At 37.0% G+C, this 57,671-nt stretch carries 50 protein-coding genes and 1 pseudogene (2 of these 51 running past the window's edge); 7 read left to right on the top strand and 44 right to left on the bottom strand.

Features of this window, described 5'->3' with window-relative positions:
• From POD11_RS00520 to abaF, 3 genes are all read left to right on the top strand, one after another.
• Positions 1–849, top strand: the 3' portion of a protein-coding gene (locus POD11_RS00520) for an APC family permease (protein WP_061875055.1). Its footprint begins 723 nt before the window's first position; the window shows 849 of its 1,572 coding nt (coding positions 724–1,572); the start codon falls outside the window, past its left edge; it ends in the stop codon at positions 847–849.
• Positions 850–1,001: 152 nt separating this feature from the next.
• The gene (locus tag POD11_RS00525) at positions 1,002–2,582 is read left to right on the top strand and encodes an aldehyde dehydrogenase (NADP(+)) (RefSeq protein ID WP_262455943.1); all 1,581 of its coding nucleotides are present in this window, start codon (positions 1,002–1,004) and stop codon (positions 2,580–2,582) included.
• Between the two features lie 156 nt (positions 2,583–2,738).
• Positions 2,739–4,028 carry a fosfomycin efflux MFS transporter AbaF gene (gene abaF, locus POD11_RS00530; protein WP_262455944.1) on the top strand — a complete coding sequence of 430 codons (1,290 nt, stop codon included), beginning with the start codon at positions 2,739–2,741 and terminating at the stop codon, positions 4,026–4,028.
• A 67-nt stretch (positions 4,029–4,095) separates the two neighbouring features.
• Here abaF and POD11_RS00535 read toward each other — a convergent pair whose 3' ends face one another.
• From POD11_RS00535 to POD11_RS00560, 6 genes are all read right to left on the bottom strand, one after another.
• The gene (locus tag POD11_RS00535; RefSeq protein ID WP_216968991.1) at positions 4,096–4,848 is read right to left on the bottom strand and encodes an AraC family transcriptional regulator; all 753 of its coding nucleotides are present in this window, start codon (positions 4,846–4,848) and stop codon (positions 4,096–4,098) included.
• A 44-nt stretch (positions 4,849–4,892) separates the two neighbouring features.
• Positions 4,893–6,155, bottom strand: a complete 1,263-nt coding sequence (locus POD11_RS00540; RefSeq protein ID WP_262455945.1) for an FAD-dependent oxidoreductase — start codon at positions 6,153–6,155, stop codon at positions 4,893–4,895.
• Complete coding sequence (locus POD11_RS00545) at positions 6,155–6,385, bottom strand: (2Fe-2S)-binding protein (protein ID WP_000615330.1); 231 nt, start codon at positions 6,383–6,385, stop codon at positions 6,155–6,157. Before POD11_RS00545 ends, POD11_RS00540 begins: the two co-directional genes overlap by 1 nt.
• The gene (locus POD11_RS00550; protein ID WP_262455946.1) at positions 6,386–7,489 is read right to left on the bottom strand and encodes an NAD(P)/FAD-dependent oxidoreductase; all 1,104 of its coding nucleotides are present in this window, start codon (positions 7,487–7,489) and stop codon (positions 6,386–6,388) included.
• On the bottom strand, positions 7,486–8,418 hold the full coding sequence (locus tag POD11_RS00555) for a 4-hydroxyproline epimerase (RefSeq protein WP_262455947.1): 933 nt from the start codon (positions 8,416–8,418) through the stop codon (positions 7,486–7,488). Before POD11_RS00555 ends, POD11_RS00550 begins: the two co-directional genes overlap by 4 nt.
• Positions 8,419–8,586: 168 nt before the next feature.
• Positions 8,587–9,270: a GntR family transcriptional regulator gene (locus tag POD11_RS00560; protein ID WP_000174668.1), complete on the bottom strand. Its 684-nt coding sequence runs from the start codon at positions 9,268–9,270 to the stop codon at positions 8,587–8,589.
• Between the two features lie 422 nt (positions 9,271–9,692).
• Here POD11_RS00560 and POD11_RS00565 point away from each other — a divergent pair, with 422 nt between their 5' ends.
• Positions 9,693–10,598, top strand: a complete 906-nt coding sequence (locus POD11_RS00565) for a DMT family transporter (RefSeq protein ID WP_061875063.1) — start codon at positions 9,693–9,695, stop codon at positions 10,596–10,598.
• Between the two features lie 53 nt (positions 10,599–10,651).
• Here POD11_RS00565 and POD11_RS00570 read toward each other — a convergent pair whose 3' ends face one another.
• The 4 genes from POD11_RS00570 to POD11_RS00585 all read right to left on the bottom strand — a co-directional run bounded on the left by POD11_RS00570 (position 10,652) and on the right by POD11_RS00585 (position 13,688).
• Entirely contained in the window at positions 10,652–11,587 is a 936-nt protein-coding gene (locus POD11_RS00570; protein WP_000065199.1) for a dihydrodipicolinate synthase family protein, read from the bottom strand.
• A 543-nt stretch (positions 11,588–12,130) separates the two neighbouring features.
• Positions 12,131–12,565 carry an I78 family peptidase inhibitor gene (locus POD11_RS00575; protein ID WP_057074789.1) on the bottom strand — a complete coding sequence of 145 codons (435 nt, stop codon included), beginning with the start codon at positions 12,563–12,565 and terminating at the stop codon, positions 12,131–12,133.
• 161 nt (positions 12,566–12,726) lie between these two features.
• Positions 12,727–13,191, bottom strand: coding sequence for a redox-sensitive transcriptional activator SoxR (gene soxR, locus POD11_RS00580; RefSeq protein ID WP_016141446.1), 465 nt, complete (start codon positions 13,189–13,191; stop codon positions 12,727–12,729).
• A 203-nt stretch (positions 13,192–13,394) separates the two neighbouring features.
• The gene (locus POD11_RS00585) at positions 13,395–13,688 is read right to left on the bottom strand and encodes a hypothetical protein (RefSeq protein WP_057105736.1); all 294 of its coding nucleotides are present in this window, start codon (positions 13,686–13,688) and stop codon (positions 13,395–13,397) included.
• 454 nt (positions 13,689–14,142) lie between these two features.
• Between POD11_RS00585 and POD11_RS00590 the strand changes: the two genes are divergently transcribed.
• Positions 14,143–14,802 carry an epoxyqueuosine reductase QueH gene (locus tag POD11_RS00590; protein WP_262455948.1) on the top strand — a complete coding sequence of 220 codons (660 nt, stop codon included), beginning with the start codon at positions 14,143–14,145 and terminating at the stop codon, positions 14,800–14,802.
• 276 nt (positions 14,803–15,078) lie between these two features.
• Here POD11_RS00590 and pdxR read toward each other — a convergent pair whose 3' ends face one another.
• The gene (pdxR, locus tag POD11_RS00595) at positions 15,079–16,557 is read right to left on the bottom strand and encodes a MocR-like pyridoxine biosynthesis transcription factor PdxR (protein ID WP_262455949.1); all 1,479 of its coding nucleotides are present in this window, start codon (positions 16,555–16,557) and stop codon (positions 15,079–15,081) included.
• 111 nt (positions 16,558–16,668) lie between these two features.
• Here pdxR and POD11_RS00600 point away from each other — a divergent pair, with 111 nt between their 5' ends.
• Positions 16,669–17,124 (top strand): GNAT family N-acetyltransferase, encoded by a 456-nt coding sequence (locus tag POD11_RS00600; RefSeq protein WP_224991594.1) that lies wholly within the window; start codon positions 16,669–16,671, stop codon positions 17,122–17,124.
• A gap of 41 nt (positions 17,125–17,165) precedes the next feature.
• Here the strand turns inward: POD11_RS00600 and POD11_RS00605 are convergent, their stop codons facing one another.
• The 4 genes from POD11_RS00605 to POD11_RS00620 form a co-directional block, all read right to left on the bottom strand.
• A complete protein-coding gene (locus tag POD11_RS00605; protein ID WP_262455950.1) occupies positions 17,166–18,323 on the bottom strand; it encodes a winged helix-turn-helix domain-containing protein in 1,158 nt (385 codons plus the stop codon).
• Between the two features lie 130 nt (positions 18,324–18,453).
• Positions 18,454–19,635 (bottom strand): cyanate transporter, encoded by a 1,182-nt coding sequence (locus tag POD11_RS00610; RefSeq protein WP_262455951.1) that lies wholly within the window; start codon positions 19,633–19,635, stop codon positions 18,454–18,456.
• Positions 19,632–20,117 (bottom strand): nucleoside deaminase, encoded by a 486-nt coding sequence (locus POD11_RS00615; protein WP_216947318.1) that lies wholly within the window; start codon positions 20,115–20,117, stop codon positions 19,632–19,634. The genes POD11_RS00610 and POD11_RS00615 overlap by 4 nt, the downstream gene beginning before the upstream one ends.
• 16 nt (positions 20,118–20,133) lie before the next feature.
• Positions 20,134–20,802 (bottom strand): ankyrin repeat domain-containing protein, encoded by a 669-nt coding sequence (locus tag POD11_RS00620; RefSeq protein ID WP_262455952.1) that lies wholly within the window; start codon positions 20,800–20,802, stop codon positions 20,134–20,136.
• A 147-nt stretch (positions 20,803–20,949) separates the two neighbouring features.
• On the opposite strand from POD11_RS00620, the gene POD11_RS00625 reads away from it, so the two are divergent.
• Positions 20,950–21,807: a LysR family transcriptional regulator gene (locus POD11_RS00625; RefSeq protein ID WP_239970171.1), complete on the top strand. Its 858-nt coding sequence runs from the start codon at positions 20,950–20,952 to the stop codon at positions 21,805–21,807.
• On the opposite strand, the gene POD11_RS00630 is transcribed toward POD11_RS00625, so the two are convergent.
• The 29 genes and pseudogenes from POD11_RS00630 to POD11_RS00770 all read right to left on the bottom strand — a co-directional run.
• Positions 21,804–22,757: a M15 family metallopeptidase gene (locus POD11_RS00630; protein ID WP_213062351.1), complete on the bottom strand. Its 954-nt coding sequence runs from the start codon at positions 22,755–22,757 to the stop codon at positions 21,804–21,806. The two genes, POD11_RS00625 and POD11_RS00630, sit on opposite strands and share 4 nt — an antisense overlap.
• 7 nt (positions 22,758–22,764) lie before the next feature.
• On the bottom strand, positions 22,765–23,385 hold the full coding sequence (locus POD11_RS00635; protein ID WP_262455954.1) for a hypothetical protein: 621 nt from the start codon (positions 23,383–23,385) through the stop codon (positions 22,765–22,767).
• A 12-nt stretch (positions 23,386–23,397) separates the two neighbouring features.
• Positions 23,398–24,204, bottom strand: coding sequence for a type IVB secretion system protein IcmH/DotU (icmH, locus tag POD11_RS00640; protein WP_016141458.1), 807 nt, complete (start codon positions 24,202–24,204; stop codon positions 23,398–23,400).
• A gap of 17 nt (positions 24,205–24,221) precedes the next feature.
• Positions 24,222–25,586: a type VI secretion system baseplate subunit TssK gene (gene tssK / locus POD11_RS00645; protein ID WP_016141459.1), complete on the bottom strand. Its 1,365-nt coding sequence runs from the start codon at positions 25,584–25,586 to the stop codon at positions 24,222–24,224.
• 16 nt (positions 25,587–25,602) lie between these two features.
• Positions 25,603–26,697, bottom strand: a complete 1,095-nt coding sequence (gene tssA, locus POD11_RS00650) for a type VI secretion system protein TssA (RefSeq protein WP_224991587.1) — start codon at positions 26,695–26,697, stop codon at positions 25,603–25,605.
• Between the two features lie 22 nt (positions 26,698–26,719).
• Positions 26,720–29,401: a type VI secretion system ATPase TssH gene (tssH, locus tag POD11_RS00655; protein ID WP_262455955.1), complete on the bottom strand. Its 2,682-nt coding sequence runs from the start codon at positions 29,399–29,401 to the stop codon at positions 26,720–26,722.
• A gap of 148 nt (positions 29,402–29,549) precedes the next feature.
• On the bottom strand, positions 29,550–29,813 hold the full coding sequence (locus POD11_RS00660) for a PAAR domain-containing protein (RefSeq protein WP_004793184.1): 264 nt from the start codon (positions 29,811–29,813) through the stop codon (positions 29,550–29,552).
• Positions 29,814–29,829: 16 nt separating this feature from the next.
• Positions 29,830–30,597 (bottom strand): OmpA family protein, encoded by a 768-nt coding sequence (locus POD11_RS00665; RefSeq protein WP_262455956.1) that lies wholly within the window; start codon positions 30,595–30,597, stop codon positions 29,830–29,832.
• A 2-nt stretch (positions 30,598–30,599) separates the two neighbouring features.
• Positions 30,600–31,559: a type VI secretion system-associated protein TagF gene (tagF, locus tag POD11_RS00670; protein WP_014206363.1), complete on the bottom strand. Its 960-nt coding sequence runs from the start codon at positions 31,557–31,559 to the stop codon at positions 30,600–30,602.
• A 37-nt stretch (positions 31,560–31,596) separates the two neighbouring features.
• A complete protein-coding gene (gene tssM / locus POD11_RS00675; RefSeq protein WP_262455957.1) occupies positions 31,597–35,418 on the bottom strand; it encodes a type VI secretion system membrane subunit TssM in 3,822 nt (1,273 codons plus the stop codon).
• A gap of 30 nt (positions 35,419–35,448) precedes the next feature.
• On the bottom strand, positions 35,449–36,858 hold the full coding sequence (locus POD11_RS00680) for a hypothetical protein (RefSeq protein ID WP_262455958.1): 1,410 nt from the start codon (positions 36,856–36,858) through the stop codon (positions 35,449–35,451).
• Positions 36,855–37,853 carry a type VI secretion system baseplate subunit TssG gene (tssG, locus tag POD11_RS00685; protein WP_262455960.1) on the bottom strand — a complete coding sequence of 333 codons (999 nt, stop codon included), beginning with the start codon at positions 37,851–37,853 and terminating at the stop codon, positions 36,855–36,857. Before tssG ends, POD11_RS00680 begins: the two co-directional genes overlap by 4 nt.
• Positions 37,817–39,628, bottom strand: a complete 1,812-nt coding sequence (gene tssF / locus POD11_RS00690; RefSeq protein WP_262455961.1) for a type VI secretion system baseplate subunit TssF — start codon at positions 39,626–39,628, stop codon at positions 37,817–37,819. The genes tssG and tssF overlap by 37 nt, the downstream gene beginning before the upstream one ends.
• Positions 39,629–39,644: 16 nt before the next feature.
• On the bottom strand, positions 39,645–40,121 hold the full coding sequence (gene tssE, locus POD11_RS00695; protein ID WP_002048404.1) for a type VI secretion system baseplate subunit TssE: 477 nt from the start codon (positions 40,119–40,121) through the stop codon (positions 39,645–39,647).
• Positions 40,122–40,199: 78 nt separating this feature from the next.
• Positions 40,200–40,703, bottom strand: coding sequence for an Hcp family type VI secretion system effector (locus POD11_RS00700; protein WP_016141469.1), 504 nt, complete (start codon positions 40,701–40,703; stop codon positions 40,200–40,202).
• A 49-nt stretch (positions 40,704–40,752) separates the two neighbouring features.
• On the bottom strand, positions 40,753–42,234 hold the full coding sequence (gene tssC / locus POD11_RS00705; protein ID WP_016141470.1) for a type VI secretion system contractile sheath large subunit: 1,482 nt from the start codon (positions 42,232–42,234) through the stop codon (positions 40,753–40,755).
• A complete protein-coding gene (gene tssB / locus POD11_RS00710; protein WP_262455962.1) occupies positions 42,227–42,730 on the bottom strand; it encodes a type VI secretion system contractile sheath small subunit in 504 nt (167 codons plus the stop codon). The genes tssC and tssB overlap by 8 nt, the downstream gene beginning before the upstream one ends.
• A 16-nt stretch (positions 42,731–42,746) precedes the next feature.
• A complete protein-coding gene (locus POD11_RS00715) occupies positions 42,747–43,436 on the bottom strand; it encodes a hypothetical protein (protein ID WP_262455963.1) in 690 nt (229 codons plus the stop codon).
• A gap of 685 nt (positions 43,437–44,121) precedes the next feature.
• Positions 44,122–45,026: pseudogene (locus POD11_RS00720) on the bottom strand (tetratricopeptide repeat protein).
• 11 nt (positions 45,027–45,037) lie between these two features.
• The gene (locus POD11_RS00725; RefSeq protein WP_262455964.1) at positions 45,038–45,820 is read right to left on the bottom strand and encodes a putative type VI secretion system effector; all 783 of its coding nucleotides are present in this window, start codon (positions 45,818–45,820) and stop codon (positions 45,038–45,040) included.
• A gap of 51 nt (positions 45,821–45,871) precedes the next feature.
• Positions 45,872–46,615: a putative type VI secretion system effector gene (locus POD11_RS00730; protein WP_262455965.1), complete on the bottom strand. Its 744-nt coding sequence runs from the start codon at positions 46,613–46,615 to the stop codon at positions 45,872–45,874.
• Positions 46,608–47,363: a putative type VI secretion system effector gene (locus POD11_RS00735; RefSeq protein WP_262455966.1), complete on the bottom strand. Its 756-nt coding sequence runs from the start codon at positions 47,361–47,363 to the stop codon at positions 46,608–46,610. The genes POD11_RS00730 and POD11_RS00735 overlap by 8 nt, the downstream gene beginning before the upstream one ends.
• 2 nt (positions 47,364–47,365) lie before the next feature.
• Positions 47,366–50,080: a T6SS effector BTH_I2691 family protein gene (locus POD11_RS00740; RefSeq protein WP_262455967.1), complete on the bottom strand. Its 2,715-nt coding sequence runs from the start codon at positions 50,078–50,080 to the stop codon at positions 47,366–47,368.
• Positions 50,073–50,993 carry a hypothetical protein gene (locus tag POD11_RS00745; protein WP_262455968.1) on the bottom strand — a complete coding sequence of 307 codons (921 nt, stop codon included), beginning with the start codon at positions 50,991–50,993 and terminating at the stop codon, positions 50,073–50,075. The genes POD11_RS00740 and POD11_RS00745 overlap by 8 nt, the downstream gene beginning before the upstream one ends.
• Position 50,994: 1 nt before the next feature.
• On the bottom strand, positions 50,995–53,622 hold the full coding sequence (locus POD11_RS00750; RefSeq protein WP_262455969.1) for a type VI secretion system Vgr family protein: 2,628 nt from the start codon (positions 53,620–53,622) through the stop codon (positions 50,995–50,997).
• Between the two features lie 217 nt (positions 53,623–53,839).
• Positions 53,840–54,823 (bottom strand): PoNi-like cognate immunity protein, encoded by a 984-nt coding sequence (locus POD11_RS00755; protein ID WP_262455970.1) that lies wholly within the window; start codon positions 54,821–54,823, stop codon positions 53,840–53,842.
• A gap of 31 nt (positions 54,824–54,854) precedes the next feature.
• Positions 54,855–55,670 carry a PoNe immunity protein domain-containing protein gene (locus POD11_RS00760; RefSeq protein WP_174766551.1) on the bottom strand — a complete coding sequence of 272 codons (816 nt, stop codon included), beginning with the start codon at positions 55,668–55,670 and terminating at the stop codon, positions 54,855–54,857.
• 131 nt (positions 55,671–55,801) lie between these two features.
• Entirely contained in the window at positions 55,802–56,818 is a 1,017-nt protein-coding gene (locus POD11_RS00765) for a DUF1911 domain-containing protein (RefSeq protein ID WP_262455971.1), read from the bottom strand.
• A gap of 14 nt (positions 56,819–56,832) precedes the next feature.
• Positions 56,833–57,671, bottom strand: the 3' portion of a protein-coding gene (locus POD11_RS00770) for a hypothetical protein (RefSeq protein ID WP_262455972.1). The gene runs 733 nt beyond the window's last position; only the last 839 of its 1,572 coding nucleotides appear in the window; its start codon lies off the right edge, out of view; the stop codon is at positions 56,833–56,835.

Here is a 57,671-nt window from a genome sequence, read left to right on the forward strand (position 1 = left end):
TTGGCAACGATTATTTATGTAGTGCTTCAAGTTGCTTTCTTGGGTGCAGTACCCACCGATATGTTAGCAAATGGTTGGTCAGGACTCAGTGACAAATTCCCATTACCTTACCGCGACATTGCCATGTTATTAGGTTTGGGATGGTTAGCTCTGTTAGTTGTTTCAGATGCCATTATTTCTCCGTCTGGCTGCGGCAACATCTATATGGCTGCAACTCCACGTGTCATTTATGCATGGTCGAACAGTAATACATTCTTCCGTATTTTTACACGTGTAGATCCAAAATCAGGCATTCCACGTTATGCCTTATGGTTAACATTTGCACTTTCTGTATTTTGGACTATGCCGTTTCCATCTTGGGATAAATTAATTTCTGTGGTTTCGGCAGCTTTAGTTTTAAGTTATGCCCTAGCTCCTGTCACAGTCGGTGCTTTACGTCGTAATGCTCCTGAGCTAGAACGTCCATTCTATGTAAAAGGCTTTACCGTTCTCGGCCCACTCGCTTTTGTCATTGCATCTTTTATTGTCTATTGGTCTGGCTGGAATGTGATTTCATGGTTATTAGGCGCACAAATCGTATTGTTTGCACTCTACGTTATTTTTAAACGCTATGTGCCAACCCAAGAAGTCAGCCTAGCTCAACAATTAAAGTCCTCAGCGTGGCTCCTTGTTTACTACATTCTAATGATTATTGCTTCTTATCTTGGCAGCTTCGGTGATGGCGCATCGCACCTATTGGCAGCGCCATTCGACACATTATTAGTGATGGTGATTTCTCTTGGTTGTTACTACTGGGGTATACGCTCAGGTTTACCAAAAGCACTGATTAAAAATGATGATGAAGCTTAGCAATTGCTTCCTTAAAAACATATAAGTTAAGGTTTTCTTTTGGTTAATACCGTATACAAAATACAATATTTCCAAATGTAAAACCTTCACTTTGATAACTCTGCAACGTCAGAAGAAGCACTTTTGACGTTTACTCTAAAGTGAGGTTGATAATGTCAAATATTACTGGTCAAAATTTTATTGCAGGTCAACGTTCAAGTGCAGGCAGTAAGTTTGTCTTAAGCTACGATGCTGCAACAGATGAAGCATTACCCTATCAGTTTGCTCAAGCAACTCCTGAAGAAATTGAACGGGCAGCTCAAGCAGCCGCATTGGCTTATCCGGCTTTTAGACAAACTACGCCAGAACAACGCGCTGTTTTTCTAGAAACGATTGCCAGTGAAATTGATGCGCTTGATGACCAGTTTATTGCAACAGTCTGTCAAGAAACTGCCTTACCAGAAGCGCGTATTCGCGGTGAACGTGGGCGGACTACAGGCCAATTACGTCTGTTTGCTCAAGTATTACGCCGTGGCGACTATTTAGGTGCGCGTATTGATTTGGCTTTACCTGAACGTCAACCACTTCCACGTCCAGATTTACGCCAATATAAAATCGGTGTTGGACCAGTTGCCGTATTTGGTGCAAGTAACTTCCCTCTCGCCTTTTCTACTGCGGGTGGCGATACCGCTTCAGCACTTGCTGCTGGATGTCCAGTTATTGTGAAGGCTCATAGCGGTCACATGGCAACGGCCGAATCAATTGCAAACGCCATTTGTAGTGCGATTGAGAAATGCGCTATGCCAAAAGGCATCTTTAGCATGATTTATGGTCAAGGTGTCGGTGAACCACTCGTAAAACATCCAGCAATTAAAGCCGTTGGATTTACAGGTTCACTTAAAGGTGGCCGCGCTCTATGCGATCTAGCTGCTGCACGTCCTGAACCCATTCCAGTTTTTGCTGAAATGTCGAGCATTAACCCAATGGTTTTATTACCCGAAGCTCTGAAAGTGCGTGGTGACAAAATCGCAAACGAACTTAGTGGTTCAGTGGTTTTAGGCTGCGGTCAGTTTTGTACCAATCCGGGTTTAATTATTGGAATTAAATCACCTGAGTTCAGCGAATTTATGGCGCAGTTTACGGCTGCAATGGCCCAGCAACCGTCACAAACCATGCTTAACAAAGGTACTTTAGGAAGCTACGAGCATGGCCTGAAAGAATTACTCACACATGACAAAATAGAGCATTTAGCGGGTCAACCGCAGCAAGGCCATCAAGCCTATCCTCAGCTCTTTAAAGCCGATGTATCTCTTTTACTAGAGCATGATGAATTACTTCAAGAAGAAGTATTCGGCCCAACGACGATTGTGATTGAGGTTGAATCGGCAGAGCAGCTCGCTCTAGCTTTAAATGGTCTACGTGGTCAACTTACAGCATCATTAATTGCCGAGCCACAAGATTTTGAAAACTTCGCGACCCTTATTCCGTTACTTGAAGAAAAAGCAGGACGTTTACTTCTAAATGGTTACCCAACAGGCGTTGAAGTCTGTGATGCCATGGTACACGGCGGGCCTTATCCTGCAACTTCAGATGCACGCGGTACATCGGTAGGAACCTTAGCAATCGAGCGTTATTTACGACCAGTATGTTATCAAAACTATCCAGATCAGTTATTGCCACTCGCCCTTCAAAATGCCAATCCGCTTGGTATTGCGCGCTTAGTGAATGGTGAAATGAGTAAAGCTGCTCTTTAAATGTTGAAGGAGTTTATCCAAAGGATGGACTCCTTTTTTTAGTTCAAAACCTCCAGCGTAATCGCACATTATTTAAATAAAAAAGTGCAAAAAATGAATAGCAAGATGCTCCATTAAATCAATGCGTAACATATTTTTAAATAAGGATATTGGTATATGACGACAACATTAAAAAAGGTCGTAGCGGCCTCTATGGTCGGCTCCGTAGCTGAATGGTATGAATTTTTCCTATATGGAACTGCTTCTGCCCTTGTCTTTGGCGAACTTTTCTTTCAACAAACGGGCAATGCTATAGATGGTATTTTGGCGGCGTTTGCCCTGTATGCCGTTGGCTTTTTAGCACGACCTATTGGCGGCCTCGTGTTTGGCCATTACGGCGATAAAATTGGTCGTAAGAAATTATTGCAAATTAGCCTGATTATTGTCGGTATCACTACTTTTTTAATGGGCTGTATTCCGACCTTTCATCAAATTGGCTATTGGGCACCTACACTTTTGGTCATGCTACGTCTAATTCAAGGCTTTGCTTTTGGTGGCGAATGGGGCGGCGCAGTCATTTTGGTTTCAGAGCACAGTCCAGATGATCGCAGAGGTTATTGGGCAAGCTGGCCACAAACTGGCGTACCGCTAGGAAATTTAGTGGCAACACTGGTTTTATTGTTACTTTCAAAAAACCTCTCATCCGAACAATTCCTAGATTGGGGATGGCGCTGTGCATTCTGGTTCTCAGCAGTCGTTGTACTGATTGGTTTATGGATTCGAAAAAATGTAGACGATGCCGAAGTATTTAAAGAAGCTCAGGCCAAACAACAGCTTCTTGAAAAGCAACAGCTTGGGATTATTGAGGTTTTAAAATATCATAAGAAATCTGTTATTGCAGGTATCGGTGCCAGATTCGCAGAAAACATTTTGTACTATATGGTGGTTACTTTTTCGATCAGTTATTTAAAGTTAGTCGTTCATAAAGATACTTCACAAATTTTACTGCTCATGTTTGGCGCTCATCTGATCCATTTCTTTATTATTCCTTTTATGGGGCATTTAAGCGATATATTTGGCCGCAAACCTATTTATCTTATTGGGGCTGTACTTACTGCTTTTTGGGGATTTGTCGGCTTTCCTTTAATGGATACAGGCAATGACTGGCTCATTATGTTGGCAATTGTGCTAGGTTTATTTATTGAATCCATGACCTACTCGCCTTACTCTGCGTTAATGACCGAGTTATTTCCAACTCACATCCGCTATACGGCGCTTTCATTTTGTTATCAAGTCGCGCCAATTATGGCAGGTTCGCTTGCTCCATTAATTGCCCTAACATTACTTAAAGAGTTTAATAGCTCGGTTCCGATTTCTTTATATTTGGTTGCCGCAAGTCTGATTTCTATTGTCTCGATTTTGCTTGTGAAAGAAACCAAAGGCCGGTCATTGGCTTTTAAAGATTAATCTTTAAGATATAAATTAAGCGCTTAATAATCATTTTGGGTTGTTCTATACAACCCAATTTTTTTATCTAAATATTTTTGATAGAGGCCCGATACAAGGTAGGTGACATACCTGTATGCAGCTTAAATTGACGACAAAAAGCACTGTGGTCGGTATAACCACAGCGCAAACCAATTTGAGTGATTGGTAAATCTGTCGCCAATAGTTCAGTGGCGACTTGAAGACGAATTTTGCTAATCATTTGCCGCGGCGTTAAATGGTATATTTTTTTGCAATAGCGTTCTAACTGAGCTACCGACACACCTGCAATTGCAGTCAAATGCGCTAATGTAATGGTTTCGGCATAATTCTTTTTAATATAGTCCTCAACCTGAACCATTTTGTAAAAAGCAGGATGTGTATTTTCAGGCACATTTAAATCATTAGAAATACCCGCTATTCCTACCAAGTTTCCTTCCGCATCGAATAATGGTTCTTTATAAGTTAAACACCAGCCCGACTGATTTTTTGCATATAAATGCAGTTCTAATTGCTCTGTTAACTTTTTACCGCGGCGAATAACTTGCAAGTCTTGCGATGTATATATTTTTCCGAGGGAATGAGGAAAAACCTCTTCTGAAGTTTTCCCAATCAAAGCAGATTTATCTTTTAGACCGCAACGATTTACTAATGTTTGGTTGACGAACACATAGCGCGCTTCAGTATTTTTGATGAAAAATACCACCGAAGACAAAGCATCAAATAATGGTTCTATACTTTCCAGATTTTTTAAGAAATCTTCCAAAGTTGTGGTTAGTTTCGGAATTTGAACCAAAGTCATGAGCTAGAGCGGACAAAGTTATAACTTGTCTACTCTAGAACATTTCATTTTTGATTTAAAGGAGAAGTAGACATCGCCATGAGGCTTTTTACACGAGTAGGAAGTAATGGGGGCCGAGAGTTAGGCAACTGCCAATCAAATAGGCAGGCCGCTGCTGTTGCACATGTACTTCCCTGACATGCTCCCATTCCACAACGTGTATGTAATTTTGCATCAATCCAACTACTACGCACGGCAACTTTATCAAAAGTTACATCTTCACATCGACAAAAAATAGTGTCTGGACGCGCAAGCGTTTTTAACTCAGTCCGTAATTTGAAGCTTTTCTCAAGAAGATTTGCAAATAAACGATACCGTTGTCTTTGAGCAAATAATTGTCTAGCTTTTTCATTTTGACCTATAGCAGCATAACCTGCGATGCTACCTTCAACCATCGCCAACTCACTTCCGCCAAAACCTGTACACTCGCCTGCTGCCCAAACCTGCGGCTGTGATGTACGTTGATAGTCATCGACCGCAATCGCATTGTCCTTAATTTGACAACCCATTAACTGGCCTAATTGAGTATTCGGCACTAAACCAAACCCGCACGCGAGTCGATCACACTCAATTTCAATGATTCCTTTCGGCGTTTTTAGTTTTACTCGTTCAAGACGCTCTTGACCAATCGCTTCAATCACATAACTGTCAGGTTGATATAAACGATGAGGTAAAGATAACGCCTGTATTATTTTCGCAGGCCAGCGCCAAAGTTGTAATGCAAATTTACGAACAGAAGATGAAGCTGCCTGTTCGGCAACATAGAGAACCTGAGCCTCTGCTTTTTTTGCTGTGTCCGCACTTGCTAAAAGTAATGGTCCGGAACCCGCAATCACAACACGTTCATTTTTGACTGGTATGCCTGCCTTAATTAAAGCTTGCAAACCACCTGCGCCTGTTACACCAGGTAAGGTCCAACCAGGAAAAGGCAAAAACAGTTCTCTTGCTCCCGTACACAATATAAGCTGACGATAAGACAAGTTTAGGCTGTCATGAGGTCGCTCAACGAGTAATTGGCCTACAAAAGGTGCAGCGACAATCTTGGCACCAAACATAAATTCAATATTAGGATAAGCCTCGATTTGTTGATATTTTTGCTGCGCCATTTCAGGTACAGGAAAAATCGGTCCAGCGCGCCAGATTTGACCACCCGCCTGTGGGTTATTATCTAATATTAAAATTCGCCCGCCACTCTCGGCAGCTGCAATAGCAGCTGACAACCCCGCAGGTCCAGCACCGGCAACCACTACATCGTATTGTTTTTCCATTATTGTGTTTCCACCTTCATGTCTTGCTGGCACAGCGTCTGACAAGCAAGCACTCTAAGTCCATTAATATTGACACGACATTCCTGACAAACTCCCATTCCACAAAATGGAGTGCGTTTTTCCCCACAGACAGACAAACGGCTATAAGACTTCGCTTGTGCTAAAGCAGCAGCAACACTGGTGCCCTCAATCACAGAAACCGATTGGCCATTAATAAAAAGCTGAATCATCTATGCAGCTCCTATAAAACGATGAGGTAAAAAAGGTTCTGGATCTATATCAAAAGTTAATCCACATACGTGTGAGGCAATAAGTCTTGCTGTACCTGGTGCTGTGGTTACACCTAATCCTTCATGTCCTACCGCTAAATAAACCGATTGAAATGCAGGATGTCGTCCAATTATCGGAATACCATCTGGTGTGGCTGCACGAAAGCCAGTCCATGCTCGAATAACATTAAGATCAGCCAAAGCTGGAAAATAATCCGCAGCTTCTTTAAGCACCCGAGTAAAGACTTCCGGCTCTACACTCGGATCAACCGTATTAAACTGACGAGATGACCCAATAAAAAGCTGGCCTGTCGGTCTAGGCTGAATATTACAAGCCACCGAAATTCCACTTGTCGCTTGAGTGCTAGCCGCATACGCCAAAGCCACCAATGTATGTTTTACATTTAATTCGGGGTAACGGTCAGTAATAGCTAAATGACCTTTTTTAGGTTCAATCGGTAGCTCTGGAAAAAAATCTGTCGCATGAATGCCATTAGCCAAAACGATATGCGCAGCTTCTAGCCATGTTCCATCACCTAACTGAACCCGATTTTCTTCAATATGAATAACTTTAGCTTGTTGAACCTGAACCTTGTGGGGAAATTTTTTTAATAACCATTCAGCGGCACAGGGTGCATATAAAATTCCATCATCAAAAACTTCTAAACCACCATAAAGACCGTGCTTTAAATGAGGTTCAAGCTGACCGATTTCATCTGCATTTCGAAGTTGGCAACGGACACCTTGTGCAGTGAGACGTTGATATTTTTCCTCAGCAATCTGCATTTCTTCTGGGCTACTTGCCAGCCATAAAGTTGGCATTTGGCGATAGGCACATTCTTCCGAAAGCTCATGCCCTAATTCATGCCATAGCTGAACTGACCAATGACTAAGTTTTAATTCGGCTTCCAAGTCATCCATAATGACCAAATGCCCCATGCCCGCGGCTGTTGCCCCACCGATACGAGCATCTAGAACTTGTACATTTAAGCCTTGCCGAGCTAACTCATAAGCACTTGCGGCACCTATAATACCTGCCCCAATGACGATGGCATCGGTTCTCATAGCTGAATACCCCAAGCAAATGGGTCATTTTCATCCATAAATAAAGTTGCTTCGGCACTCATGTAAGCTTCACCACGAATGGTTGGAATCACATATTCCCCTGCTTGCTCATACGAGGCAATAAATTGGCTACCGATAATGCTGGCTTGTTTCCATAACTTTCCTGGCTCAAGTTTGCCATCTGCTGCCAAGCAAGCAATTTTCGCACTCGTTCCGGTTCCACATGGTGAACGGTCATAGGCCTTACCGGGGCAAAGTACGAAATTTTTGCTGTTTGCTTCGGTGTCACTTGTAAATAACTCGATATGGTCAATTTCTTGCCCATCTTTACCGGTTATTCCTTGTGCTGTAAGGGCTTGTCTAACCGTCCATGCATATTCGGTAAGTTGGTCCAAATTATCACTTGCGACACGTTGACCATGGTCATTAATCAAGAAGAACCAGTTACCGCCCCATGCAATATCACCAGTAACTTTTCCATATTTTTCAACGTCAACTTCGACTGCTTTTTCATAACAATATGCAGGCACATTTCGTACACTGACCGAATGATCTTCATGAAGCGTCGCTTCAACATCACCTACTGGAGTTTCAATTAAATGCGTGCCTACTTGTATTTTTCCCAAGTGTGCTAACGAAGCCACTAAACCAATCGTGCCATGACCACACATGCCTAAGTAGCCCGTGTTATTAAAAAAAATAACACCCGCGCTCGCTTTGGGATTCACTGGTTTACACAATAATGCGCCAACCAGAACATCATTACCGCGCGGCTCTAACATGGTTGCTCTACGGAAATGGTCATATTGTTCTGATAATATTTTTCGGCGGCTTTCCATGTTTCCTTTGCCTAAATCAGGAAAGCCTTCAAGTACTAATCGTGTTGGTTCACCACCAGTATGAGAATCCAAAATTTTTACTGTTTTCATAGAAGTATCCTTACATTTTTTTTTAGGATGACTGATCTCAAAACAGCAAGCTTGATCGTTTTCTTATAAATCTATGACGAAATCAGCATAGTGAAAACTTGCTTCATCTAAAATAAAGACAAAAAAATTAGGCCATTGGCCTAATTGAAATGACAAAGAACGCAGCGCTTATTTTTTCACATTTTTATGGTGAGGTAGATGTTCATAAAGTGATTGGCAAACACCATTAATATGCTCTTCAATTAACTTAACCGCCAAATCAACATCCTTGGCTTTACAGGCTTTCACAATTTCTTTGTGCTCATCATTTGCACGCGATTTACCTTCGGAAACATTCATCTGCAATCTTAAATAGCGCTCAATTTTATCGTAAATTGAACGAATTAGTCCAAGCATATAAGGCCGCTGTGCTGGTTCATAGAGGCATGCATGTAACTGCCAATTTAATGTGGTCCAGCTTCCAATATCCATGTTATCAATAAAGGCATTACAAATTTCATCTGCCTTTTTATAAGTTTCTTCCGTCATATTCGGTACGGCAAGTTGAATCAACTTCGTTTCCAACATCACTCGTACTTCAAAAATTTGTGCTAATTCTTCTTCAGAAATGCGGGTCACAATTGCACCGCGATTTTTTATAAACTCAACTAAGCCTTCGGCTTCAAGTTGCTTTAAAGCTTCACGTACTGGAATTTTGCTGACATTGAATAGTTTAGCAATTTCATCCTGACGAATAGGCTCACCTTCAGCAATATGCCCTGCAATAATTGCTTCTCTAATATATTTGACAATAACTTCAGATACCGAAGGCATTGCACCAAGATTTGATACATTAAAAGATGGTAGCGTCACGAATATTCTCTTAACCTCAAAATATGACACAAATTAAAAGGATGATCATTTTTATTCATCCACCATAATGAAATCATTGCTTTTCAAGCACTTTTTCCGGCACGGCTTACCTTTATTTCAATGCTGCTAAAATTTATTTTCTTTATCCATTTAAGCTAATAATTTTTAACTGCACTCATAGTTAAAGTATACTTTATACAATTTAATTCACAAAACTATTATTAGACTATGCTGAAATCGTCATCATTTTATTGCATTTAACCAAGCAAATCATAATAAATACCCGCATACTACCCTGTTCTCTTGACGGGTAACTGTCAAAAAATTCCTATCCATTGAGCTGAGTTATTCCCTGCAAGATAAATTTTTTTGTCTTGTAAAAATCATGCTGCATAAAACTTTTAAAGTTTGAGTCACTTCATATGAGTACGCCAACAGAAGCAAAATTTTCGCTAAATTATTATACGGGTTTCTTATCTGTACTATTTGCTGCTTTTCTATGGGGTACAGCAGGTACAGCGGCATCTTTTGCAAAAGGCATTAGTCCACTTGTAATTGCTACCATTTCTGTGGGCTTCGGTGGATTAATTCATACGTTTTTAAGCTTAAAAGCCATTAAAAATAATTACCAAAAACTATTTAACTATAAGTCCCAAATCTTTATTGCCGTTGTTGTTTCAATACTTTGTCCATTTGCATTTTACTCATCTGTCTCTTTAGCCGGCGTATCGATCGGCACCGTAATTTCTATTGGTTGTGCACCTTTGTTTTCAGTACTTTTAGAATGGATTTTAGATAAACGAAAACTTTCTTTGAAATGGCTCATCAGTTTTATTCTCGGTTTTTTAGGTATTATTTTACTCTCTTATGCAGGAGATCATGCACAGCATCAAGTCGTGCAATCTGATCGTATTTTAGGGGTGTTTTTTGGCTTACTTTCTAGCCTGAGCTATGCAACATACTCTTGGATAATGAGAAACCTCATTCGCCAAGATGTCGACTCAAGAGCTGCCATGGGAGTGATTTTTGGTATCTCCGCAGTTCTGTTATTACCTACATTGTTGATTACTGCACAAAACCTTTTTGATTATCCAACTAACGTCTGGGTTGCGATCTATATTCCAATTGTTCCTATGTTTTTGGGCTATTTATTTTTTAGCTTTGGTTTAAAACGAATTCCAGCAAGTCAGGCTATGACGTTAGCTTTGGTCGAAATTCCTGTTGCAGCTTTATTGGCAGTTGTTGTAGTAGGCGAAAGTTTAACAATGCATAGCTATTTGGGTTTAATTCTAATTTTTCTCTGCGTTATTGTTCTCACTAAAAAATAATAGATATAAAAAAAGAGGCTCAATCATTAGCCTCTTTTTTTAAAAGTATTTTCTTAGATTTCAGCTGACCAGTTACGATACCAAGTACGGAATAGTTCATACTGAGTTTCAACGTATTTACGTTGTGATTCACTCAATGCATCAGTCTCATTGAAGTGTAAGGTATATTCTTTATCACCGTTAAGTACCATTAAATATTTATAGTACAGAACAAGATCTGTTCCTTCGTCAAAAGAAGATAAAACTTCTAATGCGCTTGATAACTCTTGGGCTAAACGACGGGCTTTTGCATCACCTGCTGCGGCTTTCTTACTAAGGTCAACCAACTGTAAAACTTCTTTAGGTAAAGCATTACCAATCCCAGTAATCGCACCAGTTGCGTTACAGTTCACGAAGCCATGGAAAACTTGAGTATCTACACCTGCCATTAAGGTTACTGAATCATCTTGTGAAGTAATGAACTCAGCTGCATAACGCATATCGGCAGCACCGCCAAATTCTTTAAAACCAATTAAGTTCGGAAACTCACGGCGTAATTCAAAAAATAAATCTGCACGAGTCGCAAATCCATAATACGGACTATTGTAAATCACCGCAGGTAAGCTTGGTGCTGCTTTTAAAATTGCAGAAAAGTGAGCTTTTTGTGCAGTTGGTGAGGCTCCACGTGATAGTACACGTGGAATAACCATAAGCCCTTGTGCACCTACTTTTTCTGCATGAGCTGCATGAGAAACTGCTTCTTTTGAATTAACTGCACCAGTACCAACAATTGTAGGAATGCCAGCAGCAACAAGTCGTGCAACCCCTTCTTGACGTTGAGCTTCGGTTAATAAAGGCCAATCACCCATAGAACCACAATACACTACCGCACTCATGCCCGCTTCAATCAGCTCATGCCCTTTTTTCACAAGCGCGTCAAAATCTGGCTCACGGTTAGGAGTACATGGTGTCATTAGCGCCGGGATACATCCTGTGAAGATATTACTCATAATTATTCCTCAGTAATATAAATAAAACTCTGGGTAGTCGTACTTTCGAGTTAATCCATCTCAAAAGTTATGGAATGGGATTAATAGCTGTTTAATCATTCTTCATATATCGTATACGATATACAACAAAAAGAATAGTCTTTCTCTCTAAATTCTTTAACTTAGTAAAAAGCTATATAAATCAAATAGTAATTTTATTAAGTGAATTAAAAAATTAATTTTTCCTTATATTTTTTTAAAAATAGAACTTAAAAAATTTAAAAATTAGTGCTGAGAAGAGAAATTAAATCCGAGCTTATAGACGCTCAATAAACGACCACAGAACATTAGCCATTAGTCGCACCTCTCTATTTTTATTCATTTTTACTGGTAAAGTGCTTTACATGGTTTGATACAACCTACTTAACTCAGATGCATAATTCACCTGTTCTTGCATCTGAAGTTTTTCTGCCTCTAGTCCGCTAGAGGCTTTTTTTATTACTCAATAAAAAAGCCTGCATTTCAGCAGACTTTTATTTCACGATTTAATTTAGCAAAGCTTAATTAACCACAGGTTGCCTGAGTAATTTTCTTAGTTGCTGGATCAATAGTCACTGTAACTCGGTTTGTACGATAATCCATAGTCATAGGCTGACCTGGAGCTACTTTACGCACAATTTCCGATTGAGTTTTTTGCTTAATTTGGTCATCAGTAAGTCCAGATTGACCTACCAATTTTTGAGCTTCTTCTGCTACACAGTTCGCTTGATTATCACGGAATAATTTCCATTCTTCAACGACTTGACCGTTTGGTAAATGACAATACCCAACCTGTCCATTTGCTTCATTTCTAATTTCTAATTTCCCGCCTTGTTCAACACAATATTGACTAGCTGGGTTTGGTGAACCAATTTTTGGTGGAGTTGAATCTTTATGTTGTGCAGATGAACAAGCCGTTAACGAAACAAGCGCTAAACCAAGAAAGATAATTTTTTTCATAAATTTTTGCTTCTTAATAAAAAAATAAAGATATCAAAAAAATTCATGTTTCATGGGTCTTGTTTACAATAAAAAACTCTCTTAGCAATTTTATTAACCGCTCTTTAATTGATTGGAATTTAAAATATTCTGTCCTAAAAACAATTATTAAAATATTGTAATTAAGGTCTTTCTAAAATTCGTGCTCCGGAACCTTCTTGTCCTAAAACATCTTCAGGATTTCTTAAAGGACATTGCTCTAATGACAAGCAACCACAGCCAATACACCAGTCCATTTCATCGCGGAGTCTAGTTAATTTTTGAATACGCTCATCCAGATCTTTTCGCCAATGGCTTGATAACTCTTTCCACTGTTTGGCTGTTAATTTGCTTCCCATAGGATATGCGCTAAGAGCTGCTTTAATTTCATCTAAAGAAATCCCTACTCTTTGGGCAACTTTAATAATCGCAATATATCTTAAAACGATTAATGGGAAACGGCGTTGATTACCATTTGTTCTTAGACTTTTTATGAGCCCTTTCGCTTCATAAAAATGCAGAGTCGAGACAGGAACTCCACTCCTTTTTGCTACTTCACCCACTGTCAACACTCGACTAGGGTCAGCTTTTTTGTTTTCGCTTATCATGATTGACCTCAACTTTACTCGAGGTTTATAAGAGAGCCTCTGTGTTTTGTCAAATGAATAAACCAACCAACTTGAATGCTAAGAGCCATTTCTCCGAGTTTGTTGGTCTTAACTTTTCGATAAAACCTGAGAAGATAAATTTGATGAGATTATTAATTCAGTTAAGTCTATAAAATGAATTGCTAACATTTAAATTTAAGAAATTAATTTTGTTGAGTACATGGGCATCCGCAAATCCAAAACATGTTGTAAACAAAAGGCATTGGTGCTCCTAGAGGATAGACTTTAGCTTGTTCGATTTTATAAGTTTTTTTACGTGACTCAATGTGAAGTATATTATCGTAACGAGCAACCACGATTCCTTTTTTATATAATTTCTTCCGTTCATTCTTTGCATCAAATTTATATACCAAAAAGTAAACTTTTTCTCCTACGCTGATCTTTGAATGATTAACCATAATGTAACCATTACAATACTTACATTGCCAATCTTTCATATCTCAAATTATCACACGCTTAAGTTTAAAAACACATTGAATTTTATAGTATAGATTTATTAAAGCTACAAATCTAAAGAAATATTTTAATTGAAAAAATAAGGTTTATTTGTGATGCACATCACAAATAAAAACCATAAAAATTACAAATTATATCTAGATACATCAATCACTTAGCAAATAGAATTTTAGGTTTATTATTTTCATAAATATAAAATTTTTATATATTTTATATTATTATATAGTATAAAAGGCAGAGAAATTAAATATGACATATAATTAATTCTTAATACTTTACAATATACTTATTTCATTATATTTAACTTAATATTAAATACAGTAATAAATTATTTTTAAATATTAAATTAATTTCACTCTTCATTGAAAATAATTCAGTTCACATTATATAAGCCAAAAATATATAATTATTAGAATTGCAATTTAATTTTTTATTATGGCAACTCAACGTTTAAAATTAGAACTCCCATCTGGACATGATCAATTATTACTTCACTCTTGTTGTGCTCCTTGTTCAGGAGAAGTCATGGAGGCATTGATTGATTCTGGAATTAAATTTTCAATATTTTTTTATAATCCTAATATTCATCCCGTAAAAGAATATCTAATCCGTAAGGAAGAAAATATTCGTTTTGCAGAAAAGCATAATATCCCATTTATCGATGCAGATTATGACACGGATAATTGGTTTGCCCGAGCCAAAGGTATGGAAGATGAACCCGAACGCGGCATTCGTTGTACCATGTGTTTTGATATGCGTTTCGAGCGAACTGCCCTTTACGCACATGAACACGGCTTTAGTCTCATCAGTAGTTCGCTAGGAATTTCCCGTTGGAAGAATATGGCTCAAATTAATGACTGCGGAATTCGAGCAGCATCTCATTATCCAGATATTCAATATTGGGATTATAACTGGCGTAAAAACGGTGGCTCTAGTCGAATGATTGAAATTAGTAAGCGAGAGGAATTCTACCAGCAGGAATATTGCGGCTGTGTATATTCTTTGCGTGATACCAACCGTTGGCGTATGAGTAATGGTCGAGATCGAATTAAATTAGGTGTTAAGTTTTATAGTAATGCTATAGAAGAAGATTAATTTTTATTTCTCTTTAAGAATTAATTAAGTTATACGGAACTATATTTATTTTTGATAAAAAAACGGCCACATCTGGAGAATGTGGCCAAAAGGTGTACTAAATAAGCTTTGATGGAGTTAGATTAATTGTGCTAGCTTAAAATAATATTAATTAAAATTAATTTTTAAAAATTTTAATAACCTCTCTATTTTCATATAACCAATTGATCATCATAGAAATTCGTATTTAAGCATTTAAAAATGATTAAATTTATCTAAATAACAAAACTTAGGCTATTATTTTTCTTGTAAATATTGTGCAATTTTTTTAATGTTTTCAATAATTTCATTAGGTGTGTGGGCCGCATAGCCAAAAAGTACCGCGGCCTTTTTGTTTGGCAACTGACAATATCTTGATAGTGGTTGAACAGCCAAGTTTAGAGCTGAACACTGATCAATAAATTCTTGCTCTGTCCTCTCACCTTTTAACCAGCACACTGCATGAATACCTGAATCTGTGGGTTGAACACTAAGCACATCTGAAAGATGCTCATCAATAGTTTTAATCAAGGTTTGTTGGCGCTCATAGCAAGCTTTTCGAACTTTGCGCACATGCCGAGCATAGTGACCTTTTTGTATAAATTGAGACAAAGCCACTTGCTCTAAATAAGAACTTCGAACATCCGTATAGTATTTTGCTGCACTAAAGGTTTCGATCAATGCTTCAGGCACAACCATGAATCCTAACCGAAATTCTGGAAACATCATTTTGGTAAAAGTACCAGAGTAAATAACTCTTTGCTGCTGATCTAAACCTTGTAGAGCTTGAATAGGATGTGTGCCATAGCAGAACTCACTATTATAGTCATCTTCAAAAATCCATTTCCCTTGTTGAGATGCCCAATCGAGTAACGAAAAACGGCGGGCAAGACTTAAGGTTCCACCTACAGGGAATTGATGTGAAGGTGCTGTATAGACCAGTTTGCTTTTTGAATAACGATGAATAATATCAGAGACTAGCATCCCCTCTTCATCACTTTCAACTAAATTTACCTGTGCACCAAAACTTCGAAAAATGTTAAAAGCAGCGTCATAGCCTGGTTCATCTAAACACACCTCATCATTTGCTTGAAGTAAAGCATAGGCCGTTAAATGAATAGCTTGCTGCGTCCCATTTACGATAATAATTTGCTCTTCGTTGCAGTTCAGCCCTCGGGTGGAGCGAACATATTCACAAATTGCCTGACGTAGAGGCAAATAGCCACGCGGGTCGTGAAATTGACCAAGCTGATAATACGACTGCCGCCAAGCTTGATTTAATAACTTTCCCCAAAGTTGATGAGGAAATAAGTCAACACAACCTACCCCCACATGGAACATTTTTTTCTTTTGACTTGACCACGACTGCTCTCGCCATGAAGTTAATAATGCTTCCATATTTGGATTAATATTTAAGGATTGATGATTATTTTTAGACGTTTTTTTTGAATTTTCTTGAACATGTATTAACTGATCTGGCACAACCTCAGCAACATAGGTACCCGAACTTGGTTTGGTAAATAAATATCCCTCATCAAGTAATCGTTCAAGAGCTGCCAATACAGAGTTTCTTGAAATTGACATCATCTCTGCTAGGGCACGACTTGAGGGTAATTTTGTTCCGGCAGATAGTCTTCTATCTAAGATAGCATCACGCAAAGCCGAATATAGCCCATCTTTAATCTGACCTTTTGGCAAAATCAAATGTGGGAAAGATGCCGAAATCGAAGCTGCCATAACAAACTGGTACTGTAAAAAATATCAAAAGTGTACCTTATAAAAATACCACTATCAAAACTACACTCTAGTTGTCCATTTTCCATTACTTTAAAATAGAGTGTAATTATTATGCAAAATCAAGATATTCAAATCATCCCTGTTCAACAGCAGGACTATTCACAATGGGAAAAATATTGGCTTGCTTATCAAAATTTTTATCAGGTCAATTTACCTCTTCACGTCACAAAAGTGACTTGGGAACGCTTTTTCGATGAAAATGAACCCGTTTATTGTGCTGTTGCCAAACAAGGCGAGCAAGTTTTGGGAATTGTGCATTATGTTATTCATCGTTCAACATGGGCAGAAAATAATTATTGTTATTTAGAAGACCTCTATGTTTCACCTGAAGTTCGTGGACAACACATTGGTAAGCAACTTATTGAATATGTGCAGAAGCAAGCAATTGTACACAACTGTGACCGTTTATATTGGCATACTCAAGAAAGCAACCACACAGCCCAAAAGCTTTACGATTGGATTGCCCAAAAACCCGGGATTATTGAATATCGTATGCCGTTGAACTAAAGAAAGTAAAAAAACACCAAAAGCTGGAGTGCTTTTGGTGTTTAAATCTTAGCAAGAATAAGCTTAATCACTTTGTCATTAATAGTTGAGCATTGATTAAACGCTGCAAAACGCTTGAGCTCTTGCTCCAATTCGAAAAAGAAGACTTCCTTATTTTTTACTGTTTTTTCTAGATGTAGACTAATTACTTCTAACTCTTTTATAGAACGATGCGCTTTACAATCTACTCGGCCGACTAACTCATCTTGATAAAGAATCGGCAAACAAAAATAACCATATACCCTTTTAGCCGCTGGTACATAGCATTCAATCCGATAATCAAACTCAAATAAAGAAGTTAAACGGTCACGATGAATAAGCGAGTTATCAAAAGGTGAAAGTATTTTTAAACCGAACTCAGTATTAAGCTTTTGTTCTATTGCAGCGGCATCAACATATAGCGTTTGACCATTCTCAAGCTTGATTGCAGATACTACACCTGCGTCAATCTGCTCCATCAGCACGGCACGCATAGTTTCTTTTAAATCATTTTTCTTTAAATGAACCAGTTGTTTCCATGTAAATGCACCATGTGCTCGAAGCGTATTATTAAATAAATACTGCGCATATTCATAAAGCGTAGGCATAGTTAAATCAATATTTTCAGGCAAGCAGCGCTCGGTCAAATCATAGACCTTTTCCATTCCGTTACGTTCACAGATCATCAGGTCACCCTGCATATATAACTGCTCAAAAGCACGGTGGCCTGGACCAGTATTCCACAAGTTTCCTAAACTCTTTTTATTATTCTTATCAATATCTCTTAATCGAATTTTACCTTCAGCACGAACACGCGCCAAAATTTCATTCATGAGCTGCTGATCGCCTCTATTAAAATAACGGCTTTCTCCGTTCCTGACAGACATCATGGCAGGCAGCGCATAGCGATAATCTTTCATAGGAAGATAAGATGCGGCATGATACCAATATTCAAAAATCTGGCGTTCGCGTACCAAACTATTTAAATGGTTTAAATCATAGTCTGGCACTCGGCTCCACAATATATGGTGATGAGCTCGCTCTACAACCGATATGGTATCAATCTGTACATATCCTAAATGCTCAATCGCCTGTAAAGTGCCTTCCAAGCCTTTGGCAAATCGGCTAGTTTTTCCTAGGCCTTGATTGAATAAAGTAAGCTGTTTCAAAGAAGAAGTCATAAAAATCAAATATTGTTGTATTCATTTAAAAGCGGGAAATTTTCAGTTCTATCGTATCACTATTTCCTGATTTACTTGTGTTTTAGAATCAGTAATTCTCTATAAAAAGGATCACGATTAACTCAACGTTTTACAGACTCAGCTTAAAATAACTTTTAGGCGCCAATCTAATCACTAAAATAACTACTAATATCACACTGGCTAAATGGAAAAGCCATCCCGCTTTGTAAGCCCCCGTAAGATCATGCAAAATTGCAATAATCCATGGCGGAATTGCTGCCAATAAGAAACCACCGCCTTGCATCAGTGCAGATAAAGCACCTGCATAAATCGGCTCATCAAAATGATCTAATGCAACTATAAGCGTTAAGGCAAAACATCCTCCTAAACCCACGCCTAAACAAATTGCCCAAAGTATAGAGGCAAACTCAGGCATAAAAGCCATTCCTGCAAACCCAATCATTTGCATAGCTAACGTAAACCATAGCCATGGACGTCGGTCTTTATATTTCCTTGCTAAAACGGGCAAAATAAGTGCTGAAGCTGCTTGGCTCAAGGCCAGTAAAGCAAGTAGTTGTCCACTTTGCGCTGCGCTCCAACCCTGATCTTGAAAAGAAGGCGCTAACCAAGCTACGACTGATGAGTAGCCACCATTTACAAGCCCGAAACAAGCCATTAATAACCAAGTTCGAGGTTGATTTAATAACTTTCTTACAGGCGCACGATGAATGGATGAGCCAACTTTTGTAGGTAAAAAAGCCAGGGCCAATATAAATGCAAATAAAGCTGGAATAGCAAAAAAAGCCAGTCCAATTGACCAAAAGCCCGTTATATTTGAAATTATGGGAGCTAAGCATGCTCCTAACGCCCCACCGCCCATGAGCATAGCTGAATAAAGCCCCATCATCGGACCTATGTATTGGCTAAATTCTCGTTTAATCATGCCTGGAAAAGCTGCTTGTATCATCGCAACGCCAAATCCAATTACTATTGCGCTAATAATTAATCCTTCGGCTGTAGGTAATAAAAAACGCACAGCACATCCCGCACAAATGGCAAGTAATGCACCGAGAATAGCTTTTCGTTCGCCCACATAGTTCTGCAATATTGGCCCAACAAATGCAACAAGCCCCATAAGCATCATCGGTAGCAAAGTAAGTAGTGCCATTCCTTGTAGGCTTAAGCCAGTGGCTGTTCGAATATTGGCAATCAATGGTCCAATACTTGTGATAAATGGTCTTAAATTAAGGCCCACCAAAGCTACCGTTACAACAAGCATGGGACGAGTCAAAAAAACTCCAGACTGCCTCATTCTTCTGAGCCTAAATTCTTGGCTTGATAATTCTTCCAATGCACATAAAGATCAGTGCGGTTTTCAACTCTGATCGGTATATATTGAATTTTCATTGATTGCTCAGAAAACGGCTTGGCAAGCTCAATATATATTTCGGCTGTAGATAAACCAAATGGGGTTCCATCTTCATTAGAATATGCATAGCTCACCGACTTGATACCTGCTAAACGCATTGCAGCCATACACATTGGGCATGGATGGCCACTTGCATACACAGAACAGCCTTCTAAATTGGCAGATCCTAAAACTTGGCTGGCTGCACGAATCGCCAGTAGTTCAGCATGTGCAGTGGGATCATTTGTTGTCAGAATCTGATTTACACCTGAAGCAATAATTTCTCCATTCTTTACAACGACAGCTCCAAATGGCCTCCCACCTTTTTCAATATTGTTATAGGCAAGCTCAATCGCATTACGTAAAAACTGTTCACCTTTTTCCATCATGTACTCTCACTTTTTATTTTGCACCAGCTGCAAGAAGTCTTTTTTCAATTTCGCGGTAGCCTCGTGAACGTGCATGTTGTAATGGCTTAATGCCGTCTTTATCTGCTAAGTTCGGATCGGCACCTGCTTTTAGTAAAAGCTCTACAATGCGTTGATATTTTGGTTCTCCATTGCCCAAAATAATGGCCTCAAGCAATACGGTCCACCCCAAATTATTAACATGATTAACATCTACACCAGCGGCAATTAATGTACGAACTGTTTCAACATGGCCTCGCTCCGCTGCGGGAATGAGCGCAGTCCCACCGTAACGATTAGTACTTTTTAAGTTCGCACCATGCATGAGTGTCATTCTTAGAATTTTTAAATATCCCTGTGCGCCGGCGTACAAATACGGACTGTCTTGAATATTATCTTTTGCATTTACATCGGCACCCGCCTCTATCAGCATATGAGCAGCATGTACATTATTTGCTCTTGTTGCGACCATCAAAGCAGTTGAACCTGTTTCATCTCGCTCATCAATTAAAGCCTTTTGAGATAAAATCTTTTTTATAGATTGAGTGTCGTTATTTATCACTGCCTGATGTAAAGGGTACTCACTCATTGCATTCGTCATATTTGTAAAACCTAAAGCCCCTAACGCGACGATCAGATTCATCCATATTAGTGACTTACGCATGGTGGCCTCCCAATAAAAACTTTTGGCAAAACATTTTGCAAATAGAATAAACATCGCCAAAAGTATTTGGAAATTAAATTATTTAATCGATACTATTAAGTTTATAAATACTTATCTGATCTGCTTTTAAACGTAGCGGTGCATAATATGTTTGATCCTCGCCTTTTACGTGCTTTTGTCACTATTTTTGAAACGGGTAGTTTTACCGCCGCCGCCGATCGATTACACCTAACTCAATCAACGATTAGTCAGCAGTTAGCACGGCTTGAAGAATCAGTGGGTCATGCGCTTATAGATCGAACAGCAAGACCTTTCAAATTGACCGTTTCGGGAGAATATCTGATTGGTTATGCACAAAGGATTTTGACTCTTCAACAAGAAGCTGAGGCCCTACTTAAAGATCCGGCAGGAAGTATTCCTATTCGTATTGGTTTACCAGAAGATATGATGAGTTCTGCAATGGCTGAAGTTTTCGGTATATTTGCCAAAGAGCATCGTTCCATTCGTTTAGACGTAACCTCTGGCTTAAGTCGGAACCTAACAGAACGTTATCGGAATGGTGAATTCGATATTATTATTGTCAAAGAACCCGCGGCCAGCGCTGATCACCACGCTACATTCCCAGAAGAAATGGCATGGTTTGCAAGTGAAAACTCAAAGACTCCATGGGCTGACCCCGTGAGTTTAGTTACTTTTCCTCAAGGAGGACTTTATCGGGACGAAATGTTCGCAACCTTAGAACGTGAGCGGCGACGTTGGTATATTGCTTTTACTGGTAGTAGCCTAGAAAGCGTGTTAGTCAGTGTGGAAACAGGATTAGGGTTATCTTTATTGCCTGTAGCTACGACCAATGGGCGTAGAGTACGTCGATATGATTCATTAGGTGCTGTGCCACCTATGGTCGTTTCAATTTACACGTGGGAAAAAGCTGGGATCATTTCCCAGCTTGTAGATAAAATGACGTCTGTTTTACAAAAACGTTTTCAATCCTCAATCAATGTTTAACTTATATCATTCGAACTTTCAGCGATAAGTTTTTCCGCCATTTCTTGAGTTTTTCTTAAGCCCGGCATACGGAATTCGGTATGCCCATAATCTTGGATAGATTTCCAACGTCCACCCCAAGTCAAACCAACAGATTCGGCAACTTGTCCATATAACCGATAGCCTTGCATCGCCCATGGATCCCGTTCAGAAATAACCACTTTCCCATTTCGTTTGAATGCTACATCAGCAGCCAAACCAAACTGGTGATAGCTTTGATACCCCCTCGCTCTAGTCGTGTTAGGATTGCCCGCCAGCATATTCTGACGTGCTGGGCTACGATAACCTTCTAATAAAACCAACTCATAACCATACTGTTCTTTCATGATTTTAAAGACCATGAGTAAACGCTGTTTATAACGTGGGTTCATTTTGTCCCATTTACGATCAACCAAAGTCGTGTCTAGAATAGCTCGGCCATCGAAACTCGCATTATCAATCGGTGAAGAATTAATAGCTCCACTATTTTGAGACGAATATTGCTGCTCTAACTGCGTAGCCTCAACAATTGCGGCCTCAATTAAGCTTTCATCCACTTCTGGCGGTGGTGATAATATTTCACCATTTAAGAGTGCATAGATTTGAGGGTCAGTTTTTTTCAGATATTCAGCTTCAATTCGAGTTGAACTAATCGGACGAGTAAAAGCAAAAATTAATATACTGGCAAACAAAAAAAAGCCAGCAATTACAATCCACCATTGCTGTAAATGCCAATGAGATTGTAATTTTTCAGGAGCAGCTGCCTGATTCATGGTTTGAGCAAATTGCTTCACCTGATTCAGCTGTTTACGGCCTTGTGGCAGTAATGACAAAACGAAATCTTTGCTTCTACTCCTTAGCTCATAAGACATTAAAAATGCTAAACCAATTGCCAAGCATGAAAAACAAAAGAAAATGAGAAAGATCATCATCAGTTCATTAATTCACGGCAAAAGGACTTCGTGTAATTTTAATATCTACCGATGCTTTAGGCGGTTCGACCTCAGGTTCTGGTTCGGCTGGAGCTTTACTCTCAACTAAGGGTTTAGCCTGTACCATTTGCTGCTGCGGCTTACCCACTGTTTTTTGCTGAGCTGGCTGTACTTTAGGTTGAGTCGTTTTAGCTACGCTTGTCTGTAATTGAGGCACAACTTGAACTTTCTTCTCACCTGTTAGCTGCTCATCAAATGGTGAAACTCGCTGTTCATTCGCAGCAACAGGTTTATGCGGAACAGGTTTAAAGATATTACTTAATTCATTATCTTTTGGCTGTTCAAAGCCATCACGGCTCATTGAGTCTGTTTCGTTGTCTTGGCTTACAGCAACCTGATTTTGTTCATCAGAAGAATGAGCAGCTTCTTGATTTAAAATTTGCTCTTCTGTTGATTTACTCTCAATTGCTGCTGATTCTGGCGAATTCGGTTGAGACAAGAACAGGAATAGCGAGATGCTGACAAACACCCCTGCAATTACACCAATCACAATATAAAGTAGTGGTGATTTCGGCTTTTTTTTATTCGATTGTAAAACTCGAATAGAAGTTGGTTTTTCCTGAGCCATTTCGTACCATCATCAAGGTAAATAGATTGTAATATGCGCTTGCTCTTGAGGAGCAGAAATCACATTTTGATAATTAGATAATGCTTTATCATTTTGATTGTTCAGCATAAATCTTAAGCCTGCAAAGGTAAGTAATGCAAAAATCAATAAAAAAATCAAAATCCAAAAGAAAGGTACTTCGCGGTGAATAATATTCCGTATTTGATCGGGAATTGCCGAGAACGGCGAAAATGCAACTTTTTTCCCTTTTAAATAGTCGATCTCATCACCCACTCGTGATACTAAGTGGTTAAGACTTTCAATAGACTCAATGCGGTACTTACCTTGAAAACCAAGTAAAAGGCAGTAATGAAATACTTCAAGAGCAGCTAGTCGTTCTTTTCCACGGCTTCGCAATTGCTCCAAAATTTCAAAAAAGCGATAGCCCGCTAACTGAGAACCAAACAAGCTCAATTGCAATGGGCTAATCAACCAAGCATTTTGCAAATTAAAATAGCTTGGATCTTGTTGCGTTACGATGGTTTCATCAATTAATGCACAAAATGCATATTTAGCATCATGAATATCATCAGCTGAAAATTGTAGTTTTTTAGCTTGTTGCTCAAATTGATTAAGCAAATTTAAGGTTTTTTCACGGAATTGCTGCGCATCTGCCGGCACATATTGATTTCGAATTAAAAAAATCAAATAAAAGCCATCATGCAATAAATCAATAAGATTAATTGCCTGTAGTTTTGCCTGCGACTGGCTATTGTTATTTCCACCCGTCCCGATTTGCCCATCGTCAAATAAAGAAGGAGCGCCTGTAGATTGTGACATTTTTCTCTCCTTTACCGTTAAGCGTTCATGACCGCAATCAATTCAATACTGATATCTTGGAAACCAGCTGGAACATAAATACAGATCGTCTCTGAATCTAACATGCGCTGATATAGCTCGTGATGCGGTTCAATTTCAAAATAACTCACACCAGAACGCACCGGTATCGCAGTTGGAACCTGAATCAAATGATGTAATGGAATCGCAGGTAATGCAGCAACTACACGTTGCTCTACATCTAAAGTGCTACCAATCTTAAATCGTAAAGGTACGATCTGGATTAACTCATGGGTCTGCATAGCACTACTTGATACTGCAATATAAAGTCGAGTGTCGCGAGTAATCTTATCGGTTTCAAGACTTCCCACCCAATATGATGGTCGGATCTCTTTAAGCGCAATACTGATATAACGACTTGAAATAATCGTATCGAGTAAATCACGTAGAATCGTGTCTAACTGAGTAAAACTTTCTTGTAAATTATGGTGTTTATAAGCAGGCAACTGATCAACATCATAGGCTGTCGAGAAAGTTAATAATGAACCTGCTAAACGCAATAATTCGAAAAACAACCGTTCTGGATGGATTTGTGGATATTGCACAAAGTGATTTAAACCAGCATGAGCTGTATTTAAGGCATTTACTAACCAGAAAGAAACGATATCGCCTGAACGGAATTCAATTAATTTCTGTTCATTTTCTCGGTTATTGGTTTGAATCGTCTTAATTTTTGCCTTAATAACATTCAGAGTTCTTTTTAAGTTTGAAATGAGTGTTTCAGAGGCATCCACGTGCAAAATTGGTGGAATAAACTTTCGGTCAATTTCAAAAGCACCAGAGCTTTGACGCTTAATTTTTCCAATCGGTAGATATAAAAAACCATCTAAATTATGGTCTGGATTACTATGAATATCTAATAATTTAAAAACAGCACGGCGGCGTAGCAAACTAATATCTGCTTCGGTAGCATTCGTAAATAGATCATGCGTTTCGACAAGGTGAGATTGATATCTGCCCTTTTGCGCTTGGTTTTGATCAATGAGATTTTGCTTATTTGCTTGTAAAAGCGGCAATGCCAAATAGATTAGCATCTCGCCACGTAAATTAAGATCATCCAATAAAATTGGTTCAGGCAATAGATCATATGCTGGCGCCTGATAAATTTCACCGTCTTGCCAGATCATCTCTACAGACTCAAGAGCAAGAATATGCGTGCTCAATTGAGCCTCATCGAAACTTAACTTCTGAATACCATATGAAAAAGGCACAACCGCACGAACCGTATGATTTAGGCGTTGTTCATGATAGGTATCTTGAATTTGGAAATGTTGAGGTCTTAAAAATAAACCTTCGCCCCACAGGACTTTTTCAGCTTTAAACATATGTCTTTACCAATCTTTATTCATATTCATTTTTAGGCTGCACACCTAACATTTCCTGAACCATTTGTAATGGATGCTCATCTTTAATGACTTGCGCTAACCATTCATGTAATGGCATTTGACTCCATTTAATCGTTTTTTGAAGCATATAACTCACAGGGCTATGAGGTTCATTTGCTTGGAAGTAATCTGCAATCTCTTGCAACACTTTCATTGCTTGCTCGCGGTTAGCCAAGTGCGTTTGTGCTTGAGGCTGAAAAGCAGGCTGAGCTGAAACAACTTGTACAGGCGCTTGATTTTCCATAGATGAACTCGTGATGACAGTAGCCTGTTCTTGGATTGGTGCAAGTCCTGCCCCAAAAGCTTCTGCTTTATAAATCTTGCGTAATGTGCTGTGAATAGTCTCAAATGCTGAATCAATCGCAGCAAAACTTGGCGAATCTAGTCCCATTAAATGATCGAGAGTTTGCTTTAAAACATCCCATTCAGTTAACACTGAACTAAAATCTTGATAGTTAGAATATTGAAAAGTTTTAGACGTATTAAAAATAGCTTGATCGAATTGTTCTAATTCCGATGGCCCCGACTGGCTGTCATATTCTTCTGTTTGTTTACGGCGAACATTTTCGTGATAAAGAAAATTATCGTAATCAAGCAAATTATAATAAGGAACCGTATTGGTTAAAGGAACTTTCTTTAACAACATCGGAAGTTGATTAATTAAACCCTGTAATAAACCAATGCGTTGATCTAAATCATCATCTTCAATAACAGGATGAATTTCCTGCCAGTATTGATTTAGCATGGAATGGCTTAAAGTTAAACCTTTCGCCATACCTTCAAAACCATAAAGATGAGTCCAAGCTTCTAAGAGCCAAGTTAATAGACGAATATCTTTCGTTTTATCTTTTAACAAAACACTTGTGTTCTTTGCTACAAAGTCCCAATCGGCTTGTTTACGCTCAGCAACCCAATCACCTTGATCTAGCAATAGATCATCTTGTGTCTTCGCTTTTTTTATTTCATGAAATTCATTAGAAAATGAAAAGTCGTCACCACAAGGTAAACTATCACTAATGGGTTCAAGTAGTTCAGAAATATCAATATTCATCTAATTTTAGCTCTATTCAATTTTAAACTTCTGACTTCAATTTTTTACTAGTCCTTTTTTTAGCAGCTTTTGCAACCGGGTCTAGTACATATTGAATTTCGTCATCTTTAGCATCAATCATGATAATTTTTGGTAGTTTTTGCTCTGCTAAAGCCACCAAAATTTCTGTAGCCAATGCAGGTAACACTGTAGAATTTAAAATATTATCAACGTTACGTGCACCGCTATCGACTTCTGTGCAACGGCTTAAGAGTAGCTCTACCAAATCATCAGAATACTGGACTTGTGTTCCATATTGTTTCTCAATTCTTGCGGTGATCTTGCCTAACTTATGCTTAATGATTCGTACAAGGAGATCATCATGCAGTGGGAAATATGGCACAACTCTCATTCGGCCTAAAAATGCGGGCTTAAATTGTTTATATAAACTTGGTTTTAGATGCTCAATCAACTCTTCAGCTGTAGGCCACTCTTCTACAGGTCTATTTAAACAAGCTTGCATAATGGCACTTGAACCAGCATTTGAAGTCAGCAAGATAGTCGTGTTTTTAAAGTCAATTACTCGTCCTTCACCATCTTCTAAAGTACCTTTGTCAAATACTTGATAGAACAGTTCCTGAACATCACTATGAGCTTTTTCAATCTCATCGAGCAACACAACACTATAAGGATTACGGCGAACAGCTTCTGTTAAAACACCCCCTTGACCATATCCGACATACCCAGGAGGTGCACCTTTCAATGAAGATACCGTATGCGCTTCTTGATATTCAGACATATTAATAGTGATTAAATGCTGCTCACCACCATATAATTCATTTGCCAAAGTTAAAGCAGTTTCGGTTTTACCCACACCACTTGGGCCAACCAAAAGGAATACCCCTTGTGGCTTATTAGGATCTTCAAGTTTTGCTTTTGAAGTTTTAATACCTTGAACTAATTGTGTGAGTGCATAATCTTGCCCCATTACACGCTCGCCCAATTTATCTTCAAGCGTTAATATCTGTTTAATTTCATCATTGACCATTTTTCCAACAGGAATACCAGTCCAATCAGAAATAATTTCATTAATAATTTGAGAGTTTACTCTTTCAAATACTAATGGTTGCTGGCCTTGAATTTCAGCAAGTTCCTTACGCAGTAGATTGATCTGATCATAAGCTTCAGACTCATTAGCATGATTTTGTGCTTCTAAATCCTGAATTTTATGAACAAGTTCTAATTCTTTTTGCCACTGCTCTTCGGTTTCATGAATTTCTTTTTGCAAAGATTCTAAATTAGCTTTTAAAGCTTCCAATCGTTCATGATGAATTGGAATCTGACGATGCTCATTTTCTAAAATTTGCTGTTCAAGTTTTAAGTTATGTTCTTGAGCCTTTAACTGGTCAAGCTTTACTGGTTGAGCATTTTGGGTTAACGCAACACGTGCTGCTGCCGTATCAAGAACACTAACTGCTTTATCCGGAAGTTGACGGCCACTAATATATCGATGTGAAGAGTGAACCGCTGTAACGATCGCCTCATCATCAATTTGTAATTTAAAATGCTGCTGCATGACTGGAATCATCGCACGCAACATATCTACCGCAACTTCTTCGGTTGGCTCTTCTACTTTCACCACCTGAAAACGTCGGCTCAATGCCGCATCTTTTTCAAAATACTGTTTATATTCTGCCCAAGTAGTCGCAGCAATCGTGCGTAATTCACCACGTGCAAGCGCTGGCTTTAAAAGATTTGCAGCATCATTTTGCCCTGCTTGTCCACCAGCACCAATTAAAGTATGAGCTTCATCAATAAATAAGATAATAGGATGAGTAGAAGCTTGAACTTCTTGAATCACTTGCTTTAGACGGTTTTCAAATTCGCCTTTAACGCTTGCACCTGCCTGTAATAGTCCCATATCCAGCACATGTAAATGGACATTTTTAAGAGCGTTTGGTACTAAACCTTGAGCAATTTTTAAAGCTAGACCTTCAACCACGGCTGTTTTACCAACGCCTGGCTCTCCAGTTAAGATCGGATTGTTTTGGCGTCTACGCATTAAAATATCGAGCATTAAGCGAATTTCATATTCACGCCCAATAACTGGATCTATACCGCCTTTTTTCGCTTTTTCAGTGAGATTAATCGTATATTGATCAAGCGCAGGTGTTTTAGCTATTTTGGTATTTGTTACAGTTGCGTCTGTTGGTTCCGCTTCATCCGAAAGCGTTTTTGCCTCATCTTGTTGTTCAACACTCTTCTCACAAATTTCAAGAAACTTATGTTTCATTGAATCAATTGGTAAAAGATCAAATAAACTCGAAGCTCTCGTTGCAATTTGATATAAATCAGGCGCAGTTAACAATGCAACTAGTAAATGACCACTACGAATAACTGGATTTTGTTCAGCCGAGGCCAATAACCAAGCTTGCTCAAACAAACGAACAATAGATTTAGCAAAAATAGGAGTTCGAGTATTACCTTTTGGTAATTGAGAAATTGTTTCTTTTAAATCATCAGCTAAAGCTTCAGATGAAATTTTATACTTCTTTAATAAAATTTTTAAATCATTCTCTAAAGATTGATTAAGTAATTCTAAAAATAAATGCTCAATTTCAATTTCGTAATTTTGTTGAATAACACAAGCATTAGCCGATTTTTCTAAAGCAGTTCGTGCAACTGTAGAAAGTTTTGTAATTAAAATTTTTAAATTACTCATCATTACTCTCAATATTTTTAAATAATTTAATGCTTAAAATCATAATGCCTGTATATTAACAAAATTCAGCTTTATCAGACAAACTACTCATCATTTCAAGCGTTAATATGTTTTAGTAGATATTTATATCTATATAAAAATATCTCTACCCTTATCCTTGATTAACTAAACTCTGTTTTGGCAATAATTTACAGCCACATGATAATGAATCATTTACACGTGCTGCGGATTTTCCCATAACAAGCATATTTGGATCTCCCGATACAATCGTAGAAACCGTTTTGTGTAACGGACAAGTTGCCTTATCTCCTACACAGGCAATTGCAATTCCATCAATTAAAAATGTACTGTTTCCTGAAATGACTTGCCCTCCACCAGTGGTTGGGCATCCAATCGTAATGTAAGGGCTAGCCATGTTCTTCTCCTTATATTTATAGAACAGTAAACTCAATTCGACGGTTTTTCTTTCTGCCTTCTGGAGAAGTGTTATCTGCAACTGGCTTAGATGAACCTAAACCTTCTGTAGATAAATGATCGGCAGGAATACTTTTACTAATCAAATAGTTTTTCACTGCTAATGCTCGATCTTGGCTAAGTTTTAAGTTTTTAGTTGCATCACCTGAACTATCAGTATGACCAATAATTTTGACTTTTTTACCGCCTACTTTATTTAAAGCAACAGACATCTCGTCGAGAATTTTTTGACCTGCATCAGTTAAAACTGCACTACCAGATTCAAACTCAATAATTCGATTTTTAAGTGCGTCATCAATGATTTTTTGCTCAGCCTGATTGACTGATAACTGTGAATACAGTTGATATGGTGGCTGCACTAACCCTTGAAAAGATTGAATTGTAGGCTGGATATCTGCTGGATTCAGCATTTTTCCACTTAGCTCAAATCGAGTACCATTTACGCTTAATTTCCCTTGCGAAACCTTTTTAAGATCAGGGGTAATTACTCGTGTCACCGAGTCACTCCACCCATTTGGAGCGGCTACAGGTCTTACTTGTATTTTATCTACAACCTGATCGGCACCATAAACAGACTGCATTTTTAATAAGATGGCCTGTTTACTCGCTTCGTTAGGAACTACACCTTCTACAACAATGGGCTGAGCCAAAGCATAATTAGCAATAGCATAGATAAAACAGCCTTTTATGAGCTGTGAAAGTTTAGTTTGATATCGTTGATTCATTATTATTCACCCAAAAAAGTCTGTCTAAATAGTTTTAAGCCTTGGTTTAAACTTAATTGGCGTTGACATAATGATTGTTCCAGCGTAGCTAAACCAGCATTCTGCTCCAAGTAAGTATCAATCCACTGAGCTTCTATTAGAGAAACCCAATGCTTACTATCCATATTCTGAGTAAAAATATCGCTAAGGGCTAAAATATCAGCCCCTTGAAAACCGAAGAATAATACGGGTTGCTCTCGATGTAATAAACCGATCAATACCTCAGTATTATGCTCTTTTAAAAAGCGACAAATAATGCTGACCCAAAATGCTGCTATTTCATAACTGTAAGCAGGATTATTAATAGGCAAAATTAAAACTTTATTTAAGCGACTCGTTCCATTTTGTAAAATTGGTTGTAGTAATAATCCCAGCCCAATCATACTTTGCGCCAATTCATAAATACTCAACTTCATGAGTTGAGCAAATGAATGCATCGTATGATTTTCATAGAATCCTACACACTCGCGTTCAGTTAAAACCTGAATCTGATTTTGTAAGTGACCTAATTTCCCAAGTAATAGATCTGAATCTTTAATTCCTTTTAAAGCACGATTGTTTTGGAATAAATCAACGAGTACATGTTTATAGCTATATGGCGCATACAGTAAATTATCGTACGGTAAATCAATTTCTAATAAATGGCTCAGTACCATTGGAAAAGATCGACCTGAACTATCTTCACTTGCCAGTAGGTTCGCTGCTAAAAACATATTTTCTTTTGGATTTGCAATAAAGAAATCCAGTGAAGGCAATGTGTTATAAGCTTCTTTAAAGCTGCCCGATTGCATTGCATATTCCAATGCTTCAGTAATCCACTGATCAAGCAATTGTATTAGCGCATTCTGACCTTTTGTTTTTAAAAAGTCACCTCGTGCAGGACTTTTGCCGTAATACAAAGGAGTGGTCTTTAATGTTTGCATTATTGCTCCTCCTTTCGCAGTGAGGTTATTTTCCAAGTCATGGTTTAACTCCCGCAGAAGGCTGAGCGAGTGCTGAAACAGGATTTTCAGTTCTTGCTGGAGCAGCTTGAGCTGGTGCTTGCTGAGCAGATACCACACGAGCTGCTTTATCAGCAGTGACTTTGTCAACCAGTTGCATACCTGCATAACCACGGCTTAAACCGATACTGCCTGAATTGCTGCTAATGAGACGGAAATTCATTTTTACAAATAAAGATGGATCAGTTTTACTACGCCAAAGCATTTCAAATCCGCCATTTTGTTCTTTACGCTGAGCACTATCAATTAAACGGTTAATACCATACTCACCCGGCTCATCAAAAATCGTATGCGTTTGGCCTTGTAAATCTACTGCAGTAATACGAGCGCCCGGAATACTTCCTTGGTTTGGCCAAATGAAGTTAACCCACTGCTGAACACCATTTTCATAAGTCATACGCTGACCATCGATATCAATGGTATATGAAAGTAACTGTGGGTTTGGAATTGGGTAGAACTGGAAGTTCGATTGGTTGGTTGCTGGTGCCGCAGGAGCTTGAGCATTCAACTCACCTGTTGCCATACCATTGGCTGGTGAAACATATCTTTGGAAATTCATGACGAATTGAGGGTTTAAACTAATTCCTAAATCTTTCCAAGTTTTAGACGTTAATGTATAACCACGACGAATCACAAATGGATCTAGACTTTCTTTGACAAAGCGAGAAATACTACCGTTCTCACCCAAGATTTGACCAATTTCACTACTTGTCGCCTGCAAAGAAGCTGATGAGTTAAATGGATATTTCTTAGCAAGATTTGCTGTAAATGGCTGATAAGCTTGCATGACCCATAATTTGTTAATTTCGTCTTGAGTCGGTGTAATTAAACTTTCAAAAGCTTGCGTAAGTGGACTAACTACCAATTTTTGTAGTAATCGCTGATCAATTTCATTGAAACCAACCGCCATTTTTTCATCGACAATTTTTTGAGTTTGGTTAAATACAGACGTTTGCTCATTAAGGGTTTGCTTGACTAATGTCATCGCATTAGGTCCAATTTCACCCGCATTCTTAAGCTCGTTAAACTTACTACGAACGAGAGCTAAATTTGTCATATATTCATCAAGCAATGACTTACCTTGTTGGTCATCACGTTTGCGAACCAACTGATAGAACATTTGGTATTCTTGAGAAATAGCGCCTTGAGCATTATTTGCCACTTGATTAGCAACTTGCTTATCATCATGATTTAAAACTTTACGCTTAAACCATGCAATAAATCCTTTTTGTGGAGCTGCGAGCTCAGCTTGAACAACCGGATTATCCCAGTTTGTTTCGACTGCTACTCTTTCAATTAATGTTCTAATTGGAGAATTTTGCGGTTCACCTAAGACATCAATATTTTTAACTTGCTGAGCAAATTGACCAGCTTTAGCGTAGTGAATACCGCTTAAGAATTTTCTCCATTCCGCAATATATTCTTGCTTATAGAGAGCTGTCAGCTGCTTTCTAATTTGCTCTGGACTACCTGAGAAAGTTAGATCATCAGATTGACGACTATTTAGAACCCAATCTTTACTATCTGTTGGCTTATCCGCGGCCTCTTCAATTGCTTTTTCTACATAGTCATTCCATGCCTTTTGAGTAAATACGCCAGGCAATGCATAACTTCCTAATACAACATTTTTATTAGCTTCACCTACAATCTGACTTACAGTCAACGCAGGGAAACGTACTGCTGCACGCATTTTTATTTCGTTATAAACACGATCACGTGCAGGCATTCCTCGAACAACCGAGAGCAATACTTGGCGTGTTTGATCAACAATTTGAGAGTCAGCTTCTAAAACTGGGAATTGCTTATCATTTGCCAAAGTCATTGCGTAAGATAAGATCTGTTCAGCTTCTTGAATCATGTCTGCACGTGGCATTTGGCCTTTATTAGCATCTAACCAAGAGCGCCAGAAACGCGTAACCTGATCGCTGAGATGACTTGCATCCATATATTGTGGATTACTCATCATCAAATAAGCTTTTAATGCGTTATAAGCATCTTGCGGATTGGTATCTGAAGGTTCCAAATATTGTTGAGACTGAGCAGTTTGCTTGATCTCAACATTCGTATGATTCGCTTTTAATGTTGCTTCATTATTTTTTACACGTTGCAAATATTGAGCAATGTTTTGCTGTGTCGGCGTTAATACAATCTGCTTAACACCTTTTAGATATTCAGCTTTTAGCTTTTCACGAAGCTCATTGCCCTGATATAAACCAAAACTAAATTTAAGTGGTCTATTTTCATCAAACTCGTCTAACTGCTGTAGACGTCTTTGAAGAATTAGCAAAGCTTCTAATTGAGTAGATAGTTGCTGACCAGAAGCTCTTTCTAATTGAACTACCTTATTTAAGTCAGCTTGCACTTCACCAATTAATTGTTGGTTGTTACGATAAGACCAAACCCATACACCTAAAATAATTGATACACCCGCTAAAGCACCAATAAATGCAATATAACGCTGACGTTTTCTACCCGTATTTACATGCTGCTTAACTAAATCTTTATCTTTTAAAATAACATCTGAAAATAGACCATTTAAGAAATAGCCATGATTAGGAGTATTTTTTGAATAATCTTTTACATCACTTTGAGCAATTTGAGTAAGCTGGAATTCTTGGGCAATTTGTTCAGTCATTGGACTTTCAATTACACCTTCCTGCAAAGCACTGGTGAAGTAAAACCCACGGAAAACAGGTTGAAATTGATATGGATTATCTTCAAAAAGTGTACCAATAAAGCTTTTTAAAGCTGGTTTTAGTGTTTTAAACTCTAATGGGAAAGTCATTACACTTGGTGAAATATTTTGCGAATGACGGCGGCTTAAATGGGTCGAACTTACCCCTTTTAGACCATCGTAAAGAATGTTGTAATGTTTTTCGAATAACTCTACAGCATTATGTGAAGAACTCTGTTCATATGGAAGCGTTGCTCCCCAAGCTTGGTTGTATTCTTGAGCTTCGTAAAACTCAAAGAATTCAGTAAAACCTGCAATTAAGTCCATCTTTGAAAAGACTAAATAAACAGGCACAACAACTTCTAAACGTTCAGTTAGATCTTGAATACGTGCACGTAAGTTTTTAGCAAGCTTTAATGAGTTTTCAGGACTTTGACTAATGAGCTCAGCAATACTAACAATTAGGATCAAACCATTGACCGGCGCTTTAGAACGGTTCTTCTTTAAAATATTTAAGAAACCTAACCACTCAGAATGATCTTCACTATAAACAGAATAACGACCTGCTGTATCGAGCAAAATACCTTCTGTAGAGAAGAACCAGTCACAATTTCGAGTACCACTTAAGCCAGCAGATACCATTTTCTGATGCGTTTCTTCAAATGGGAACTTTAAACCTGAATTATAAATAGCCGAACTTTTACCTGCTGCCGGGTTACCAATAACCATGTACCAAGGAAGCTCATATAGTGCAGCATTCCCTTTTTTATCACCCAACTTAGATTTACGAATCAATTGAATTGATTCTTTCATTTGTTGATTAATAAGCTGAAGTTCTTCTTTATCTTTATTTTTACCATATTCAGCTTGGTTATCTTTTTCAATTGCTTCAGCTAGCTCTTCACCTTGAGCAGCATGCTTTCTTCGTTGAATAAGCCAATAGATACCATAAACAATAAGACCCAAAGCATAGGCAGTTGCTAAAGCCCAGAATATATGACCAGGAATTGAAGTATATGAAGACATCAATGCCACGAACAATGACACGGCGATAATTGCTTTAGGATTCGTGATGTACTGCCACAAGTAGCCTAAAATTGTATGCATTCTATTCTCGTTCTAAGTCCAAAGTTTAAATTAGTTATTCAACACCATCGCATCATCTTCTGAATTTTCAGTGACAGATTGCACAAATGTATGCGCTGACACCGTATTTTCTCCAAAGACAAAAGGAATGATATGTTCAGGAAAATGCATACTCAGCATAAAGCCATAAATATCAGCTAAATGCTGGGTATGCCCTAATGAAGATTTCACATAAATATAGTGATGCGGTTCTACAGGCGTTTGAAGAAAGTGCTGCTGCAATTTTTTCGAAACTTTTATATCGGTCTGATCTGACAATATCAGTACATAAGGCTCCTCACCTTCATGCTGAGGCAAATCATTAAATTTAAAATTATTAAAAAGCTTCGCTGCATCTTGTTGGCCCACAACAACTTTCAGTGCCTTAGAAGGTTCTAATTCCTGAATTTTCACTAGAGGATCGGCCAGTAAACAGCTTGCCGCAAATTCAGCAGGAATATAATCTTTAATCATCCAAGATTTTTCATCGACCAGATCCTGATCAATTTCAGAATCAGCTACGACCAACAAGAACATCTCATGTTCTCTTTTATGAATACCTTTTAATAGGTGTATCAACTCTTGGTAAGCGAGTTGCTCTCCAAAAAAATGATATTCAATATGGAGCTTTTGAGCAGGAATACCAATCTCAGCAAAGAATTCTAAAATTAATTCATTACTTTGGTCATCATTCCAGATATGTAATAAATCCTCCGAAAGAAGGATGTGTAGATTTAAGCGATTTAAACGATAAACTTCTACAATCGGCATTTGAACATCATCATATTCAGACTCAGGATCCACCCATGCCGGATGCATGTGATATTCACGGGCCTGTTGCGACTCATAAAATAAAGTTGAACGTTTTAAATGCTCGGCTAGAAGATATAAATTTTCTATATTTTGTTCTAGTTGCTGTCTTATCAATGACATCATACGAACTTGTCGTGGAGACGCATATTCGCTCTCCTCACGTTCCTCTTCATCCAAATCTTTAATTCGGTAAGATAAAAGAGGCAATCCATAAGAATTTAACAGTTGATCATCCAGCTCTGGACTTTTAAAGTTTTGTAGCTGCTCAATAATGCTTTCATTCTCACCTAACGCATGTAAAGCAAAAGCAGAGTAAATATTAAAATCTAGCTGTTCTAATGGTTGATCAACTACTGCGTTTTGTTTTTGACTAGCATCATCTTTATCTTGATTTATAGCTTGTTCTTTCTTGTCTTTATAAGTTTTATAAGCGCTATAAACTAACCATGGCGATAAGATCACCAAGGTAATAACTGCGGGTAGCATCAAGAAATAAAGGAAAAAATCTCCTTTATCTGGATTATATTGAACATCACGCCAGTAGAAAATAATAATTCCACTAACCAATGAAAAAATAGCAATGAATGAGAGTAATATTTTTTTAATCATATTTTCTCTCCAATAAGGCTATAGCACGTTTCATGGTTATGTACTTTTGGTTGTCGTGATATGAGAAAAGAACCCTGCCCTAAACCACTCTCGTTATTGTGAGTTAAGCAAATGGGTTGTATTTCTGACTCATCCAAGATAAGCCGCAGATCTATCGATAAAGTTGGGCTACACCAAGTTTCCACGAGTTTTTTAAGCTTTAAACTTAACTCTTGATTTGGTAAGAAATTTAGATATTGCTGACGTTTTAATGGCCCAATTTGAATTTCAATTTTTCCATCAATCTGCTGAATGGTTTCTCCACAAAAGGTATTAACACCAAGTAAACTCGGCTGATTTCCACCCAACGTTGTTAATTGATCACTTGCTAACTTAAAAGATTCTTGTACGAATTCTTTAATCGTAATGTCATGTTTAAAAATACATGACAGCATCGTTTTTAATGCATGGACTGTATTATTTTGTCCCTGCATTAATCCTGAAAATTCTGCAAAATATTCATCCAAATCAGCTTGTTGATGCTGTGATCGCACATAGCCATTCAAAGCATGCAGAATATCTAAATAATCGTTTTTATGTTCTATCTCATATCTAATAGGCAGATTATAGGTAATACTAGACTCTACATATTGAGTAGTAAGCTTATGATTAAATAAGCTTAAAAACTCTTTAGTTTCAGCTCGTTGCTGACGTGGAGCCTGTTTAATTTTATTCGTATATGTATAAGGCAAAGCACCTTGTATGCCCGTAAGACCAACGATTAAATTCGTAATATAAATTCGCTCGTCCGTTAATTCTAAATTTTCAATCTCTGTAGCAGGAAAATTTAAATTAAAGGATGTCTCAAACTTAAAATGATCACTCCAAGATGAACACATTGCACGACTTGAATCGTGTCTTAATAGTCGTGTGGCTTGAATAAATTCAAAAGACTTGGGCTTAGTAAAGAGCTCAGCTGTTACAGAAGAGTCTTGCCACCAACGTTCTGACTGCATTGGTATAACTCCTGCTGAGATGAATAATCCTTAACAACCAAATCAACAAAACTATTAATTTGAACCTTTAAATTAAAAACACGACTTAGCAATTGACTAAAAATGTATAGGCTATGTCCTCTAAATACCGATGAATCAATCTGTAATTCTGCTTTTACTCCTCTTACAAACATTGGGAATGGCTTTCCATCTACAAGCTTGTGAGTGAGTGAAAATTCGAGATGTTTGATTGACTCAATAATTAGATAATTTTCTTTTGATAAAGGTAAGTTGTACAATGCAAGTAACTCTTTAATATGAGATACCGCATCACCTTTCATTAAAGCTAAACTATTTAATGAAAGATGCGAAATAACACGCCATTGCTCACTCTGGCTTTGACCAAATTGATAAGGTTTTGTAGGTCTTTTTAAAACAATGGCACGGCGAGCCAAACTACTATCATTTAGATTTAATATATTATTGGACTGTCCTAATGCTTCATGTGGTAAGTCACGATTTGAGCATAATAGTTTAGTGCTAATAAAATCCGAACGTGTTGAAGAAGGATTTAAATTTTTAGAAATAATTGAATAACCCATTTCGACGAAATTGGGTTGTAGCTTTTGATAATTCACCGAATAGAAAAAACGTGCCGTGTCAGAATGATAGTGGCTCATCGCAAAAAAAGGCAGTACTGGAACATAACTTTCTTCTTGACTCGTTTTTTCGCGAACCATATTCATTTCAGTAATTGAATACACCTGATAAAACTCAGGATGATGAGCATCTGTAATCAGTGGATATTCTAATTGTTTATGTACAATTTTTTGCGGTTCAGCATATTTTTCAAATAAATTAATGACTGGTGTAGTGAACAACTTAAAATTAGCGACATTTAATTCAGAATAATTTCGAACTACGGCTTGATCATTTAAATTTAATTTAAAATGTATCAACAGTTCAAAATTACTTTCTTCTAAAGACAAGCGCTTTAAAAAACCTAAATCGAGTTTCAGATAATTAAATTTTTCAGAAAAACAAAAATATTCCATCAATAAACGATAAGCATGATGAGTATGTTGATCGAGTGGCAATAGACCTTCTTGCTCTGAAAAACCTGTTAACTCAAATGGATTTTTGTCCAATTCAACAATTTTCTGTCCTATTTTAACAGCAAAAGTTGTGCTCTTTTTAAAAATACTATCTAGTACTTGAAGTGGAAAATTAGAAATTGCATCTAAATAAATAGGTAATTTTTCGTTTATTAAACACGCATGAGCATGATTAAAAATTTCAAATTTAAAAGTTAAAGTCGCATTTTGACTTAAATGCATATGGGCACTAGGTGTACTTTTGAACTCTAGCGCTTGCAAGCTTATCGGGAGTAATTTGACTTCTTGCGTGGTATTAAACTCACACTGAACGCCTTTAAAACTGCGAGACTTCAAAACTGTGTGTGCAGGAACAATATGTGCTTCTGTGAGCTGCTTTATTTTATTTATATCTTCAAAACTTATTACAGAACAAGCCGGAAAATGACGTAAGTATTGAGGGAACATTACCTCAAATAAAGAACGTGTAAATACGTCATAACTATCAGCAAGCTTTTTATCAATACGAGCCGAAATTAATGAAAAAGCCTGTATAAGACGTTCAATATGCGGATCATCGATCTGCTCTTGATTTAAAGATAGACGCTGAGCAATTTTCGGATATTTTTGGGCAAATTCACGAGATTGCTGACCAAATTCCTGTAGTTGTTTTTCGTAAAAAGGTAAAAGCTCTTCTATCACAACACACCCACTATGCTTAGGTTCTCGCTGAAATTACATATTGCTGCGTTGTCGGTTTTAACAATGCATCAAAAACGACAGGTTCATACAGTGGATGAATATTTAGATATGCTTGAATACTTAAACACAATGCCCCCATATTGTGCCCATCCAACAACATCTCTACCCGTATTTGTCTTAATCTGGGTTCATGAGCTGCAATTGATTGTTCAATTGATTGGCAAATCTTGTCTCGATCTAGCGGATTAGCTGTAGAAAGCCCCACAAAATCAATAATACCGAACTGAAGTATAGATTTTTTAACTAGTGGATAATCATCGACTACATGATCCAACTTAGCGACCCGACTATTAAGCAAGTCTTCTAAATCTTTTGCTACCGATTCTCTTAGTTGCTGAATAGAAAGACCTTTTGCATAATCTTCACTTTCAGGAATTAAGCGGTCAAACAAAGTTGAACGAAATCCATAGGGATAAAGCCGATCTAAATTCATTCGAGTTCACAACAAGCATGCTTAAAGACAGCAGAGGCTAACTTTATGTCAGCCTCCACCAAATATTCACTTAAACAATTACGCCGCGTAAGAAGCAGTATTGTTAGAAAGTGACCATTTCTTAGTAACAGCACCTTTAGCAGTACCGTTAATATCTTGTTGATTGTAAGTCCACTCAACAGCTGCGTATTTCAAGCCAAACGCTTCTGTTGGAACACCTTCTTCATTAACTGTTGGAGTTACACTAGAAACTAGAACATGTTTCAATTTAATTTGTAAGTACTTGATGCGCTTATCACCATTTGCACGGTAGAAGTCGATTTGTACTTCATCAAATGTATAACCAGCTGAACATGCTTCCCATAATTTCGGGCTAGTTGCATCTAGGTCTTTAACAAAAACCATATCTGAATGTTCAACACGTTCAGCAGTATGACCACCAACACTACTTGAAGTAGCAGATTTAGGTTGACGAATGTTGTGAGACCAAGAGTTAACTTCTAACCAGCCTTTGTGCTCAGCGTCACGAGACTCTCCGTCAACTTTATACTTACCACGAAACTCAACGTATATATCTTTCATTTAGAACTTTCCTATTTTTAATTTAAAGTTATTCTTTCGCTGACCTTTATTAATTTGAGGACTGAGGTAACTCAGTGACAAGTCGTAAAGAAACTGACAACTCATCCAGCTGGAAGTGTGGTCGCAAGAAAACCACAGATTTGTAGTGACCTGGTTGAGCAGGGTCTTCTACAACTTTTACAGACGCTTCACGTAGAGGGTATTGAGCTTTTGCTTCTTGAGAAGCACCATCATCAAGTAATACATACTGTGACAACCACTCATTCAAGAATGCTTCAACATTTCCAGCAGAAGCAAAGCTACCCACTTTGTCTCTCATCATTGCTTTTAAATAATGAGCAATACGTGAAACGGCCATGATGTACTGAATTTGACTTGATAAAGCAGAGTTAGCATTTGCTGTATCATTGTCATATTTTTTAGGTTTTTGAGTTGACTGCGCACCAAAGAAAGCAGCGTAATCAGTGTTTTTACAATGAACCAAAGGAATAAAGCCTAAATCGCTTAATTCTTTTTCACGGCGATCAGTGATTGCAATCTCTGTTGGGCACTTAAATACCACTTCACCATCTTGTGTTTTAAATGTATGTACTGGCAAGCCTTCAACTAAACCACCACCTTCAACACCACGAATTGCAGCACACCAACCATGCATATCAAATGCATTAGTTAAACGAGTACCGAAAGCGTAGGCAGCATTCATCCACAAATATTCATTGTGGTTTGCACCCGAAACATCTTCAGCAAAGTTAAACCCTTCTGTAGCTGTTCCTTCCTTTGGATGATAAGGAAGACGACCTAGTACATGTGGCAAGGTTAAAGCAACATAACGAGCATCTTCACTATCACGGAATGAACGCCATTGAACGTATTCAGCTGTTTCAAAGATTTTTGACACATCTCGAGGACGGTCAATATCTGTAAATGACTCAAGGCCAAGAATGCTTGGGCTAGCGGCCGAAATAAATGGCGCATGAGCTGCTGCAGCAACATGAGAGATTTGCTCAAGCAAATACATATCAGAAGGCGTACGGTCAAATTCAAAATCGCCGATTAATGCTGAGTATGGCGCACCACCAAAAGAACCATATTCTTCTTCATAGATTTTCTTAAACAAAGTGCTTTGATCGAAGTCTGTAGCACCTTGGAAATCTTTTACTAACTCTTTCTTAGTCGTATTCAACATACGAATTTTAATAAGAGGGTTAGATGGAGTCTCTTGACAGAAGTAATAGAGACCACGCCAAGTTGATTCAATCTTTTGGAATTGCTCATTGTGCATGATCTGACTTAATTGATTTGAAATCAGAGCATCAATTTCCGCAATACGCTTATCAATTGATAAAGTCATATTTTCAGAAACTGTAATTGTCCCTGCCATTACTTCTTTAGCAAGTTCACCAATTAAGCTTTTTGCACGCGAATGTTCTTCTTCATTTCGGGCAATACGGCTTTCTTCAACAATCGAGTCTAAAAGAGTAGCTTGTTCATTTTCAACAAGTGGCATTGCTGCAGATTGAGTATTATTCATGATCTGCCTCCGCACTCAATTTACGAATCTGATCTGTATTTTTAAGAACTTCATCAAGTAAATCTTCCAAACGTTCACTGTTAGAGATTTTGTTTCTTAAATCAGTTAAACGCTCACGTGCTTCAACAAGTTTTTTTAATGGATCAACCTGCTGAACCACATTTTCCGGACGAAAATCGTCCATTGACTTAAATGTTAAATCAACAGCGATTTTACCGCCCTCTTCTGTCAACGTATTATCTACCTGGAAAGCAGCTCTTGGAGATAAAGACTCCATAACTTCATCAATGTTATCCAAATCAACATTAATGAATTTTTTATCTTTTAATTTTGTACGCTCAAGCTCAGATGCAGCCGAAAAATCACCCATCACACCTACAACGAATGGTAGTTCTTTCGCTTCTTTTGCATCACCAATTTCGACATCATATGTAAGTTGAACACGTGGAGGTCGAATTCGCTGAAGCTTCTTTTGTACGCTCTCTCTCTTAGCCATAAGATTCTATTCCGGATTATTTAATTAAAGGGTCAAAAGGCGAACTTTTTGATTTATTCACAGTGGCTGCAGGTGCAGTTTTAGGTTTTACTGTAGTCGTCTTTGCTGGGCTTGATACTCGTTTATTTAATGTTCTAGAAGTACTCGCTTTATTACGCGTTACATACTGTTTTTTATAACTTCTCTTTTCATTATCATCTGAGCTACTATCAGAACTCGCTTTAAAGCTCGATGGATCAGGAGCAGGCATCGCAGTGTGAATATTTTCAATTAACTGCTTTGCAGGAGGATAAGTCACATCATTGCTTAAATATCTCAATTCCTGAGTACGCATTTGCTGCAAAGAATTATTTGCAATGCTCACACCAGATAAAAACAAGACATCTGTTATTAATGAACCGCGTATATTTTGACTTTGCAATTGACTTGCTAAATTCAATGCTTTAACTGGTTGATTGGTCTGATAAAACCGCATAGCAGCTTTAGCTAATAAATCATTTTTTTGAGTTGTATTATCGCTATCACAAACTTGTTTAAAAATATTCAATAACTCAGGATCATTTTGACCTTCAGCTAAAGGGTTCTTCTTAATACAACTTTTTTTAAGTTTTACAGGCTCTAGTTCTGCTGCTTGAGCATATGATAGACCGATAATGTTTCCAGTCAAAAAAAGTATCAAAATACTTCGTTTCAACACAACCTTCATTCCTCTGTTTTCTTATTTATTCAAGGCTTTACCGAAAAGTTAATATTTTTAAAACATTAAAAAATCAGTCTAAAAACCTTATATTCAAAAAATTTAGACGCAGTTTATCATATAAACAAACATATTTTATATAAAAATCATATCAACTTAAACTAAAAGTAAATAGTTAAGATGCTTATAAAATATAGATTAATAAAGTTATTCTTATAAAAATTTAATATTGTTATTTTTTGTAATTAAAAATAAGTTGCTGTTTTTTATAGATTAAATAAAAATTAAAACTAAACTGAAAATTATCATAAATATCACTTAGTTAAGATTTACGAAACATTTTCTTAAAAAGATTTTATCTAATAAAAAAGATAAATAGATTAAATGATTGTAAAAGATACATTTCAAATTTATGAAACTAGAAACTCAGTATAAATAAAAATCGACTTGTCAAGACTAATCTGTCTATTTGGTATATTTTTTATTTCAGTTTGCGAGAGCAAGTAGAACTAATAAAGCTCGTAGATTTGCAAATAACCATCTTTCCTTTAGGGCCAAGCTCTTGCACAACTCAAAATCATATTTGATATCAAGAAAATTAAACTATTTGGCTTTATATTTTTAAAGAATATTGCGATTTTTTAAGTTTAGAAAAGCTCTTCTATTCAAAAGAGCCTTTTATTTAAGTATAAATTTATATTTTAGGCTTCCAATAATTAGCTTTTTCAGGATTATACTTTGAACTACTATCATCCGAATAAATATTAAATAACAACTCTATTCCAGCCTTATTTCCATTGCGTACAGCCATTTCTGCATATCGTATTGACTCATCTAAATTTTGTTTCATACCCGCACCATTATAATATTTAAGAGCAGTATTATATTGCGCTAACGCATGTCCATGATCAGCCGCACGCTTAAACCAAACAAGTGCTTTAAGTGGATCTTGCTCTACCCCCTCACCTCGCTCATAAGCCAAACCTACATTGTTTTGTGACTCAAGATCTCCCTGTTCAGCAGCTTTTAATATCCATTTAAAAGATGCTTTGATATCTTTTTAACGCCATCTCCACCATACAATTGAGCAGCAACTACTGTCTGGGATTGTATGAGTCCTAACTCAGCAGATCGAATAAAATATGTAAAAGCTTTTGCTCTATCCTGTTTTACATTTAAACCTTTGTAATGTGCCAACCCAACATTATGTATTGCAGAAGGATTTCCCTTTTTAGCACCTTCTTCAAACCACTTTAAAGCTTTTTGATCATCTTTTTTTACAACTTCATTGCCATTTCGATAAATCAGTCCTAATTGAAGCATGGCATTTGAAGAGCCTAATTGTGCAGATTTCTCAAATAGTTCCAATGCTTTTTTTTGATCAAATTTTTCACCTTCGCCTGTGGCATACATTGATGCCAATACAAAAATAGCCTCTGCATCATTTGCTTTCGCAGCCTTTTCTAGTTCATGTTTAGACTTATATTCAGACACATCTTTATAATCTTTAGTCAAAGTTCCATGAGTGTATTCTTCTTTGTCTTGAGTGCATGCAGATATGAATAATATTAAGGTAATGACAAACAATCTAAGCTTCATTAAACAACCTTTTACTTCAAAAAATTTTTCTTATCAAAATAATCTTCTGGATAAGGATCTTTACCTTTTAATTTTTTTCTATATTTCATTACACTAATCTGAACACCATCATCAGTTAAAAAATCATTATAAAAATCTTGCTCTGTAGGATTTTCAAAACACAATTTTTCAAATATTTGTTCAGATAAATTGCCAAAATTCTCGTATGATTTTCGAAAACTAAAATAATTTATAAATGCAGAAAATGAAACTGAAATAAAAAATGTTATAAGCACTGTCTCAAAGAAGAACAATATACTCTCACCAGAATAATCAGAAGAGGAAATAAAACTAAATATAAGTATCACCATGAACAAGCCAAATGACAGTGCACTAAAAAAATAGGTCTGCATCATAATAGCTCTATATCCCATTTTTACTGAACGCCCCATTTCATAGATCATATACAGAAGACCTGATTTGGGATCGACTATTGCATAAACTTGGTAGCGTCCATCCACAGGTTTTTCGCTAATTACAGCTATCAGTTCATCATTTTCTTTAAAACGAACTGTCGTAAATTGCCCTATTACTGGATATCCATCTATTTCACCTATAAAAGTTATCCCATCTTTTGCTTTTCCAGCCATTAATAAAATAGGTGAGCTTGTGAGTAAGGAGCTGCTTCCAGCAAGTACACCTGCAAAAGCGGTACCTGCTGCGATGCCGCCCACATCCTGATTTACAGGTATTTTAGATTTGGCTTTATCTAGAGAATGGATTGGGCCCTGAACCAGTTGAAGATGTAATTTCAAAATCTTTACCTTTAAATAACATTTTAGCCTTTAGTTATTATCCCCATTCTTTTATTTTTGCTCTATATAGTTTTCTGGGTATGGATCTTTTTTAATAACTTTTCTATATTCATATACAGACTCTAAAAGAATTTTATAATCATCACTATAGTGGCGTCCAGATAATAAAAAAATTTCTGCTGGATTTTCGAAACCATAAATTTTAAATATTTCTTCTGATTTCTCTGAAAAATGTTTGAGGGATTTGACAGTCCCCTTCATAATAAAAATAATTATAAAATAAAATAAAATAATAACTCCACCAAAGATTAGAAAGTTATCTATAGAATAATCATCTATATATATAAATAGTCCTATCATCACAACTACAGTAAGAGCATATAAAAAATTAGCTCCTTTCGTAGCTGAGGCCTTATACTTCTTAACGGAAGCCCCCATACCGACTTGCATGTAAAGTAAGCCTGTTTTAGGACTCAATATAGAATAGAGTTCATATAAATTTTTTTCTAATCGCCTAGCGACACAAATAACATATTCATTTTCAACTATTAGAGCACGATGAAATTTACCTATGCAGATTTTTCCATCTATTTCCATAACAACAGACTGTACATGTAAACGGCTTTGTGATGCTAGAAATACAGTTTGTGCAGACAATGAAACACTTTCTGCTACACCACTTAGAATTACTGAAGCTGCAATTTGAGTATCGCCAGACTTTCCAAATGCACTTAAAGAGTCATCATAAATTTCTAGTCTTTGAATGCGACCTTCGATTTTTAATAAATCATACATTCCGTTCTTTTTGCTCTATATAACTTTCTGGGTATGGATCACTTTCAATAACTTTTCTATATTCATATACAGACTCTAAAAGAATTTTATAATCATCACTATAGTGGCGTCCAGATAATAAAAAAATTCCTTCTGGATTTTCGAAACCATAAATTTTAAATATTTCTTCTGACTTCTCTGAAAAGTGTTTGAGAGATTTAAATGATTTTTTAACAATGTAAAATAAAATAAAATAAAATAAAAGCAGGACCCCTCCCCAGCTTAATAGATTTTCTTTATCAAAATCTCCGCCTAATATAAGTATAATAGCTATAATAGCAACACCTAATAAATACCAGACTCTCCCCCCTTTAACAACAGACTCATAACTCTTTTTTACACTCCCCCCCATACCAACTTGCATATGAAGCAACCCTGTCTCTGGACTTAATATAGAATAAAGTTCGTATAAGTTTTTGCCTATTTTTTTAGCAACACATATTATATATTCATTTTCTTTCAATAAAGCACGATGAAATTGACCTATACAGATTTTTCCTTCTATTTCAATTACAATAGATTGCACATGCAATCGACTTTTTGAAGCTAAAAAAAATGTCTGTGCTCCTAATGACACACTCTCAGCTACCGTCGACAAAATTGCAGAAGAAGATATTTGCGAATCTCCAATATTAGTTAAAGTATTTAATTTACCTTCATAAACTTCTAATTTGTGGATATAACCTTCAAATCTGACTAACTCATACATAATTAAACACTCACAATAGCTTTCATAAATCCTTCATACTCCTCATCTACTGTTTTGTAGAACTTTTCCTTACTATCAGATTTATGAAAAGCAGATTTTTGACACCAATCTTCCATTTCATCATCTAATACACATTTCCTTAAATAAAATTCTAATGCAACTGCAGCAATAGTTATCACAGTTAATCCAGCAATTGCTCTGGAGCCCATCAATGCAGAAGCAATAAGATTAGATGTAATCCGCTCACCCATTTTTTTTGCAATTTCTTTTGATGAATAAGATACAATAGTTGTAAAAAGTGATAGCACTTGACCTATCGCTAAAAAAATACTTGCTGTATATTTAATTCTTAATAAATTTTTTATTATTTTATCATCTGTGTCCTGTAATGCTTTGTAATCAACTATTAATCCAATAATTCCTCCTATTGTTCCTAATGTAGCAGCAAATAGTTTAAAGGCTTGAGCTTTATTAGCTACATTAACTCCCTTGTTCAACCATGATTCTCCTAACATATCAAAAGCTACAGCCATTAATGTAAAAGAAGCACCTGCTAATTGTACTGCTAACTCAGGCTTATCTTTAATATCAGATTTCCAAGCATCATATTGGAAATAAAAATTCAGTAACTCAAAAACTCCCACAATAGCAAGTATTCGGTTTTTGGTAATATCAGGTTGCCCTTTAACTGCTAAGGATACCGAGTTTTTAATTTCTATCGCCCTAGTATTACGATAAGTATAAGTCATACCACTTTGCGGTAAAGACGAAATTGCAGCAGCTCTAAATTCTAGGTTATACATCAATCTCATCAATGGGATTTGCTGAGCCAAATTCCCTGATCTTAAATATAACAATTGAGCTGTATGACGTTGCGCACCTTGAGTTGCCATAACCGTAATTTGACTGATATGTATCGTTTTTAAACGGATATCACCAAACTCTTTTAGAGCCGTATTCAGCATCAAAGATATCCAGTAGAACAGCTTATCTGGCCATTTAAAATCATTTACCGAGATAAATTTTTTCCCTTCAATACTACCCAACCAACTATCAAAGGCAGCATCGGCTGCAGTGAACATACTAAAACCCTGTTTACTATAATCCAGTAAGTCTTTTGCTGAACTTGGACTTTCAAATATTTTGGCATATTCATCCATCAAGACTTTGTTATTAAAACAATAGGCTCTCAAGAACAAGTTTTTATCTGGAACCTTTTTTTCACATATCCATTTATTCAGTAAATCCTTACCTTTCTGTAACAAATTCATGCCATACATTAAATCCATAATGACTGCATGAAAAATAAAGCCATTGCTTTCTTTTGATACTTTCCCCTGTTTCAATTCTTCACTTTGGTCAAAATAGAATAGACCTTTTAAAAGATTAGAAGAAATCAGCCAGTTATAATGATCATCTACATAGCGAACTGCTGCACTATAACTTTCTTCAGATTTCTTATCGACATCCTTACGGAACTTTTCCAAGCCATTCATATCTAACTGTGCTTGATATTTTTTCCATGCATGAGTGCCATCCACAGTCGCTTGTTTAACAGCCTCTGCTCTCTGTTTTTCAAGTTCGGCTGCAGCTTTTGCAGGCGCATTTTTTTCGAAATTTTTAAGATTTTCAAGTCCCTTTTTATCGCCCATGCGTTCAGCTCTTTGAATCGCTGCTTGAAGATAAGGATCAGTAATTCTCTTCCTTTGCTGTTCATTTGAATCAATAATTTTGAACTTTGCCTGAATGGAGTTTGCAACTAAGTTTTGCTTCATATTATCAATCAAAGTCATAGTTTGAAGCTTATGTTCGTTGCTAAAGCCGTCTTTATTTTCTTTTAAGAAGCTATCAACCCCTTTAAAGCTTAATATGTTACGGTCTTCATTTAATTTAGAAGTAATTCCAATCGGATCATAGAGCGCAACACCAATATGCTCTTTCGGTTTCTCACTAAATTTCTTGTTTATTGCTCCCCAACGAGCAGAACCATATGATTCCAAAGGTAATGCAACAGCACTTAACTGGGCACTAGAAAGACAATGTTGCTGGACAGCTCCTTTTGTTACATCAATTTTTTGCCAGTAGCCTGAAGTCGCATACTGATCAGCATTTTTTTCAAATTGTTCTCTCATTTTTTTGGTGAGTGGAGCGTGAGCATGAAGTAAATAGACCGTCTGGGCATCATCATTATTTACCGAAGGAATAGTAATTAAAGAAGCGTTAGCACTATGCCCAGCTTTATTGCATGCAAAATCTTGAGCAACAATTGGAGCTTTACTTCCTATAGGAAACTCCTGATGAAAGCCCTTCTTATTAGTAATATACGCAACCCACTCTTTTTTCCCTGATTTTCTTTTTATGAGTAAGTAAATATATCCTGAATCAATCATTCGAACCGTATATTTATATTCCTTAAGTGGAACATTAGTAACATTGGCCCCTAATTGTGCTGGTAATGGTTTTACTCCTAAACGAGCTACCGAATATTTAAGAGGTAATATATTTATACCTGTAGGGCGACAAAAGTTAGTACATTCCTTTTTAGACATCTGAGTGACTGGTATTTTATTATTCTGAGTCGTCGATGCCGCAGCCTGCTGACTAATTTTACTTGGATTTGGACTAACACCTAACTTTTGAACTACTTTCTGTTCTTGTTGTGCTGGCGTCCCAAATTTTTTCATTTGTTTCGCAAAAGTCGGTTTATCATTAGCCATGGTAGCTCTCTTTACATTCTCTTATAACTTGTGAATATTGATTTTCTTCTAAATAGTCCATTGCTTTGGTAAATGAGTTGGCCTCACTTCTATCAACCCAATAATGATCAAGTATGTCTGAAATCAAACGACTTTTTATAAAGTTTCTATGCAAAATAACGGAATACATTCCATAAGCAATAAGATCCGTTACATGTAAAATTCCATAATGTGTTATTGCTTGATGAAGTGAATCTAATATCTCATCCTGACGAATCAACAACTTCTCATCATATATAAGAGATTGTTTAATCACCGTATTCGATAACTCAATTAAATCTAGTTTTGCTGACTCAGCATTGGTAAAAGTAAGAGGAAAAAGCGACCTTTTTTCCTGAATTTTTACCTCATACAAACCGCTAAAAAAAACAAAATGCCAATTCTCTAAAAATGATTCAATTCGTTCACTTTTCTTATCAATTATTGCTGGCAAGTAAACTAATACTCGTGGATCATACCAACGAAAAATAAATTTATTCTTTGTATCTTTTGCAATAACAAGTTTTTTAAAAGTTTGAACTGCAATTTTTAGATTTTCAATTTTGCTGAATCCATGAATAAAGTAACCATCCTCATTTTGATCCAAATTCATTAATAATGTATGAGTAATAAACTCTAATGAATTTGCTAGATCTTCTTTCACTTTTATTTTTATAAAGAAAAGAGCTGGACGGCTATTTTTTTTAGCACCAGCTGCAATCTCTATTGGTTCCAATTCATAATCTTTTAACTTCTCGATAAACTCATCAAAGAATCCACTCAATAAAGTCTCATCACATAAAAAACTAATATGGCCATTTTGTTCAAATAAGTTTGATATTAAATCACTTAACTTTTTAGAATTTAATTCATCTTTAGAAAATAAAAGCTTCATCTTAGTCTAATATCACTTTTGCTGATCCATTTTTTGCTGCATCTGACTGTTTAGCAGAACAGTCAGGTAAATCAAGCGCAGGTGGATTTATTGATGAGCCCCCCATAAATAAATGCTGCCCAGCCTTCACCTCAAGCTTACCGCCCGTAACAGGGAAAATGCCTGAACCATTCAGCTTAACTTGAGACCCATTGGCTGTCAGATTAATTTCAGTTGGGCTAGTAATAAAAACCGTGTCTTCAGTTGAGGTAATTTGTATACCTTTTCGAGCAATGACATCTAAGCCATCACCTTGAGCCTGAATTTCTACTTTGCCTTGGCCAGCAAAAAGTCGAGCACCCTCCTGAGCGGCAAATAGACTAATCTTTTGGCTCGCATGACTTAATATATTCTTTTGCGTACTAATATTAACGCTATCTCCAGCACTTTGAGTAAGCTGACCATTTGCACTAAGGTGTATATCTTCATTACTACTTACAGCGATACTTTTTGGAGATGCCAACAGCATCACTGCTGATTGAAACTCAGCAGCTTTTTTAGGATCTTCTTGTTTGAGAACTTCTAAGAAAGTCTGAATATTCTCAAGCATATCTAACGGGTCAGTTTGCTGATTTTTAGCAACTTCACTGAGTGCCTTGGCATTGCTAAGACCGCCTTCGATTTGTTGTTTGGCCTCATTTGCATCAAGGTGTACGCCTTGGGCTTGATCCTGTTTGTGGGTACTAATCAGTAAACCACTGCCAGCTCGAACTGCACCCCATTGGTCTGTTCTGAGTTCGAAACCTTCACCACGACCGTCACTTTCGGCTTTATCTTTTGGATGGCTTAAGTTACCCAAGTTGAGCTGACTGGCTGCATGACTACTTTGTAGCTGGGCACTGATTTGCCCTGTGGTGTCGTCAAAACGGAGCTGGTTAAAGCCTTTACCATCGACTTCTTCTGAGCGAATGCCACTGAGCTTTTTAGTGTCAGGTAGCTGGCCTTTCTGGTCAAACTGGGTTGGATGGCGTTCAGCTTCATGAATGCGTCCTACCACAAACGGGCGGTCAATGTTGCCGTCAAAGAAATCGATCACAACGATCTCACCAACGCGAGGCAAGAAGCGTGCGCCATAACCTTCACCTGCCCACGGGGTAAGTACATCAACCCAAGCGGAGTCGGTGTCATTATCGTTACTTCCTGCACCACCATCATGGCTATGGTCGTCAGTTCGGGTAAATAGGAAGCGAACTTTAATGCGCCCCCATTGGTCAACATGGATGCTTTCGCCTTCCAAGCCCACCACTCTAGCGCGCTGCGGATAAGCGGCTGGACGGTGCTCTAACGGGTTATATCCAGGCACCGCTTTAATATTTCTACGCGACAAGATGAGTTCATTACCCTGACGCTCGGTTTGGTCATTTAAATCGGATTGATATTTTTGCCATTGGCTTTGGCTAAAAAGTTGATCGATTTGCTGTTGTAAATCTTTAGGCAAATTATTTTGTAAATAGAAGCTTTTACCAATAATCAGAAATTCTTTGTCCGATCCAATATGCGTATCTATTTCTGGATGTTCATTCAATTCAAACCAATAGCCGACTTGCGTATCACGTACCGTAGTTTGTGCACGGAAATATTTTGATTGAGACGCATAATAATCAGATAGATTTTGATTGAGTTTTTCTAGCTGCTGGTGACCCGATGCTGTGGCTTGGTCTTCACCTTTTAAATCTTGCATCCAAGCAGGACTGACATGCCATGCATGTTCTAGACTTAAACTCGCATTATCCTGATTAATGCTATGAATATGCTTTGACTGAACACTTCCCATGCCTTCTTCTTGACTTAAAGCATCAGCCTGCCAGCGTTGCACATGCACGGCTGTAGATTGCAAGCTTCGAGTTGGAACAAGGCTTGTCATACTGTCTTGTTGTTCAACAGCACTACTGCGGTGATAACGGATATTTCTTCGATTTAATGCTAAATATGATTCATTATTAGCAATTAAACGTAATTTTTGCGGTTGAATCTCATCCGAGCTATCAGCGACCCAAAGCTGAGCTTCATCAATTAACCAGTTAATGCCTTCACTACGCCAAAGTCTGGTTAAAAACTCATAATCTGTTTCATTACTTTGCATAACAAAAGGTCGAACATCGTAATATTCGGTTAGACCTTTTAAATCCAAAGTTAAGCTAGAAGCAAATAACGGACTTTTGTTCTGCCATTCTGTAAATAGAATTTCAGTGATGTCCCGTACACTCTTATTCATAAACACACGGCTATTGCGGCGTTTATGCCATAGCACCGTTGGGTCTTGTAATCTCAGTTTATACAAAGTTAATGAACCATCACTCTGCCCCTGACTGGCTTCGGTAATAATTCCTGTAGTTCTAAATAATTGCCCCTGATCAGTTACTTGATCGACTGCAACCTGACAACCAATAAATTGTTTTAATGAAATATGAGCATTCGTAGAAAGACAAAATAAATCGGCAGTCAGTCCTTCATTTAGCTGATGCTGTCCTTCAATACTTTGTAAAAAGACTTGAGTATTCAACGATGGATTAGAAAACTGAACATGAAGCACGCGCTTTTGCGAGCTGATACCCAAATCTTCTAGAATTCTATATATATGAGATAACATCTTTTTTTATGAAAACTTTGTCAGGATTGGCATTATTTTATAAAATACAGAAACATCTGTCTATTTTGTAAAGAAAAACTTAACCATATGAATACACGAATAAAGCTATCTTTTAGTCGTACATAATTTATTTTAATAAAAAAAGTAATTAGAATACATTACTTATATAAAACCCCATTAAATAATGGGGCTTTTTTTAGTTATATATTTTAATTTTTTATTCTTCTTTTTCAAATTGCCAGTAAACCTCTCCCCAGTCTTGTTTTTTAATTTCTGGAAGAATCTCTCCAGCATTAAAATAATGTCGAGAATTATTACTAGCTACTGTAAACCAATAACCCGATTGAGGAGCCTTCTCACCTGCTTTAATCGCTATTCTATTATAATTATTTAATAAATTTTCCTCTCCTGCTGTTGGATTGAATGAATGATAGAAAGCAATTAAATCTTTAGGATAATAAAGATAATCGTATAATTCTTTGTCATCATTTATTTCCAGTAAAATAACGGCACAAGCAGCTTCAAAAGACCAATACCCATAATATCCACCATCAGCTTTATGGGTATCATGCCAAGGTGCACCTGCTAAATCTTTATACCATTTCTTTAAAAATTTATGTAAATGCTTCAGAGAAACCTTATTATCTTGGCTTACAAAAGCATTTGAAAGCTCAAAGTAAGGCTGGGGAAAAAGAACATCAGAACAGTCAAAACGATTATCATCAGAAAAAGCTAAAAATTCTTCAACGATCCAGTCTTTACCACCATTTTCGTGAGTATCTCCATCTACTAATTTGGCAACACTCATCAATAAGTCATTTCTTTTTAATAAATAACAAAGACTAATTAACCAAATATATAAGCAATAATCATCAAGCAACTCTAAATTAAAGACACTAAAATTTGGATCTTTATAATAAGTTCTTTGCTTTTCAGATAAAATATTAAATAAATTTATAACACTCTCAAAATCTACACGTAAGTGATCAATAGATCTTCCAGCAGTATAGTCTAGTATAAATAGATCAAATTGATATCTTGCAGCTATAGAATAAGAATCAATCCATCCCGCTTCAATATCCTCATCACTATTAGATTCACCTAAAAAGTCTTGAATAGCATTTATTAAGGCAGCTCTGGTAGAGAGATAATACTTTTCATCCCAAAATTGTTGTCTTCGACTAAAATCTTCATCACACATTATATTTCTCTATTAGGAAATTAATTATTATTTATGCACCATACTTGCTTCGAGCATAATCAACCAAGTCTTTTGGATAGTATGGTTTATCTCGATAACTACTGTCATCTATTCGTAAAATAACTGTAATTGCTGCTGCCTCTAATGACCAGTAACCTGGAAACTGACTACTTTTATGACGGTCATGATAGGATTCCCTTTTACTTGCACCATACCACTCATCCATATAAGCTGACATCAGAGCTGGGCGGTCAGCTTCATCCGCCGTAAATACTTTTTCAAGCTTTCTATATGGAAGTTGTCTTAAATATACTTCCGAGATTTCCCGATCTGGTAACCATGGAGAAACTAGTTTATCCAGTAAGGCATCTTGCTCATCATTTTCATAAGCCAGAAGTTCCATAATTGTTTTTAAATGCTCAGGTTGAGCAAATAAAATAGAGAAACAAACTAACTGTAAAGCTTCCCAATATTCACTTGTAATTAATTCTAAGTGTGGTACTAAATGTCCATCACTTTCAGAGCTTTGATGAAAGTCCAAATGATAGAATTCTGCTTTTTTAAGTGCATAAATAACATTAGGAAAGTATTTAGCTAGTTTCTTTACAGAAACACCTGCAGAGTAACTAAAGAATATAAGCTCTAAAGAAGCTTCAAAAAAATGATTAGATGATAAGTAAATTGCACCTTTAGGTTTATCTTTTAAAAATTCCTTGTCATTTAGCCTTTCGCCTATTGTTTGGACTGAGTCTAAAACTTGCGTTACCACATATTCGTAATCTTTATATTTTTGATAAGGTTCTCTTCTTAAATTTTTCCAGTCTTTCTCATTCAATAGGGTAATCATTTAAGTATTATTCCATTAAAAATATTATGGGTAGTAAACAATAATCTGCAGAATACTATTTAAATTTAATAAATTACGAAAAAGCCTATCCGTTAGATAGGCCTTATATTAAAAGATCAAAAAATAAAATATTATGGATTTTCTATATCTAAATACCAAATGGTTTCACCCCAAGTGTTATCTTTAATTTCAGGCATAATTTCGCCTTGATTAAAATGACGCTTTTGCATGTCATTGGCTGGACTATACCATTCACCAGACTGTGGGCAAGGTTGACCAGCTTCACAACGTAAGCGGTTAGCTTCTCCCTCTATAACCCCATGTTCATCTAGAACCATATACTTGCTTCGAGCATAATCAACCAAGTCTTTTGGATAGTATGGTTTATCTCGATAACTACTATCATCTATTCGTAAAATAACTGTAATTGCTGCTGCCTCTAATGACCAGTAACCTGGAAACTGACTACTTTTATGACGATCATGATAGGGTTCTCTTTTACTTGCACCATACCACTCATCCATATAAGCTGACATCAGAGCTGGACGGTCAGCTTCATCCGCCGTAAATACTTTTTCAAGCTTTCTATATGGAAGTTGTCTTAAATATACTTCCGAAATTTCCCGATCTGGTAACCATGGAGAAACTAGTTTATCTAGTAAGGCATCTTGCTCATCATTTTCATAAGCTAGAAGTTCTATAATTATTTGTAAATACTCAGGTTGAGCAAATAAAATAGAGAAACAAACTAACTGTAAAGCTTCCCAATATTCATCAGTTACCAGTTCTAAATGTGGTACTAAATGTCCATCACATTCTGAACTTTGATGAAAATTGATATGATGCTTTGCATAAAGCTGCCAATATTCCACTACCTTTGGAAAAAAGTCAGCAAGTTCTTCTACTGTTAGACCAGCAGAATAACTAAAAAAAACACTTTTAAGGGATAGCTGAGCAATAGCATTTGAAGCATTCATTAACCCAACATAATAATCATCAGGTCCATGATCAAAATCATTCTCTAGGTTATTTAAACCTATTTGAATATTTTTAAGATTAAAATCCAATCGCTTTTGATAATCTGAAAATTTTTGGTATGGTTCACGTTTAACTATATCCCATTCGGATTTATTCAAAACTTTTAACATATGCTGCAACCCTATTACTCAGGTAAAATATTATCAGGTAAAAAAATTAATGGCATCTGAATATTATGAATTTTTCCTTTGGACCGATCATGCTGCTCATATTGTTTACCAGTAACCATATAAATTTCTCGATTATATGTGGTTGGATTCTTCCTACTTACCCGTGCACTTTGAATAGAGTCCGTTAGATAGTCTTTGTGTGAAGCAGGGATAGTATTGTCCGATTCTAATGATGAATATATCCATCGATGACTCATCTGACGACCTTTAGACTTAGTACCACTTAGCCCAGCTTTCCCTTGACTGCCCGTTAGAGCCCCTTCATTTTTTATAGAAGTTTCTGCACTAGTCGATCTTTTACCTAACCCTGACTGTTCATTGTACTCAGTCTTCTCATCAAAAATTTTACCAATCTCACTCCGATTACCTTCAATTGCTTTAGCATCAGAATCTGCCATTCCCGCTAAAAAAGCAAAATGGCCAAAAATACTTCCCTTTGTTTCACCAACCAAATATTTACGACCTTTATGACTTCCAAACCACAAATGATCTATACCAGTTTGGTTAATATCTTGTTTACGTATCCGGTCACCCGCCGCATTACGCTTTAAACGATCATGTTCTTCTATTAAACGTCCATTATCATTAATTTTACGTAAACCCTTTCGTCTTTCTTTTGAATAATAATCCACAATATGCTCAGCAGGCACCCCCGTAGACCAACGCTTTTTTTTCGATTGCCTAATTTCTTGACTACGCTTTGTTTTATTAGCAGCAGAACTCTGAACAGTCGGAGCTTTATCTTTTACTTGCTGCTGTGCTCCACCTCGTTGATGACTTGAAGGTTGTTGAG

Origin of the sequence: Acinetobacter sp. P1(2023), from assembly GCF_028367635.1 — a bacterium.
Taxonomy (GTDB): domain Bacteria; phylum Pseudomonadota; class Gammaproteobacteria; order Pseudomonadales; family Moraxellaceae; genus Acinetobacter; species Acinetobacter pittii_E.

Coding starts and splice junctions, on each gene's coding strand:
- tssA (WP_224991587.1), bottom strand. CDS start 26,697: ATGAATATTGATATTTCTGAACTACTTGAACCCATTAGTGATAGTTTA.
- tagF (WP_014206363.1), bottom strand. CDS start 31,559: ATGCAAACATTAAAGACCACTCCTTTGTATTACGGCAAAAGTCCTGCA.
- POD11_RS00635 (WP_262455954.1), bottom strand. CDS start 23,385: ATGGCTCAGGAAAAACCAACTTCTATTCGAGTTTTACAATCGAATAAA.
- POD11_RS00575 (WP_057074789.1), bottom strand. CDS start 12,565: ATGAAAAAAATTATCTTTCTTGGTTTAGCGCTTGTTTCGTTAACGGCT.
- pdxR (WP_262455949.1), bottom strand. CDS start 16,557: ATGGCAGCTTCGATTTCGGCATCTTTCCCACATTTGATTTTGCCAAAA.
- POD11_RS00745 (WP_262455968.1), bottom strand. CDS start 50,993: ATGAAGCTTTTATTTTCTAAAGATGAATTAAATTCTAAAAAGTTAAGT.
- POD11_RS00600 (WP_224991594.1), top strand. CDS start 16,669: ATGCAAAATCAAGATATTCAAATCATCCCTGTTCAACAGCAGGACTAT.
- POD11_RS00550 (WP_262455946.1), bottom strand. CDS start 7,489: ATGAGAACCGATGCCATCGTCATTGGGGCAGGTATTATAGGTGCCGCA.
- POD11_RS00660 (WP_004793184.1), bottom strand. CDS start 29,813: ATGGCTAGCCCTTACATTACGATTGGATGCCCAACCACTGGTGGAGGG.
- icmH (WP_016141458.1), bottom strand. CDS start 24,204: ATGTCACAATCTACAGGCGCTCCTTCTTTATTTGACGATGGGCAAATC.
- POD11_RS00750 (WP_262455969.1), bottom strand. CDS start 53,622: ATGTTATCTCATATATATAGAATTCTAGAAGATTTGGGTATCAGCTCG.
- POD11_RS00765 (WP_262455971.1), bottom strand. CDS start 56,818: ATGTTAAAAGTTTTGAATAAATCCGAATGGGATATAGTTAAACGTGAA.
- tssK (WP_016141459.1), bottom strand. CDS start 25,586: ATGTTTAAAGCTGAAAAAGTCCTGTGGGGCGAAGGTTTATTTTTAAGA.
- POD11_RS00590 (WP_262455948.1), top strand. CDS start 14,143: ATGGCAACTCAACGTTTAAAATTAGAACTCCCATCTGGACATGATCAA.
- tssB (WP_262455962.1), bottom strand. CDS start 42,730: ATGGCTAAGAGAGAGAGCGTACAAAAGAAGCTTCAGCGAATTCGACCT.
- abaF (WP_262455944.1), top strand. CDS start 2,739: ATGACGACAACATTAAAAAAGGTCGTAGCGGCCTCTATGGTCGGCTCC.
- POD11_RS00535 (WP_216968991.1), bottom strand. CDS start 4,848: ATGACTTTGGTTCAAATTCCGAAACTAACCACAACTTTGGAAGATTTC.
- POD11_RS00700 (WP_016141469.1), bottom strand. CDS start 40,703: ATGAAAGATATATACGTTGAGTTTCGTGGTAAGTATAAAGTTGACGGA.
- POD11_RS00730 (WP_262455965.1), bottom strand. CDS start 46,615: ATGTATGATTTATTAAAAATCGAAGGTCGCATTCAAAGACTAGAAATT.
- POD11_RS00620 (WP_262455952.1), bottom strand. CDS start 20,802: ATGCGTAAGTCACTAATATGGATGAATCTGATCGTCGCGTTAGGGGCT.
- POD11_RS00570 (WP_000065199.1), bottom strand. CDS start 11,587: ATGAGTAATATCTTCACAGGATGTATCCCGGCGCTAATGACACCATGT.
- POD11_RS00610 (WP_262455951.1), bottom strand. CDS start 19,635: ATGAGGCAGTCTGGAGTTTTTTTGACTCGTCCCATGCTTGTTGTAACG.
- tssC (WP_016141470.1), bottom strand. CDS start 42,234: ATGAATAATACTCAATCTGCAGCAATGCCACTTGTTGAAAATGAACAA.
- POD11_RS00555 (WP_262455947.1), bottom strand. CDS start 8,418: ATGAAAACAGTAAAAATTTTGGATTCTCATACTGGTGGTGAACCAACA.
- POD11_RS00740 (WP_262455967.1), bottom strand. CDS start 50,080: ATGGCTAATGATAAACCGACTTTTGCGAAACAAATGAAAAAATTTGGG.
- POD11_RS00615 (WP_216947318.1), bottom strand. CDS start 20,117: ATGGAAAAAGGTGAACAGTTTTTACGTAATGCGATTGAGCTTGCCTAT.
- POD11_RS00735 (WP_262455966.1), bottom strand. CDS start 47,363: ATGTATGAGTTAGTCAGATTTGAAGGTTATATCCACAAATTAGAAGTT.
- POD11_RS00525 (WP_262455943.1), top strand. CDS start 1,002: ATGTCAAATATTACTGGTCAAAATTTTATTGCAGGTCAACGTTCAAGT.
- POD11_RS00715 (WP_262455963.1), bottom strand. CDS start 43,436: ATGAAGGTTGTGTTGAAACGAAGTATTTTGATACTTTTTTTGACTGGA.
- POD11_RS00585 (WP_057105736.1), bottom strand. CDS start 13,688: ATGAAAGATTGGCAATGTAAGTATTGTAATGGTTACATTATGGTTAAT.
- tssG (WP_262455960.1), bottom strand. CDS start 37,853: ATGCAGTCAGAACGTTGGTGGCAAGACTCTTCTGTAACAGCTGAGCTC.
- POD11_RS00540 (WP_262455945.1), bottom strand. CDS start 6,155: ATGGAAAAACAATACGATGTAGTGGTTGCCGGTGCTGGACCTGCGGGG.
- POD11_RS00545 (WP_000615330.1), bottom strand. CDS start 6,385: ATGATTCAGCTTTTTATTAATGGCCAATCGGTTTCTGTGATTGAGGGC.
- POD11_RS00680 (WP_262455958.1), bottom strand. CDS start 36,858: ATGATTAAAAAAATATTACTCTCATTCATTGCTATTTTTTCATTGGTT.
- soxR (WP_016141446.1), bottom strand. CDS start 13,191: ATGATAAGCGAAAACAAAAAAGCTGACCCTAGTCGAGTGTTGACAGTG.
- POD11_RS00760 (WP_174766551.1), bottom strand. CDS start 55,670: ATGATTACCCTATTGAATGAGAAAGACTGGAAAAATTTAAGAAGAGAA.
- tssM (WP_262455957.1), bottom strand. CDS start 35,418: ATGCATACAATTTTAGGCTACTTGTGGCAGTACATCACGAATCCTAAA.
- tssH (WP_262455955.1), bottom strand. CDS start 29,401: ATGATGAGTAATTTAAAAATTTTAATTACAAAACTTTCTACAGTTGCA.
- POD11_RS00755 (WP_262455970.1), bottom strand. CDS start 54,823: ATGTGTGATGAAGATTTTAGTCGAAGACAACAATTTTGGGATGAAAAG.
- POD11_RS00565 (WP_061875063.1), top strand. CDS start 9,693: ATGAGTACGCCAACAGAAGCAAAATTTTCGCTAAATTATTATACGGGT.
- POD11_RS00665 (WP_262455956.1), bottom strand. CDS start 30,597: ATGAATCAACGATATCAAACTAAACTTTCACAGCTCATAAAAGGCTGT.
- POD11_RS00625 (WP_239970171.1), top strand. CDS start 20,950: ATGTTTGATCCTCGCCTTTTACGTGCTTTTGTCACTATTTTTGAAACG.
- tssE (WP_002048404.1), bottom strand. CDS start 40,121: ATGAATTTAGATCGGCTTTATCCCTATGGATTTCGTTCAACTTTGTTT.
- POD11_RS00605 (WP_262455950.1), bottom strand. CDS start 18,323: ATGACTTCTTCTTTGAAACAGCTTACTTTATTCAATCAAGGCCTAGGA.
- POD11_RS00630 (WP_213062351.1), bottom strand. CDS start 22,757: ATGATGATCTTTCTCATTTTCTTTTGTTTTTCATGCTTGGCAATTGGT.